The organism is Desulfobotulus sapovorans DSM 2055 (assembly GCF_059569355.1).
Genome location: NZ_JCANVJ010000028.1, coordinates 1 through 47,007 on the forward strand (window position 1 = coordinate 1; position 47,007 = coordinate 47,007).

A 47,007-nucleotide genomic window follows, 5' to 3' on the forward strand; every position below is an offset into this window, starting at 1 on the left:
CTTAGCCACAATATTGGTGATCTTTTCTGCAGGAGAATGCGTAAAAAAGCTTCGTACCAAGGAATAAAAGAACTCGACGCGTGGAGCAAAAAGGTGTAGAAGCCTTTAGTTCTTTAGAAAAATATAACATCGAAATACAATTTTCGGTGGCGATAGCGTCAAGGTCACACCCGTTCCCATCCCGAACACGGAAGTTAAGCTTGACTGCGCCGATGGTACTGCATGGGCAACTGTGTGGGAGAGTAGGACGCCGCCGGATTCTTTTAACGCCCCGTCTTCAAGGTGAAATTACCTCGAAGACGGGGCGTTTTTTTGTTGCTGCCGAAAAAAGGGGTCAGACCCTTTTGATTCAGCCATGCAATCGCAGATTTTGTCCATGCAGCATTGAACCCATCGTTCCCACGGTGGAGCATGGGAACGATGGCTGAAGCAAGATGGTAATCAGACTGTTTTTTCCCGATCTGTTTTTTATACGGAAAACTTGTTTCTTGTGGCCTCTATGGTTTATGGTGGGAGCATCTTTTTTTGAGGTTTTTTGGGAATTTTTACGGATTTCAGAGCGTGGAGGAAGCATGGTGCTGCGGCAAATTTTTATGGGGCTGGTGGTCTTTTCATTTCTGATCCTGCCAGTTTTTGGGTGGGTGGATGAGGCTTTTATTCCCGTGTGGGAAAAGGATTACCGGACAAAGGGGGCCTCTTCCGGCGGGACAGTTTCCGGAGATAAAGTCACCAATTCTCTGGGGATGACCTTTGTGAAGATTCCTGCCGGGGAGTTCTGGATGGGGTCTCCTGAAAATGAGCCTCAAAGGGATGATGATGAAAAACGCCATCGGGTCAGGATTTCCAAAGATTTTTACATGATGACCACGGAAGTGACGCAAGCGCAGTGGGAAAGGGTGATGGGAAAGAACCCTTCTGACTATAAAAACTGCGGCAAAGACTGCCCGGTGGAGAATGTTTCCTGGAATGAGGTTCAGGAATTTATAAAAAAACTGAATGCTATGGATAAAACCCTAACGGTACGCCTGCCCACGGAAGCGGAATGGGAGTATGCGGCCCGTGCGGGAACGGAAACGCCCTTTGCCTTTGGACGCTGCCTTTCCACAGATGATGCCAATTATCACGGGAACTATCCCTTATCCGGATGCTCCAGCGGTAGTTATCGAGGAACCCCCGTCAAGGTGGCTTCCTTTAAACCCAACGCCTGGGGGCTGTATGATATGCATGGCAATGTGTATGAGTGGGTTCAGGATGTGTACAAAAGTTATTATGAGACCTTGCCTGGAACGGATCCCATATATGCGGCAGGCAGCGGCCGCCGCGTCTATCGGGGCGGCGGCTGGAGCAGCTACGCCGGGAGCTGCCGTTCGGCCAATCGCAGGCGCGAGGCGGATAGTCGCAGCAACGACCTGGGGGTTCGCCTTGCAGGATTCTAACCTTTTGTCCTTTTAACTTTTTTACCTTTTGTGGCGCTTTTTTCCTTTTTCTTTTTGCGGCCGAAGGCCGCCCCAAGCGGCTCGTGTTTGGGACGTGGCCGGGTGTATGGCCATACGTCCCAAACACGAGCCGCCGGACGAAGCCTTCCCTACCCCTCAGGAGGATTCATGTTCAGAATTCTGACCTTTCCCTTTCATCCGGAAAAAGGCGGGTTTGATGACAGCCTTCTGGATCGTTTTCTCCTGAACAAACAGCTTGTCTCCTGGAAGGCGGAGTTTTTTCAGGAGGGGGGCAGAAGTTACTGGACGGTTCTTCTCTTCTGCGACCCTTTGGCTGGAGGAGAAAGCCCGCCGCCGGAACTCGACCTGCAGCTTTCCGCCCCAACCGGAGACGCATGTTAAAAGGTTTGAAAGAAAGGGAAAAAGCCTGTAAGACAGGAAACATCACAGAAACGCAGTACGAGGACGGTCTTCGTTCTGTTTTTGCCCATATGGCCTTTGCGGATACCTTTATGCTGCGAAGCCGTGGGCTTCTGGGGGAGAAGGCGCACTGAAGAGCGCCGCGTCAATCGGGGCGGCGGCTGGAACAACAACGCCAGGAATTGCCGTTCGGCCAATCGCAACAACAGCCTGGGGTTTCGCCTTGCAGTACGCGGGAAGGCGGGGGGGGCCGTTCACGGACAGAATGCGTGTGCGTCCCGTGTCCCGTCTTCTCTCTCGCTCCGGCCTGCCGGACGAAGAACGTGCAGGAAAGCACGGCCTCTTTGAGGTGGTATTTTCTTTAAAGCCAGTACGAAAAAGAAAATGGGGGATCCGATGGGTCTGGTTCAGTCCTTGAAAGCCATGAGCGTTGAAGAGAAAATTTTTGCCATGGAGCTGCTGTGGGATGAACTCTGCCGGGAAGGAGGTACGCTGCTGCCATCCCCAGAATGGCACAAAAGCGTCCTTGAAGAAAGGGAGGCCCTCCTTGAAAGGGGAGAAGAGGTGTACATGGATTGGGAAGAGGCAAAAGAAAATATACACAATACCGTTTCAATATAATCAAGGAGGCAACCATGAACCCCGTAAAACCCCTTGCAGGCCTTGCCCTTTTTTTGCTTCTTGCCGCTCCGGCCCTTGCCAACACCTGCCCTGTGGCCTCGGACATTGCGGCGAAGGCGTCCAAAGAGTTCAGTAAGGATCGCACCAAGGGCCTTCAGCTTTTCATCAAGGCCGAATCCCTTTGCCCTGAGCCGGAATATGCCGCCAACCTTGCCATGGCCTACTGGCGTTTTGGTGCTCCGGACAAAGCCATTGAAGCCATGGAAAAGGCGGTAAAGGCCAAGGGAGAAGCCCAGTGGCAGGCCAACCTTGCATCCATGTATGTGGAGACCGGGAAAAACCCTGCACGGGCCTTAAGCCTTGCGGAAGCGGCGGTGAAAAGCGATGCCAGCAGCCCCAGATATGTCCACATCCATACGGAAGCCCTTCTCCTTTCGGGCCAGGATCAGAAGGCTATGGACAGCATCCGGGCCGCCAAAAGCAAATGGTCTTCTGAAAAACGCATTGCCGCCCTTTACGATAAGGTGCTGGATATCCGCATGAGCGAAGGCTTGCGGGCCATTCAGGAGGGAAAGGCGGATGCGGGCATTGCGGTTCTTTCCGGTCTCACCTTTGATCCCAAGGGGGCCCGCAGCCATGCCTTAAGCCTTGCGGCCCTGGGCCGTATGGATGCGGCCCTTTCCGCCGCCACGTCTGCGGAAAAAAGCTTTTCCGGCAACGGTGCTGTTCAGGGCCTTCGGGATGAAATTCTTTCCGAAGAGGTGGCTTCCCTGTATGCCGCATACGGCAGGGGAGAAAAGCCCCAGTCCCTTGGCCGTGCCAAAGCCATCCATGAAAAATATCCCGATGCGGCCATGGCCAGGGAGGCCTACGACAAGCTTTTTGCCGCTTTTATTGGTGATGTTGCCAGCATTGATGTGCCTGAGGCGGTTGCGAGAAACCGGAGAACCGAAGGGAGCGGCGGTCAGGCCGAGGCCCTGCTGGCGGGTATCCGCAAGCCCGTAGCTGCGGTTTCAGCGCCTGTGGCCCTGGAGGAGAGTGAGCTTCTGAAAAACATTCCCAAGACAACGAGACCCAATCCCCATGCCGTGGCGGTGATCATCGGCAACCAGCGCTATGCGGCCCAGGGCAAGGGGGTGGTGGACGTGGCCTATGCGGAGCGGGATGCGGCCATCATGAAGAAATATCTCATCTCCACCCTGGGCTATGACGAGAAGAACATTCTTTTCTATCCCAATGCCACGGGGGCGGATCTGCGGGAGGTTTTCGGAACACGGGAGGACAGGAAGGGCAAGCTGCGGAATTTTATCCGGGATGGGGAGTCTGATGTGTTCATCTACTACTCCGGGCACGGCGCTCCGGGGCCGGATGGCAAGGCCGCCTACCTTGTTCCCGTGAATGTCAGTCCGGATTATATCGCAGCCAACGGCTATTCTCTGGAACTTCTCTACGGGAACCTCGACGAGCTGCCTGCGAAATCCATTACCGTGGCCCTGGATGCCTGCTTTTCCGGAGAATCCGGGGGCGGTGCCCTGTTCAAAAACATCAGTTCCATGGTACGGAACGTGCCGTCCAACCGCATGGTCAACAATGCGGTGGTTTTTACCAGCACGGATAAGGGGCAGGTGGCCACCTGGTACGGGGAAAAGGGGCACAGCCTTTTTACGTATTTTTTCCTGAAGGGGCTTTCCGGTGATGCGGATAAAAACCGCGATGGCCGTATCACGGCAGAGGAGATGCAGGGCTATCTGAAAAAGGAAGTACCCTACCAGGCCCGCCGGGAATCCGGCAGGGAGCAGAACCCGCTGATGACAGGAGATCCTGGGCGGGTGCTGGCAACTCTGAAATAAGGTGCAAAGGCAAGGATTTGTCTTATTCCTGCCATGGCTTAGCCATGCCGCATCAGGTCTGTCTTTGCCTCCATGCCCTTTCTCTCAGAGGTAAGAACAGGCGCAGGAGCGCCCGGCAGTGCGTTCCCACGCTGGAGCATGGGAACGATCGCTGAAGTAAGGTGGTAATCAGACTGGTTTTTCAGGGGCAGGGTCTTTCTGAAGGACTTTAGAGGACAGGCCCCGTTTCTGTTCTGAGCCTGTCCACAGGAGGCATTTTGATGGCGGTTTTTTCCCTAAGGCGAGCAGGCGTGCTTTTTTGTATGCTGATCTTTCCCCTCTTGTTGTTGAGTCTTGCCGCCTGCGGCAGCAAATCTGTTTCCGGGCCTGTTCCGGATCTGCATCCGGACTGGTACGTTTCTTTGCGTTCCGAAAAAAACATCCTGCGCGGGGTGGGGGAGGGCGAAAGCCTTGCTGAGGCCGATGCCATGGCCCTGGCGGACATCTCCCGGCAGATGCAGGTGCATGTGAAGTCCCGTATCGAAAGCAGGACGGAAGATACCGACGGCAGTGTGCACCGCAGGGTGGCCCAGGAGGTGGCCCTTGAGACCAGCCGACAGATTCATCGCGCCGACCGCACTTACCACGCACCGAGAAGCGGGGTGCATTATGTGGCTTTGGAAGTGGATCTCCGGCCCGATGCGGACATCCTTGCGGAACGTATCCGCAGGCGCTGGGGAGGAGAAGGGCTTTCCCTTCCTGAAACCCTGAATCTGGAAGGCCCCAAAGCCCTGACTCAAGGGGAGATGGCCCGTCGTCTGCGTCAGCTTCTCACCTCCCCTGAGGGAAGCGGTACGCGCTCTCTGCCCCTTTCCCTTTCCCGCAGGGACGGCGGCTGGGTGCTGGGGCTTTGCAGCGAATCCCTTCCCATTGCGGAAGTGAAGGGACTTTTTGATTTTTCCGTGCACACTTCCGGGGATATGGAGCTTTTCATGGAAAATCCTTCGGGAAAACGGTATCCGAACCGTCTGCACCACGGAGATGAGGTGGTGTTCCGCATGGAAGGGCCTTTTGCCTCCGGCTACCTGTCCCTTTTCAATGTCTACCCCGATGGCCGGGTGAGCCTCATGGAAGACAATCTTGGCGTGAAAGGGGGAGGGGCACGTATTCCTGAGCCGTCCGGGGAGTATTTTACCAACGCCATTCTGGAGCCGGGGGTGGCCCAGCTTGATACCTATGTTGCCGTGTTGACCCAAAGGCCCGGCTCCCTTGTGCGTTTTCGCCATCTGAGCGATGTGGAGGGGCTGATGGAAGGGGAAGGCAGTTACGGGGCCGAGGTGCTGGCGGATTTTCTGGACAGACTGCCCGAGGACAGTGCCGTTTCCGTTCTGGTGGTGGAAACCCGGCCATGAGACCAGAACGGGAGGTTTCCCTGAATGGCGGGGGAGAGGAATCCCGCATTTTTCTTGCCGCAACTCCGGAAGTGGCGGGTCAGGAGGTTCCCCTTGCGGAGACGGCCTCTCAGGCCCTGGCCGCATGGGAGGCCAGGGCTGGGGAGGTTCTGACGGTCACGGCTCCGGATGGACGCCTGTTCCGGGCACGGATGCTGGGAGAAAAGGGCCGGATTGCTGCGGCCCTCTGTTTTGAGGATCTGGGCATCCCCCCTACCGAGCCTTTTGTGCATCTCTGTCAGGCCTTTCCTGAAAAGGAGCGTTTTGAACTGGTGCTGGAAAAGGCCACGGAGCTGGGGGTGGATGCGCTGCATCCCTTTGTTTCCCAGCGCTCTTCCAGCCTTGAAACGCGGGATGCGGGCCAGAAAAAATCCCACCGCTGGCCCCATCTTCTGCGCAGGGCATCCCGACAGTGCCGCAGGCCGGATCTGCCGCTTCTCTTTCCTGCCAGGGATTTTGAGGGCCTTTTGGAACTTGCGCTTTCTGCGGGTCTGTGTCTGGTGCTGGATGAGCGGGAACGGGAGCTTCATTTTTCAGAAGCCCTGTCCCGCTATGCGGGGGGAAGCCTTGTGCTGGTGGTCGGCCCGGAAGGGGGGCTGACCCGGGAGGAAGTGACCGCCCTGCGCCGGGCAGGTGCGCATCCCGTTACCCTTGGACGACGGATTCTGAGAACGGAAACTGCTGCCATCATGGCTGTGGGCCTTGCCCGGTACCACAGCGCTTTTCCCATGGTCTGAGGTCTCTGTTGCAGGGTCGGGGTCAGCGCAGCAGACGGATGTCCTGAATGGCGCCTTCCGGGCTGATCCGGAAGCGCAGATAGCCGCTTTTTCCAAAGGCGGCCACGCCATTGGCGTAAAAGATGGTGTTCTCTTCCGAGGGATTCCGGATGGTCACGCCGAAAAGCTCTGCAATGGAAAGCCCCAGGGTGTAGTGGGGAATCACCTTCTGCGAGCGGATTGTGTCCACGAAACGGGGATCGGCTCCAATGCCGTAGTACATGAGGGGAACCTTGAAGTTTTCCATGTCCATATGGTTATGCCCCCACAGTCCGTTTTCACCGAACATCTCCCCATGATCCGATGTGATGAAAATATGGGTGGAGCCGTCTGCTGCGGCAATTTTTCTGAAATACGCGATGATTTCCGCGTACAGCCAGTCGCTGTAGCGTATGGAATTGTCAAAGGTATTGATGTGCTGTTCTTCCCGTGTGGCGTTTTCTGAACTGAAGACGTCAAATTCCGGCCTGTGGCTGTAATTGCCGGCATAGGGGCTGTGGGAATTTCTCTGGTGGAGGACAATGAAATTTCTGTCGGAAAGGTTCAGATTTTTCAGAAGTTCCAGGATGGCGTCGTCTTTTTTCGTCTGGAAGAGCTTCTGATGGTGGTCAAAGGCGGCGATGAAATCAATGTAAGAGGTGTTCACGCCATTGAGGCAGTTGATGTTCTGGGCGGAGATGTAAAAGGTGCTGAAACCCTGGGCCTTGGCCAGTTTGAACAGGTTGCTGGTCTGGCTCTGTATGGGAAGGGTATCCAGGGGGTGATACTGCACGGTATAGAAGGCGGGAAGGCTGGAGCGTGTGGCGTTGGCACTGGCAATCCCCAGACGTGCAATGAAGGCATCGTTTTCTTTGGCTAAGGCCTCCAGCCGGGGGGTGGTGGTTCTTGGATATCCATAGAGGGACATGTGGTTGGGAGTGGCACTTTCGCCCATGACCAGCACCACAGTCCTTTTTTGTTCCGGAAGGTCATGATGTTCCAGTTCGTAGGCGGGAAAGACCTGACGGGCTTCGCTGCTGCCTGTGGGCAGCAGGATAAAGTTCAGCCAGGCATAGTAGCTTTGCAGGCTGTTCACAAGGGATGGGTCGGATATGATGGGAAAAAAGCTGAAAATATCATCGGAGTCACTGTGTACCTTCATCCGGACACCCGGGAAAATCAGGATAAGGGTAACCAGCAGGGGCATATAGGGGAGTTTCCATCGGAATTTTTTTGTGGCATAAAGAAGAAGTCCGGAACAGGTATAGGGGATTATTACGGAAACGGGGACAAAATAGAGACGGAAGGTACTGCTTATCGCTTCTTGTCCCACATCTTTTGCCTCAATGAACATCTGCTGTATCCAGAAGGGATTGATGAAGTCTCCGAAATAGGCCAGGGAGGCAAACTGGGTGATTTCGAGAAGGCCCAGTATGCCCAGTACCAGAGCAATGAAGAGAAACCTGCCGCATCCGGTCAGCAGCAGGGCGAAACCGCAAAAAATCCAGAAGTATTTTTCATTGAACCAGAGCATGTTGGCCGGATGAAACCAGGTGAAGAGCAACCCCGGAAGCATGAGACAGAGGGCAATGGCAAAACTCAGCAGTCCATGGACACAGAGTCGGGTAAAAATTTTGAGGTACGGGATTTTCATGGTGTGACCCTGTTTTTGTATGGTTGTGCCCTGAGGGCACCTCTAGACGCCCGGTAAAAATCAAGCCTGCATTCTTTACCGTCGTTTTCCCCCTTTCTCAAGACTTAAGTCATGAAGGATATCGCGATGAAGGAACAGCGCAGATGGCCCCGTGTTTATTTTTCAGCCAAGGATGTTGTGGAAGGTGAGGTCTGGATCAAGGAAGGACAGCTTATTCCTGTCCGGGTGTTGAATATCAGTGAAGGCGGTCTGGCTTTGAGCCTTGTTTCCCGGTCTGGCCTTCAGTGGCAGAAGGGAGACCGTTTTCGTCTCATGGCCGTAAAGGGCAAGACCATGAGCCTTTTAACAGCCCCTGCTGTGGTGGAGGTCATGTGGGTCACCCAGTCCGAAGGCTTTGAGCAGGTTGGGATTGGCTGTTCTTTTCTGTATCTGGTTCCTCCGGATCGGCATCGTATTCTGCGTTTCATGGAAATGATCTGATCCGCATCGGGTCTGTCCGGGATGGATTCCAGATGCGGATTCTTGCGGCCTCGGCTGAAGACGGTTTCTATATCCAGCCCATGAGGCGTTGAAACCATCTGGGATAAGGCGGGTAACGCAGGGGAAGATCCCTCCTTGTGCTGGTTTCCACAAGACTTTTGTAATGGGAGAATGTCCGGAACCCCGCCTTTCCGTGATAAGATCCCATGCCACTCGGCCCCACCCCTCCCAAAGGACAGGAGGTGGGAAGACAGATGCACCAGGGTATCGTTGATGCAGGCCCCGCCGGAAGAAGTTCCCCGCAGCACCTTCTCACACAGATTTTTGTCTTCACTGAAAACATCGAGGGCCAGAGGTTTGGGCCGTTTTCGTACAAAGCCGATGGCACTTTCCATATCCAGTTTCCAGAGAAGGGATTCCCGAGGATACTGGCTCTGGGCGCAGGAGCGCCCGGCAGGGCCTTTCCATGCTGGAGCATGGGAACGATAGCTGAAGCAAGATCGTAGTCAGAAAGATCTTTTTAAAAAAGGCTGGATTTCCAGACATTTTTAACGCATGGTGGGCATCCGTTGTAACGTGGCGGGGGGGGGCCGCCTTGACCTTGTAGAGCCTGTTTTGAGAGGGAAAAATGAAAAACTTTTTTGATTTTGACACAGTGGCCCAGGCCTTTCCCCTTTCAGGGAAGCTTGAGGATCTGACGGCTTACCTCACGGATTCCCTGCAACGTCAGATTCTGTTCTGGGATATTTTACGTAAAAGGGGCAACATCTATCTGGAGCATCTGGAGAAGGGTCAGCCTCCTGTACTGGTTTTTGACTATGAAGAAATCCTGGATGCCCGCACCTTTGAGCGACCCGTGAATTTTTCTCTGGTGCGTATCCTTGAAAGCCGCAGGACTCCCGAGCCTGACCGGCCGCAAGGAATGGAGCGCAGGGAGGAGGCTTCAGCACCGGATGTCCAGAAGCGATCCCTTCCCAAAAGACCCATTCTGGTCATTGATCCCCGTGCAGGGCACGGGCCGGGTATCGGTGGCTCCAAGCAGGATTCTGAAATCGGTATGGCCCTCAGGAACGGGCATCCCGTGTATTTCATGCTGTTTTACACCCAGCCCTGCAAGGGGCAGACCCTTGCGGATGTGCAGGCAGCCCAGGTGCGTTTTCTGGAAGAGGTGCATCACAGGCATCCCGATGCGGAAAAACCCGCCATCATTGGCAACTGTCAGGCGGGATGGGCTGCGGCCCTGGTAGCGGCGGATCGCCCGGATATTGCAGGTCCCCTGGTTTTAAACGGATCGCCGCTTTCCTACTGGTCCGGTGTGGATGGGGCCAATCCCATGCGGTACAAGGGAGGACTGCTTGGCGGTATCTGGATGAATTCCCTGCTCAGTGATCTTGGAAATGGTTTTTTTGACGGGGCAAACCTGGTGGCCAATTTTGAAAACCTGAATCCTGCCAACACCTACTGGACCAAGCTGTACAGTGTCTATGACAAGGTGGATACGGAGGAGGAACGTTTTCTGGATTTTGAGAAATGGTGGGGCGGTTTCTTCATGATGACCCGTGACGAGATCCATTTCATCGTGGAGAATCTTTTTGTGGGCAACCGTCTGGAACGGGGCAAGCTCTGGCTTCAGGAGGGGCAGGTTCTGGATCTGAAGAAGCTTGAGGATCCCATTGTGATCTTTGCCTCCAGCGGCGATAATATCACACCTCCCCAGCAGGCCCTGAACTGGATTCCCAAGGTATATGAAACCACGGAAGATCTGAAACGGCACAAACAGGTCATTATTTATATCGTGCACAAGGACATCGGGCATCTGGGGATCTTTGTTTCCGCCAAAGTGGCCCAGAAAGAGCATAACCAGATCATCGGTTCCGTGGAAATGATTCCTTATCTGGCTCCTGGGCTTTATGAAATGGTCATTGAGGATGAGCCCTCAAAACCCTGGATGAATGATTACAAGGTACGCTTTGAGGAACGGACAGTGGAGCATATTCTGAGCTATGATGACGGTGTGGCCGATGAGGAGGCCTTTGTCCCCGTATCCACCCTTTCCCAGGGCAACGATTATTTCTATAAGCTTTTTTTCAGCCCCGTGGTGCAGAAAATGTCAAACCGCTACACGGCAGAAGCGCTGAAGCAGCTTCATCCTCTGCGTGTGCAGCGGTATTTGTTTTCGGATCTCAATCCCTTCATGCTGCCCTTTAAAACCCTGGCACCCCAGGTGAAGAAACACCGCAGGAGCGTAGACAGAAAGAACAATGCCTTTGCACGTATGGAGGGTACCTTCTCGGTTCTCATGGAGGAAAGTCTCAACCTCTATCGGGATGTGCGGGATAAGCGGGACGAGTTTCTGTTCAAGTCCATCTATGACAATCCCGCCATGAAATTCTTTTTTGCCCCGGCCATTGAGGGGCTGATCCATGGTAAAAAGCCGGAAGAGGAAATGCAGGCAAAGGAAATGCAGCGGCAGTCGGATCGGGAATACTGGCTTTCCAGAATGGAGGACGGTGGTTTTGCCGAAGGGCTTGTACGTATCATGGTTGCGATTCTGAATGCGGATGGGGTTTTTGACCAGAGCGAGCTGCTTGTGGCCCAGAAAGTGATTCTGGAACATGCCAAACTGAGGCGGATGAAGCCGGAAACCTTCAAGAAGATGGTGGTGGAACAGTCCCGCATGTTGCAGGTGGACAGGGAGGCTGCACTGGCAGCCCTGCCCGGACTGATCCGTTTGAAAAAAGATCGGGAAGAGGCCTGTCATATTGCAGAGCGTCTTGCCCATGCGGATGCGGATCTGGCGGAGACGGAGCGTCTTCTGCTGGATCGCCTGCGTATAGTCTTGGAGCTTGCCTGATAGCTGGGAGGGGTATCGGTCGTGTTTCTTGTGGGGATTCAGGAAGAACAGGGACGGGGACTCTGGGTGAGTATCGTCCTTATGGACAGGATGCAGGTGGTTAAAAAGTACAGGGTGGAGAGGCATTTTTTCCAGCCCTGTACAGGACTTTCCGACCTGGAGGCTTTTCTGGCAGGCCTGCACAGGGATGGTGGACTTGTTGTCCGGAAAAAGCAGTTCAGTCAGTTGGGAAGACCCCCCAAATATGTACAGGCCGGTCCACGGGTTCTGCTGCGTCCTGAAGGGGGGAGGGAAGGGGAAGGTCTGGTGGCCATGCTCCAGGCCCTGTCTTTTCCCGCCCCTTTTTTATGCCTGAATGAAAAAAGAGCCTTTGCCAGACTGTCCTGTGAAGGGGTTGCGGAAGAGGCATTGGTTCAGCTGGTTCACGGGCTTTGTGAGGAAAAGAGGCTGGATCTTGCCGGTACATCCCCAGAAGTGGCCAGTCCTGCATTCTTGAGTACAGGACTGGCCCTCTGGGGCGGTGAAAAAATCTGGCGTATGGTGCGTTATGGCGGGTGATGATCTGGAAAATCTTCTCTATGGATTGTAGGTACTCCGTTTCCGGATAATTTTATGGTCTCCTTTTTCAAGTCGGACGGTGGCGTCGTCTTCCCGTCTGAAGCCAGCATTTTCGCTTGTGATGCGAAGGGTATATTCCCCTGGGGGAAGGGTAAGCCGTTTTAAACGGATGGTATGGGGCAGGGTGAGCCAGGAGCGGGTATCTGCCATGCAGGTGGATGCTGCCATCAGGGAACATCCGTAGGGAGGCATACCTGTCAGGACACAGGTGGAAAGCCGTAAGGCTTCCACGGCCATGGCCTCGGTCAGTACGCTTTGTGCCTGCACCAGCGTATTGGCCATGTGCAGGCTTGCGATATTGTCCGCATCCAGAAGGACTCCTCTGGCCTTGCCGTTGACCGCCAGATGGCTTTTGAAAGGGGCGTCATCATAGTAGAAGAGGGGAACGGCAAGGCGGACTCCCAGTTCCAGAGCCTGAAACAACCCTGGAATCTGATTGATAACGGGAAGCAGAGGGCCGATTCCTACGGTTTTGGGACGGATTTCATTGGGATTGTAGCGACCTTCCTGGTGGATACGCTGGACAGCATCGAGAATCCCTTTGGGGGCGTAGAGGTAGTAGAACCAGGAAAGCTGGTAGGCTTTTTCCTCCGGTGTGCCTATGAGAATAGGGCTGATGTTCAGTTCATTGGTATTTTTATTTAGACGCATAAGGAGGTTCAACTCTCCCTTGGGAGAACTCATATCGACTTCCTGAAGGACAAGAAGTTCGGCATTTTGTCCAGGGAGGTACTGCTGGATACGGTTTTTTATTTCCGTATCGGAAAGACTCTCCATAACACGCTGCCAGCGGGAGTCTCTCTGGGTTTTCAGGATGCGGGCAGTATCAAATTTTGCCTGATCTATCATCTGCGGACTCAGTCCGTACTGCTTGACATACCCCTTCTCATAAACATTGGCGCTTCGCTCATAGCTGATACGCGCGTTGTCCAGCTCTCCATAGATTTCATACATGACACCAATCATGTAATGAAGAAAGGCGTTGTCCCGGAAAGTCAGTTCTCTGGGATTGAACACTTCTCCGTTCAGTTTGGCAAACAAATCCAGCAACTGGTTCAGCAGTTTGGCCTTGTCTTCTTCCGCCTCTTCATAGGATCCTGCTGCGATAAGATGGGAATCCAGCAGGGTCTGAGCCCGTCTGCCTTCAATGCGAACCCCGTCAAGCAGCCGATCTCTTTCCTGTCGGCTGATATCCTCTTCGGCCAGATAAATATAGTTCAGCATTTTATAATAATGGATGTAGATCCGTTCAAAGATTTCACTTTTATAGGGAATCATGGTGGCGTTGCTGGCAGAGCGGGTGAGCAGATCCGTGATGCTGGTGCCATAGAGGTTTTCGGAAATTTCATAGGCTTCTTCCAGCAGGCGGTTACTTTCCCTGTAATTCCCCTCTTCGTGCCGGATCAAACCCAGCTCCATAGCTTTGAGGAGGGCATCCCTGTCTGCTGTCAGAATTTCCTGAAGTTTGGTACCGGCTTCAGTGTAATTGGCCTGTCGAAAAGCAACACTGACGGCATCTGTTTTTTTTGCGTATGAGGCGCATCCGCTCAGAATAAAGAGCAGCAGAAAAAGCACAGGAAGCATAAGGCGCTGTGCGGTATGCTGTTTTGGGATGGACATATGGGGTGACTCCCGTGTGGGGTTGCGAGAAAGATTCAGAAAAAAGGTACCGCAGGTCGGATCAGAGGTGCTGGAAAAGTCCCCGTGCCAGGGCATCCGCCAGTTTTTGGGCCATTTCCTCTGCGGCTTTGCTGCGGGCGACACCTGCGTCACTGGAGGAGGATCTGCCCGATTCATTCAGGGAGTACAGAATACGGCCTTCAGGGGTTTTCACCTGGCCCTGGGCCTGGGTCACCATATGGAAAAGGTTCCCCCTTTTGACGGGATTCATGGAAAGATTCAGGCTGAGGATAAGGTCGGGATTCTGGCTGTGCAGCGCAAATCCCATACTGTTTAAGGTCTGGCCGATGATGTTCTGCATTTTTACGGCTTCATCATTTTCCGCATCCATGCGTATGGTCAGGCTGGAAAGAATGCGACGTATCTCCGTTTGCAGGGCATCGGTTTCACTGCCCTTTTCCCTGTCCGGAATCTGACTTCCCGCAGCAAGAAAAGCGATCTGTTCCAGAATCTTACGGCGTTCTTCGAGATCCTTGAGGCTGGGCAGAATATGGCGAACCCGCTCAAGGGTACTGCCGCTTCCTGTTCCCCTTTTCAGCAGTCTGTCCTCAATATCATCCAGCTGGAACAGAAGATCACTTTCCGTCTGGGCACGGTTGAGCCTGGCAAGAACCCATACTTCCGTTTCAGGCGGGTTCACCCAGGTTTCCAGGATTTCAATACCGCTCATTTCAATCTCATGCACCCGGCTGCTGACCTGCTGTTCCACAACTTTCTGGATGCTGACAAACTGGGGGTCACTGCCCTCAACCCGTGTGCTGCTCTGGGTGACACCGCTGACCGTCACCCGGAGCTGGGAGAGCAGATCCACCCGGGCAGCTTCCTGGGCACGCTGGATGCCTGTGCGGGTTTCACCGTAGGTGGCGGCACTGCCGACACCAAAAACGTAGCCCGCTTTGCGGGGAGGAGCCGTTGTCCATGCGGGTCGGGCTGCGGGGTCTTTCGCCAAAGTCTGGGGTTCCATACCTTTTCCCATGCAGGCGCTGAGGATGAAAAGGCAGAGGAGCAACGTACTGAAGAGAGGTCTCGACATGGGATGTCTCCTTTTTGCATAAGAGAAGGGATTTCAGGATCCATCCCCACCATGAGGACGATGAGAATAGGGCGTTCTGAAAATCCCTTCTGTAAGATGCGTTCTGTTTTTTTGTTAGAAGCGGAATTTGCTGCGTTCCTGGAATTTCTGGATACGCTTCTGATCTGTCCAGACTTCCTTGTTGGTGGTCATATCAATGAGGCGAAGGTCAATCTGATAGCTGGTTGCCCGACGTCCATCCACCTGATCCACAAAGGAATCAATGGATCCGGAAAGGGCGAAGTTGGCTCCCGTTTCCTGGGCAATGGCTGCTGCGGTTTCTGCTGTCGCCTGAAATTCCTGATCCATCCTTTCTTCACGGATGGCTGAGCGAACCTCGCCTCCGGCCACAAAGTCCACCTTGCCGGAACGGATCAGTGCTCTGCGGATATCATTCACAAAGGTGTCTACCGCAATGTGTTCATGGGAACGGTTGCGAATGCCCAGTACGATGACCGTGGGCTGGGGGTTTTTCGGATTGCTTTTCTGCCATTGGGAGACCCAGGGAAAGGACAGCATGTCGGTGATCATCTGCTCGGAGACCTGCCGGGAGTCTGTGGCATTCCACTTGTCCGTGAGGGCGATTTCTTCATTGGGATCCACACGTTTGACCGTTGTGCCCCCGCAGCCTGCCAGGCTGACGAAAAGGGCAAGGAGTGCAAGAATGGACAGAAATCTGAATTGGGGCATGGCATCCTCCTTGAAATGTGGCATGTGTTTTCATGAAAAGAACTGTGACGGTCAGAATCCGGTAAATCCGGATACCTTGGTGAAAAAGTAAGAATAGCAATTTTCTAAAGTACCGGGAACGGAAAGTCAATTGGGAAGCGTACAGGAGAGCGGATTTGGATCCGGACAGTGCGGTTTCTGGCCTTCCGGTTTCCTGGCGGATGCCAGAGAACCTTTTTCCTCTTGAATCTTGACCGGTGCTGAAAAATACCGTAGAAACTGCTGCAAGGCCGAAGTGGTGGAATTGGCAGACACGCCAGACTTAGGATCTGGTGTCTTTGACGTGGGAGTTCGAGTCTCCCCTTCGGTACCACAGAACAGAAGAGGAAGACCGGGGGTACCGGACTTCCTTTTTTTGTTTCTTTGTGTTGAGTGCAGGGAATGTGCCGGACAGGGACAGGGAAAGGGATAAGGATGCGATTTTTAATGCTGGAGCCTTACTATGGGGGATCCCACAAAGCCTTTCTCGACGGTCTTGTTTCTCTGCTGCCCCATGAGCTTGACGTACGCACTCTGCCTCCCCGGAACTGGAAATGGCGGATGCGTTCCGCTGCCCTGGATTTTCTCAAAGAGCTGCCGGATCTTTCCCTTTATGAGGGTATTTTCACCACCAATATGATGGCCCTTGCCGAATTCAAGGGGCTGGCGGGGGAGGCCTGCCCCCCTGTTTTTCTTTATTTTCATGAAAATCAGTTCGACTATCCGCCATCACCTCTGAGTACGCCGGATCTGAATCCCGCCATGACGGATCTGACCTCAGCCCTTGCCGCAGATGGTCTTGCCTTTAATTCCCGTTCCCACAGAAACCGTTTTCTGGAAACGGCCGCAGCCGTTCTTCGCCGTTTTCCAAAACCCCGGATCGATTGGACACTGGATCTTATTGAAAAAAAGAGTCAGGTACTCTATCCGGGATGTGACCTTGGAGGTTTTGGGCAGGGGAACAAGGATTTTTCCCATAAGCCGCGCTGCATCGTCTGGAACCACAGATGGGAGCATGATAAAAATCCTGGGGAATTTTTTGAGGCCCTTTTTCTTCTCAAAAAACGGAGGGTGCCTTTTCGTCTCCTGCTTCTTGGAGCCAGGGGAGTACGGGTTCCGGATAGTTTTCTGAAGGGAATGGCTGCGCTGGAAGCGCATCTTGTGTCAAAGGACTATCCTGAGAGCCGTGAAGCGTATGCCCGCTGTCTGTCTTCGGCCCACATCGCCGTGAGTACGGCGATTCAGGAGAACTTTGGCATGGCGGTGGTGGAGTCCATGGCCGCAGGCTGTGTGCCCCTTTTACCGTCAAGGCTTTCCTATCCGGAGATTTTACCGCCTGTGTTTCATAAGGATCTGCTGTATACCCACACAGCTGATCTTGCGGCGCGTCTGGAGAGTCTTCTTACGCTTTCCTCCCAGGAGATGCAGGGATTCTCTTCCCTGGTGTCCTGGGCGGCGGGGTTTGACTGGCAATACCGGGTTCATGCTTTTGACGCGGCCTTGAAGGATATGGTTCTGGCCGCAAACCATATGAAAAAGAGGAGGATTCCATGACTGACACCGTTACCGTTCATGCCAGAATTTCGCTGAGCGCTGAAACCCTGGCTGCTGTTGTGAAGCATTCCAAACGATGCGCCAGGGAGCAGGGCGGAAAGCCTGATCCTGCGGAAACCCTGAACCAGATGTTAACCCGGTTTCTGTCGGAAAAGGATTTTGAGTCCTATGTGGAAGATCCGGAAAATTACGGACAGGCGTAAAGGCAGGGACGGATGGGGAGTGCAGGGACAGATTTTAAATCTGCCCCTGCGAGGGGATGATCAGAGCCCTTTTTCTTTCCGGTTTCTCTGCCGTTCCTGGGGGTTCAGCCAGGTTTTGCGGAGGCGGATGCTCAAAGGCGTTACTTCCACCAGCTCATCTTCTGCGATGAATTGCAGGGCGGATTCCAGGCTCATGGGTTTGACGGGGCGCAGGGTAACGTTGTCGTCCTTGCCCGAAGCCCGCATATTGGTCAGCTTTTTTTCCTTGCAGGGATTCACGTCCAGGTCATTGGCCTTGGCATGGGCACCGACGATCATGCCTGTGTAGACAGGAGATCCCGGTGTCACGAAAAGTTCGCCCCTGGGTTCCAGATGGAAGAGGGCGTAGGCCACGGCCTGTCCCGGACGATCCGATACCAGGGAGCCGGAGAAACGGCTGGGAAAATCTCCCCGGTAGGGTTCATAGCCCGCAAAAAGGGCGTTGAGGATGCCCGTCCCCCGGGTGTCTGTGAGAAACTCATCCCTGTAGCCGATCAGGGCACGGGAGGGGGCGATGAAATGCATGCGCACCCGGCCTGAGCCATTGTTGATCAAGGATTCCATGCGGCCTTTGCGGATGGACATTTTTTCCGTCACAATGCCCATGAAGGCTTCGTCACAGTCAATGAAGACCTCTTCCATGGGTTCGGTTTTGATCCCGTTTTCCTCCTTGAAAATGACCTCCGGCCTGCCCACGCACAGCTCAAAACCTTCCCTGCGCATGGTTTCAATGAGGATGGCCATCTGGAACTCTCCGCGACCCTTGACCAGAAAGGTTTCCTTGTCTTCCGTGTCTTCGATCTGGATGGCCACATTCCGTAACGTTTCCTTTTCCAGCCGGTCGCGGATTTTGCGGGACTGTACAAGGTTCCCCTCCCTGCCGGACAGGGGGGAGTTGTTGGTGGTGAAACGCATGGACACGGTGGGGGCATCCACGCGGATACGGGGCTGAACCAGGGGATTGTCCAGGATGGTGAGTGTATCCCCGATTTCCACATCGCCATTGCCGGAGAGCACCACAATTTCTCCTGCCAGGGCATTTTCCGTACGGACGAGCTGTGTGCCTTCATAGGTCTGGATGGTGGAGAGGCGGAAGGGAACAAGGGTTTCTTCGGCGCTGGCCCGCACAATGGCCATCCGGCTTTTCAGAGTGCCGCTGCGGATCATGCCAATGGCAAGGCGACCGAGGTAATCCGAATAGCCGATATCCGAGACCAGCATGGAAAAGGGGCCGTCTGGATTGACCTTGGGAGGAGGAATATGGGCCAGGATGGTATTGAAAAGGGGGGTCAGGTCTGCTTCAAGACCTTCCGGCGACAGACCGGCACGGCCATCCCGGCCGATGGTGTAAAGGCAGGGGAAGTCGATCTGGGTTTCCGTGGCATCAAGGTCAATGAAAAGGTCGTAGATTTCATTGAGCACTTCCTGAATACGGGCATCGTGACGGTCTACCTTGTTGATGGCCACAATCACCGGAAGGTTGGCTTCAAAGGTTTTTTTCAGGACAAAACGTGTCTGGGGAAGGGGGCCTTCAGCGGCATCCACGAGAAGGATGGCACCGTCCACCATGGAAAGTGCCCGCTCCACCTCTGCACCGAAATCCGCATGCCCCGGAGTGTCCAGAATGTTGATTTTGGTATCCTGATAGCGGACAGAACAGTTTTTGGCAGCAATGGTAATGCCCCTTTCCCGTTCGATGTCCATGTTGTCCATGATACGGTCGGCAAATTCCTGATCGGGTCGGAAAACCCCGCTCTGGCGGAACATGCTGTCCACCAGGGTTGTTTTTCCGTGGTCAACATGGGCGATGATGGCAATATTTCGCAGGTGCAGATTTTCAGATGACATGGGATTCCTGAGCGCCTTCCCGCAAGAGGCGGGATGTAAAATGTGAAAAGCAGGCTTGCAGCCCCTGGATGGAAGCAGGCAAAAAACCGCTTTTTATACATGAAAAAATATACAATTGACAATTCCTATTTCAATCCTGTATGTTTTTTCATCCTTACAACGTTTTTGACGATAGCACAAAGACTGGCCGGAAAGTATTGCTTTTTTATTCATGCAGGCAGCAAGGCCTGAAGTTTGTCCTTTCCATCCATCCAGGGTGTCCCGGGGCCAGATCCCCTTTGCCCTGAGGGAAACGGCCCTTCGGTCAGATCTTCAGCAAGGAGAACAGGGATGAATGAATTTTTAAAAAACCTCCGCTCTGCCCAGAAAGATCGTGCACAGGGAAGCAGCAGAAGCCACAGTACCCCCTATCCCCACCCGGATCGCCGGGCAGGTGCGGATCGGCGCGATGCACCACCGCGAAGAAGTCCGTATCAGGCCACGGAAACGATATTGCAGGGAATCGGGGAGGCCCTGAATGGTATCCATGGGCTTCTTCAGGCCGTCGGCACCTCTGTGCAGCAGATTGCGGATGCCTGTGACCGGCGTGCGGATATCGAGGAACGCAGGCTGGAGATGCTGGAAAAACTCCTGCCCCTTGCAGGAGAGGTGCTGGCCAGGCTGCCCCAGACCGGAGACGGGGGGGAAGAACGGGAAGCTTCTTCTTCTGAGGATGCCGGGGAAATGCCCGTAAGAAGGGTTTCCCGCGAGGAGCGTAAGATGCTTGTCCAGCGCATACGAAGCATGCGTGAGGACGGTGCCACCTACGATCAGATCGCGGAATATCTTGAGAAAAACCAGATTCCCACCTTTTCCAGCAAGGGGAAATGGCATGCCCAGACCATACATCGTCTCTGCCGTATGTCGGGAGAGTAAGGGGAAGTCCCGTATTGGGCACATTGTTTTTACTGATTTCCATCCTGCTTCAGCTATCGTTCCCACGCTGGAGCGTGGGAAGGATGGGTTCATGCTGCATGGGCAAAGTCTGCGACTGCATGGCTGAGTCAGAGTGGTAATCAGATTGTTTTTTCTGATGCGTGTTCTGCCTCAGTCCCTGAAGGGACGCCGGTTCCATTTTGTTTTTCAGGTGATGAGAATCTGAAATGGGGGGAGGGTTTTTACCCTCCCCCGTTTCATGCAGGATGGAGGGAATCTGTTTCAGGGGGAAGAAAGGATCCGTCCGCATAAATCAGGATGCGTTCTCCGGAGTGGAGAAGGGCCTCCACCCTTTTGGGCTGGGTGTTCACGAGATCCCAGTGCAGGGCCGAGTCATTGAAGCCCAGGGCGTCTTTGTCCGATGGGCTGAAATTGCGGAGATCGCCCGTGAAGCTGTCCGCATAGGCGGAGCCGATGGCAATGTGGCAGTTGCCCCATTCCCCGCCGTAGTTTTCGTCAAAAAGGGTATTGGCCATAAAACGGTTGATACGCGAGAAGGTTTTGTCCGTCAGGGAAAACTCCCCCACACGCCGGGCACCGGCATCGGTTTCAAGCTGGCGGTGCAGAAAGGCTTCCCCTTCCTCAGCCCTTGCCCGGATCACCTCCCCCTTTGAGAAGTCCAGCCGTACGCCGGAAATTCTGTGTCCATTGCGAAAAGAAATCTGGTCGGCATAGAAGCTGCCCTCCGTTCCCCGCCAGTCCGGTGAGATGAAAAGCTCAAAACTCGGAATGTTGTGTCCCGACAGCCCCAGCCAGCGCCTCTGTTCTCCGGGGGTGATTTTCAGGTCACAGTCCCCGGACTGGATGTGGAAGTGCGCCACCTTCAGGCTGCTCAGCCAGGTTTTCAGTTTCTGCGCCCTCTCAAGAATCTCCCGCCATCTGGCCACGGGGTTGTCCATATCGAGAAAGCAGGCATTGAAAACCTGTTCCGTGTACGCCTCAAACGGAAGCCCCGCATGTCGGGCCAGCTCTTCGGTGGGATAGATACAGAGTGTCCAGCCAAAATCTCCCCTGGCATCCCGTTCATCGAGAATATCCTTGAAGATCTTGCGGCTGCGTGCAAAACAGGCAATACGTCCGGGGTCGGTGCGGGCAAGGTGGGTCAGGGATTCCGGTGCATGCAGGGTGATGCTGCCGTTGAGGCGGGAAAAAAGTTCTTTTTCTCCCGGAGCATGGAAGGCGATCTGGGCGTCGGATCCTTTCCCGTAAAAGGCTTCCTCCATGGCAGGAGAGAGGGTGATGCGGGGGATGGGATGCACTCCCTTTTCCAGCAGTTTTTCAAAGAGGATTTCTGCCAGGGGAAGGGCCGGGGCATGGTAGCGCAGCAGCACCACGTCCTCTGCTGAAAGGGGGCTTTTCCGGGCCGTATCCAGAGCCCAGAGGAGGACATCGGCGTAGCGCTTCAGAAAGGGTGAGGTCATGAAACCCTCCTTGCTTCAGTGGTGGTGGTTGTCTTTGAGGAAGAGGGCATGGTACTCATCCTCGGAAAAATGCCGTTTCAGACAGGTATAGATGAGGTCGTGGAGGGCTTCCATGTCTTCTGCGCTGAGCCTGGGCATAAGGGCTTCCAGACAGGTGTCATCGGAAAATTTCTGGAGCAGGAAGGCAAGGGTCTCTTCATCGGATTTGCGGTCAAGACCGAAGGCACCGATGCCTTCGTAACGTTCTACAAAAAGATGGGAATGGCGATTTGCTGTCATGGGAGTCCTTATCGGGCTGGAGGCTTTGGGAGAGGCTTCCGCTGCTTGTACCAGAAGGAAAAAGCACTGGGAAGGGTTTCCTGCTTTGCGGGGAGGCCACATACTTGTAAGGGAGGAAGCGGATTTACCAGGCCCGGACAAGATACTGAAGGCCACCCCTGTTTGAGTATGGGGTGTAGCACAGTCTTTTCAAAAGACAAAATGATTCCCATCCGTCTTCAGCTGGCGTTCCCATGCTCCAGCATGGAAACGCTGGATTCAAAGCTGTAATGGTAAATCTTGCGTCTTGATCTTACTTCTCAGGGAAAGGCAACACCTGAGACGGGATGGCGGAGTCAGGGGAGTCATCAGAAAAGGGGAGGGGGGATGGGAGGAAAGCCCATTGTATGGATTCGGGAGGCGTCTTTTCTGAAGGGAAAAGACGGGCTTGCACTGCGGTATCACCTTGATTTTCCAGAGGACTGGCACAAGGGAAAGGCACTGGTGCTGGTACTGACGGGCCGGGCCGAGTGCCTTGATAAATATGATCGTGTCACGTCCCGGCTTCTGGAGAGAAGCGTGGCTGTGCTGCGTATGGACTGGCGGGGCCAGGGAGGCTCGGGGCGTATGCTGGCCGATCCCCACAAAGGACATGTCGGGGATTTTGATCTTTACCTTGAGGATCTGTGCAGGATACTGGAAAAGGTGGTCAGGCCCCTGAATCCGGGCAGGGTACTTTTCATGGGGCATTCCATGGGCTCCCATCTTGCCCTGCGCCATCTGCTTTCCGGTGCAGGAGATGTCCAGGGCGCCATACTGGAGTCCCCCATGTTTTCCATTGATACCCGTCCCCTTCCCTATGCGCTGGTAAAGGCCATCTGCCGGGTGGCTTCAACTCTGGGACTGGGGGAGAGTTATGTTCCGGCGGGCAGGGCTTTCCGGCCGGATAAGGCCTTTCGGGGGAATGCCCTGACCGGAGATCCGGAGCATTTTTTCCGTTTTCAGGATTTTCTGATACGCCATCCGGCTTTACAGATGGGCGACCCTACTCTGGGGTGGCTGCATGCGGCCTCCCTTTCCATGGATCAGCTCTGGCGGGATCTCTCATCCCGTAAACTGTCCGTTCCCATATTGCTTCTTTCCGGTCAGGCAGATCGGGTAGTGCATCCCATCTGGCATGAGAGGGCTCTTTTTTTTCTTGAAAGGGGGCATTACTGTTCCATACCCGATGCCCGGCATGAGATCTATATGGAAAGGGAGGGCATTCAGCGGGTACTCTGGGCCGCCATTGATCAGTTTCTTGCCCAAGAAGGGGTGCTGGCGGATTTGTGAGTACGGTTTCCTGAATGTATTCCGGAAATTACTGCATGCGTACAAGGCGAAATCCGATATAGCTTCGCCGGACATCGGGGTGGTAGGCACTGCGATTGGCATTGCGGCTGTGCTCCGGACTCTGGAAAAAGGCTCCGCCCCGGACAACCCTGCGACTGCCATAACGGGACAGAGGATCCCGGATCCCTTCTTGATAGGTATTGGTAAAAACACCGGTTTTTCGTGTGAAGCTGGATCGGGTGGTGCAGGCATCCAGGCACCATTCCATGACATTGCCGTGGGTGTCGTGGAGCCCAAAGGCGTTGGAGTTTTTTCGAGCCACAGGCTGTGCTTTGAAGCCGTAGGCAGGACTCTGGTATCCCGTGTTGCCGCAGTACCAGCCCGCTGCATCCATGGCCGGATCCAGGGGATGGCAGGTGGTTTCCCGTACGGGGCCTGTAAACAGGGCTGTTCGGGTACCGGCACGGCTGGCATACTCCCATTCTGCTTCCGTGGGAAGCCTGTAGTTCCGGGTCTGTTCCATGGCATTGAGGCGATGGACAAATTCCTGGACATCGTTCCAGGACACATTTTCCACAGGGCAGTCCCCCCCGCAGTCCTGAGAAGCGGAGGGTGTGGTACCCATGACATCAAACCACTGGATCTGGGTCACCTCTGTAATGGAGATATAAAACCCCCGGGTAAGGGTTACCGTATGCAGGGTTTCGTCCCAGTTTCTGTTTTTTTCCGAAGGGGGGCTTCCCATCTGAAAGGTTCCGGCCGGGATAAGGGTGAAGGTCATGCCGATGCTGTTGGTGAAGGTACCGGAAGACCATGCGGGACTGTACAGAATTCCTGTAAAAAATGTGAGGATCAGAATGCGGAAGGGGGAAGGCATCATGGTGTTTCTCCTGAGCTTGATTTTCATTGCATCCGGTGGCATGGTTACATGCTGTGAAGAAACGGTCAATGTCAGGTTGGCAAGGTCAGGCCGCAAGGTGTCGGGTTTGCTGAAAAGAGCCGCAGGTCATGGGAAACCAGGCTGTGGCTTCAAACGTTTTTTTGTCTCATGGAGAGGCATGGGGAGGTTTCATGGATCCAAGGATTCGTTCAGATGTTGATCCTGAGTCAGCTTTTGCGCCTTCTGTCAGAAAAAAGGCCTGGTATCGCAGTGTGGAGATGCCCTTTGTCTGGATCGGGGGCTGCCTTGTGATGATACTGGCGCTTTTTTTTCTGTTGTTCCCATGGAAAAACGGGATACCTGAGGTGGAAGAAAAGGGCACCCAGGCGGCTGTGGATCTGACGGAAATTTCCGGACGTCTGGACAGGCTGGCAGCCAGTGTGGAAGCGTTGCGCATGCAGCGTCTTCTCACGGGTTCCGAAGATGGCGGGCAGGCAGAGCTTCTGGAAACCCTGCGCAGGATGAATGCGGATCTTTCTCAGCAGATTGCCGTATTGTCGAAAAAGGTGGAGGGCCTTCAGGCAGCCGCGCCGGTACCTGCACTGCGTCAGGCCAAGGAAACGGCTTCTGTTGCTCCAGCTCCTGTGACATCCGTTGCCGTGAAGGCGCATTCCGGAACGCCTCCGGAGGTGAAGACCCGCAGAACAGCCGTGCCTGCACGGGAAGGGGCAGGGGGATCGCCCTCTGAATACCGGGTGCAGAAGGGGGATACCCTTTTCAGCATTGCCCGTAAAAACAGGATTTCGCTTCAGGTGCTGCTGGATGCCAATAAAATGCGCCAGAGTGATCCCATTCATCCCGGACAGCGTCTTGTGATTCCCCGTTAGAGTTCCGGGCCGGAAACGCTTGGATATTCTTTGGGAGGCCGTCGGGTGTGCTGGCTGCGGAATCCGGATTTACAGCATGCAGGTTTGTTTCAGATTCCCGTTTTCTTCTGGCAACGTACCTGAAAATTTTTCTGAACTATGGGCAAAAGGACGTCTTGACCGATAGCTGCAAGGATTTTCAGGAGTTCAGGATGCAGTCCCTTGAACGCCCGGTTATGTCTTTTTTTCCAGGGAACCCTTCATCTGCATTTTTTTTGTTCTCAAAAAAGACGTTGTGCATAGATTTCGGGGAGTCCCTTTTCCACAATGGCAGATGCGGTTTTGGTAATGTCATAGGAAACTCTGCGCAGGCTGATGCTGTGGGTTTTGGAGTCATAGACGATGTATTTTGCACGGTTGTCTCCATCCCTTGGCTGGCCGACGCTGCCACAGTTGATGATGACCCGCGTGTTGTTTTTCAGGACAAAAGGGGTTGATGATGGAGTTTTGTAACTGATTTTGTTGCTATTCCAGATAATTCCGCCAATTTCATGGGTATGCCCCACAAAACAGAGTGTTTCTGGAAAGCTGTCAAATAAACGGAGCAGCTCCTGGGGACTTTTTTGAAAAAGATAGGTTTTGATGTCCGCAGGGGGGCAGCCATGCACAAAACGGAGGTTTCCCATGGAAAGGCTTTGGGGATATTCCTCTATGCTGCGCAGGGTTCTTTCATGGAGAAGGCTGCGGGTTTTGATGAGGGCTTTGCGGGCATTGGGGTTGAATCCTTTCTGTTCTGATTTTTTCAGTACCGCAGACTCATGATTTCCCATGACAGAAGGGATTTGTCTTGCAAGCAGCATGGCCACGACTTCGTTGGGCCAGGGGCCGTATCCGATATTATCCCCAAGGCTGACGGCATGAAGGATACCCAGGGCATCCATATCGGCGAAAACCTGGGAAAGGGCCTCGGCATTGCCGTGGATGTCAGAAAGGATGGCCAGGGATGTGTGCATGTGGATTCCTGTCAATGTACCGTGTCTCGATCTGGCAGAGTCCGCTGTTTTCTCGTCCTGCTCTACATGGGGAGGATGGGGATTGTCAAGATTCTGACCCTGTTGGATGGGAAAAGGGGCAGGGTGTTCATCGGACATTCGAAATCTGTTTATTCCCCTGCCCCTGCCTTACCGTGCCAGGGCCTGTCTTGATCCCAAGTCATTCTCCCGAGAGCGGAGAACAGCCGTACTCATGCTTCCTTGCAGTAGTGGCCCCGCCGTTTCCGCGCTTCAGCGTGGGAACGGCAGCTGAAACAACATGGGAATCCGTTCAGAAAATATCAATGGACTGTTTGGAGGGGATTAGGGGAAAATCCCGTATTTTTTGTGATATTTTCCTATGGACATCTCTGGAATTTAGGGTATTATTATTTCGTTTTTTGAGCATTTCCATGACCTCCCTTACGGAAGTTGCCCCAGAGGCAACCCATTTCTTCATACAGTACACACACATCGCACTGATAAATGCCAGGAATCTTACCCAGCCCGGAGAGGGGCAAGGGTTTTAACCTTTAGAAATACATCACCGTATTTTAGGGATTAAAATCAATGCCCATGTTGGCATGGTGGGCTTCATACAGGGCATTCTGCTTGACTGAGGCTTGATTCACGGGCTGACACATCATTCTTGGTTTTATTTCAGACTCCATACGAAAACAGATAAAAAAATCTTGACGCCACTCAAAACCATCCCAATTTTAAAAAACTGAAAGTATTCGGGATGTGGCGTGTAAAGCATATTGAAGGTGTGGTTGAAGTTGGCGAAACGGGACGTTTTTTATTCTGTCCTGGATCCAGGATCAGGGATCTGTTTTCGTCCAACAACAGATAACGTTGAGGAGGTTGAATGGCACAAAATCAGGATGCATCCATGTTTTCCGATGCAGTACAGGACTGGACAAAGGCGGCCGGAGAATTCTGGCAATCTTATACGGATTCCTGGAAGGGCTTTCCCGGTACCCAGAGTCCTTTGCCACAGAACATGATGCAGGCAATGACCAGCAATTGGGATACCTTTCGGAAAACCATGGAAAACTGGGGTGATGCGATGCAGAAAAATGGCGAAAAGGGATTTGATCCTGCGGATTTTTCTTCCCAGATGGAAGCTGTGAGCCGTTTTGTCCAGGTCTTTCAGAAGCAGACAGAGTTTATTCAGACACGTTTTATGGAAAATGCGGAAAAACTGGGTGAAGTATTCGAGACCATGGAGTCGGCAGGATCGGGAAGTGATCTTCTTCATGCATGGCAGGAGATTTATGAAAAGGAAATCCGCAAAGTTTTCCATATCCCCCAGGTGGGACTGGGCCGGGAATATCAGGAAAGAATGATGACGGCCCTGGATCGTTTCAGTCTTTTCCATGGTAATGCCATTGAGCTGCTTCATTTTTTGTATATTCCCATGGAGCAGAGTTTTTTGCAGATGCAGAAGGATCTGGAGCATATGGTTGCCGAAGGTCGCCTGCCCGAAGATCAGGAAGAATATTACAAAATGTGGCTGCAGAAACTGGAAGCCCATTATATGGAACTGTTCCGGTCTCCGGAATATACCTCTGCCCTGGGCAAAACCCTGGGAGCCATGGGAGAATTCAAATCTGCCCGGGATGCCATGATTGAGGATTCCCTGCAGAACATTCCCGTACCCACACGGTCGGAAATGGATGAGCTGTACAAGGAACTCTATGCCTTGAAGCGACGGATTCGGGATCTGGAAAAAAGGGAAAACTGTCAGGCCTGAAACAGGGCATGATATGTGGCACCTTGACGTCTTTTTCTGGCAGGCATTGATTCTTTCAGGAATAGGCAGCACCAAAGTAACGGGGGATGATGATGATGGATATTGCTAAACTGGCGGATAAATTTCTTACGGATCTTGAAAACAATACGGAAAAAAACCAGGCATACATGAAGGACGCCGTAGATGTCCTGCTCAGTTCCCTGGACGACAAGATCGCAAGAACACCCTATGAGGTGGTCTGGCAGGAGGACAGGGTAAGTTTGAAATTTTACCGTTCAACGGTAAAGGACAAGACTTCCAGAAAAACCCCCCTCCTTGTGGTCTATGCCCTTATTAACCGGGAAACCATGCTGGACTTGCAGCCTGGCCGCAGCGTGGTGGAAAGGTTTCTTGCCGATGGCATGGATGTCTATATGCTGGACTGGGGATATCCCACTCAGAAGGATAAGTTTCTCAGCATTGATGACCATGTGAACATCTATATGGATGATGCCGTGGACTTTATCCGCAAAAGGGAGAAGGTTGCATCCGTCAATCTCATGGGCATCTGTATGGGAGGAACCTTCTGCACCATTTATTCCGCCATCCATCCGGAAAAGGTGAAAAACCTTGTTCTGACCGTTACCCCAACGAGTTTTGACCATGATAAAGGGCTGTTGCATCTCTGGATGCGGGATCTGGATGCGGATGCCATTTTGAAAAATTACGGCAATATGCCGGGTGATTTGATGAATTTTGGTTTTCTGCTCCTGAATCCGGCCCGTCTCATGATTGATAAATATAAATCTTTCTTGCAGAATCTTGGGGATAAGACCTTTGTTGAAAATTTTGTGCGCATGGAACGCTGGATTTATGACAGCCCCGATGTGCCGGGTGAAACCTTTCGCCAGTTCATAGAAGATCTTTATAAGAAGAATCTGCTGATTCAGAACAAGATGCAGGTAGGTTCCCACCGTGTGGATCTTTCCAGGGTGACCATGCCTGTACTGAATATTTATGCAAAGTTTGACCATCTCGTTCCTCCTGCGGCAAGCGAGGAGATTACGCGCAAGATCGGCAGCAAGGACACAAAGGATCTGTGTCTGGAGACAGGGCATATCGGTATTTATGTGAGTTCCAAGTACCAGAATGAGTTTGTGCCCACCATTTCAAACTGGCTTCTTGAACGGGATCTTCCCATAGAACGCCCTGTTCTTGCGGAGGCTCTGGAACAGTCCCGGCCGGATGAGGTGGTAAAGGAGAAAGAACCGAAAAAAAGCGGGACTTCCGGTACGGGTGCCAGCCGAAGCAGCAGTTCCGGTAAAAAAGACTATGCGGCCAAGGGGAGCCGTAAGCCTTCCGTACGGTAGCTCTCCATGGTATCCGGATTGATCTGTCCTTCCGCTGAAGGGCGGAGGGAGCAGGTGTAAAAATGTTTCTATTCCTGAGGAGAAGATATGAAGGGACTTACCATTGATCAGATGTCCATAGGCGACAGTGCCACATTCACCAAAACCATTTCCGAGAGTGACGTCTATCAGTTTGCGGGGGTTACGGGAGACCTGAATCCTGCCCATATCAATGAAGAATATGCAAAGGGAACCGTATTCAAAACCCGCATTGCCCATGGCATGTTGAGTGCCGGTTTCATTTCTGCGGTTTTGGGGACACGTCTTCCCGGGCCGGGTACCATTTATCTGCGCCAGGAACTGAAGTTTCTTGCTCCGGTACGTATCGGCGATACCATCACCGCCAAGGTGGAGATTACAGGTCTTCTTTTGGAGAAAAACCGTGTAACCCTGAGAACAACCTGTACCAATCAGGATGGGGTGCTGGTGGTGGATGGAGAAGCCCTGATGAGTCCTCCCAAGGCTTCCTGATCGTTTTCAGAATGCCTTAAAACATGAAAAAGCGTTTTGTACCGAAATCTGACAAGTGGCAGAAGTACAGCGCGTGATGTGTTCGAGCATAAGAGCCGGTTGATCAAGAAAACTCCGACGGATTTTTTGTGTCATCCGCCAGAATTTATAAGAAGACCAGCCCCGGAAAGGGACTGGTCTTTTGTCTGTTTTAGAAGCGGATCAGTTTTTTTCCGCCTTCAGTGCCGCATGGGCTGCGGAAAGGCGGGCAATGGGGATGCGGAAGGGGGAGCAGCTCACATAGGTGAGGTTGTTCGCATAGCAGAAAGCTACCGATGCCGGATCACCACCCTGTTCACCGCAGATGCCGATTTTGAGATCGGGTCTGGTTGTTCTGCCCCGTTCCACGGAATACTGGATGAGCTGGCCCACGCCGTCCTGGTCAATGGTCTGGAAGGGATCGGCCTCCAGAATCCCCGTGTCCAGGTATTCGGACATGAATCCTCCCGTATCATCCCGGCTGAAGCCAAAGGTCATCTGGGTGAGGTCGTTGGTTCCGAAGGAGAAGAACTCGGAAACTTCCGCCATCTTGTGGGCAAGGAGGGCGGCCCTGGGGATTTCGATCATGGTGCCGAACTTGTAGTCAATGGCGGGAAGACCAAAGGCTTTCAGAACTGCGGCATAGACCTTGTCTGTGATGGCTTTGGCGAAGACCAGTTCTTTCACGTCACAGGTCACGGGCACCATGATTTCCGCCATGGGATTTTTGCCCTGTTTGAGCAGTTCTGCGGCAGCTTCAAGAATGGCCCGAACCTGCATCTCCGTGATTTCCGGATAGGTAACCCCAAGGCGTACGCCCCTGTGGCCCATCATGGGGTTGCTTTCCTGAAGCTCATTTCCACGCCGGATCACATCATTGACATCAATGTCCAGAGCCTTGGCCAGTTCTTCCTGATGCGCCTGTCCATGGGGAACGAATTCATGCAGGGGAGGATCCAGAAGACGGATGGTGACGGGTTTGCCGTCCATGGTTTCCAGGGTGGCCTGAATATCCCGTTTCATGAAGGGAAACAGTTCTTCCAGAGCCTGGCGTCTTTCGTCCTCGGTATCGCTGACAATCATTTTGCGCAGCAGGAAGAGGGGTCTTTCGGAATCCTGCCCATAGAACATATGCTCCGTACGGAACAGCCCGATACCTTCGGCACCGTAATCCAGGGCAATCCGGGTATCCTGGGCGCTGTCCGCATTGGTGCGAACTCCCATGGTGCGGTATTTATCCACAATGGACATGAAGGCTTTGAAGCGGGGGTTTTCCGTGGCATCTATCATTTTCAGGGAGCCTTCGTAGACAAGACCCCTGGAACCGTTCAGGGTGACCACATCCCCCTCTTTGAAAACCCGTCCGGCAATGCGCATTTCTTTGGCCCGGGTATCCAGCTTGATCATGGCTGCACCCACGATGCAGCATTTTCCCCAGCCCCTGGCCACAAGGGCCGCATGGCTGGTCATGCCACCACGGGCTGTAAGAATACCTTCGGCAGCCCGCATGCCTTCCACATCTTCGGGGTTGGTTTCCTCACGGACGAGGATGACCTGTTTGCCCTTTTTCTGCCATTCCACGGCATCCTGAGCTGTGAAGACGATTTGTCCGAAAGCACCACCAGGCCCGGCGGGCAGTCCCTTGGCGATGAGGGTGGCGGTTTTTTCATTGGCCGGATCCACGATGGGATGCAGGAGTTCATCGAGCTGGGTGGGCTTAACCCGCATGACGCAGGTTTTTTCATCAATAAGCCCTTCTTCCAGCATATCCATGGCCATGTTCAGGGCTGCGGGGCCGGTTCTTTTACCAACCCGGCACTGAAGCATGTACAGACGCTCCTCCTGAATTGTGAACTCAATGTCCAGCATGTCATGGTAATGCTTTTCGAGTTTTTCCCGGATGGCGTACAATTCTTTGTATACAGCGGGCATTTCTTCTTCAAGGGAAGGCAGATGGGCATTCTGATCGTTTTTTGTATCCATGTTGAGGGGATTGGGGGTACGGATCCCGGCAACAACGTCTTCTCCCTGGGCATTGGGAAGCCATTCCCCATAAAAACGGTTTTCCCCGTTGGCAGGGTTACGGGTAAAGGCAACACCTGTGGCAGATGTGGAGCCCATGTTTCCGAAAACCATGCTCTGTACGGTACAGGCTGTCCCCCATTTGTCAGGGATGCCTTCAATGCGACGGTAGGCGATGGCGCGGCGGCCATTCCAGCTTTTGAATACGGCACCGATGGCACCCCAGAGCTGTTTTTCGGGTTCATCGGGGAAATCGGTGCCCAGCACTTCCCGTATTTTTTTCTTGAAGGCATCACAGAGCATTTTCAGGTCTTCGGCGGGAATATCCGTATCACTGCTGTAGCCTTTTTTTTCTTTGAGGTCTTCCATGATATGGTCAAGCCGGGTACGGATTCCCATTCCGTCGATGGGTTCAATACCTTCGGCCTTTTCCATGACCACGTCGGAATACATCATGATCAGGCGGCGGTAGGCATCGAAGGCAAAACGCTCATTTCCGGTTTTCTGGATCAGTCCGGGAAGGGTTGCGGGACAGAGTCCTACGTTCAGTACGGTTTCCATCATTCCGGGCATGGACTGGCGGGCACCTGAGCGACAGGATATCAGCAGGGGATTTTCAGGATCTCCAAAACGCATACCCATGCTGTTTTCCACATGTTTCAGGGCCGCTTGAACCTGTTCCTGCAATTTTTGGGGGTAGGTACCACCGGAAGACAGGAAATCATTGCAACAGGCTGTACTCAGGGTGAAACCTGCGGGAACGGGAAGGCCCATCTGGGCCATTTCGGCAAGATTGGCACCTTTTCCGCCCAGGAGATCGGCCTGGGTCGCATCGCCATCTGCCGTTCCATTGCCGAAACCATAAACATAGGTTGTCATGCTTTTTTCCTTCCTTTCCAAAATACGGCGAGCTTGATAAAAAAAGTATTATGAATTTATGGGCATGGAGTCCGCTTTTTAAGGTCCACGGCCAGGATGGCGATGGCGCAGACAATGGGAAAAACGGCTTTTCGGATGGGGTAGCATCATGCCTGGACTGGATGCGTGGCCCCTGGAGGGCAAAAAATATTTTTTTGCCCTTGCCGACATTTCCTCCGTAGAACTTCATGTGCATCTTTTTGATATTATAGCGTTTTAATGTTTTGTGGGAATACCCGGTGCCGTAACCCGAAATCCACAAAGGCTTAAAAAACTTCTAAAGATTGGGAAAAGACCTGAAAAGGGTCTGAAATCAGGGTCTCTCTAAGGATTTTTGGGAATGAAGTCAAGGAAAAACAAGGTTTTTCCTCAGCCTGTGACCCGTTCTGACCAGGAAGGGATTCCCGTTTTTATACGTCTTTTCCCTTGTTTCAAGGCATGCTATGGTCAGTTCCGGATTTTCCCGGTTCCTGTCGGGGTCAGGGGAAATCTGCAGGTGGCGACCCTTGGCATTCAGAAACCAATCCCATGGACGGGTATGTATGATACAGATTGATCATCTCAGTAAAAGCTATGGAAATCAGGATCTTTTTGATGATGTGAGTTTTAAGGTCAACAGTCGGGAACGTATTGGTCTTGTGGGCCGCAATGGACATGGAAAAACAACACTGCTGCGTATCCTTTCCGGAGAAACCCTGCCCGATGGGGGCACCATCCTCATTCCTAAAAATTATCGCATCGGTTATGTCAGCCAGCACCTTGTTTTTTCCGCTCCCACGATTCTGGAGGAAGTGGCTTCCGGCCTGCCCGAAGGGGAAGAGGAGGCCTTGTGGAAGGTGGAAAAAATTCTGGCAGGTCTGGGCTTTTCCGAAAAGGATATGGCTTCTGCGCCATCGGTTTTTTCCGGGGGATTTCAGATTCGGGTGCACCTTGCCAAGGTGATTGTTTCTGAACCCGATCTTCTGCTTCTGGATGAACCGACCAACTATCTGGATATCACTTCCATTCGCTGGATGGAGCGTTTCCTTGCCGGGTGGCCGAGGGAGCTGGTACTGATTACCCATGACAGAAGCTTCATGGATCGTGTGGTGACCCATGTGGTGGGGATTCACAGAAAGCGTATCCGGAAAGTGGCGGGAGATACGGAAAAATACTATGCTCAGATGGCTCAGGAAGAAGAAATCTATGAAAAAACCCGGATCAACGATGAGAAAAAGCGAAAGGAAATGGAGCTTTTCATCACAAGATTCCGGGCCAAGGCCAGACTGGCGGGGATGGTGCAGTCCCGCATCAAGGCCCTCAACAAGATGGAAAAACGGGACAGGCTTGAGGATATCCGGGATCTGGAGTTCAGTTTCCGTTATCTGCCCTACAGAGGAAAATACATGCTTCAGGCCAGGGATCTTTCCTTTGCCTATGGAGGTCAGAAGCCTCTGATACACAATTTTTCCCTGACCCTTACGGCCGGGGAGCGCGTCTGTATTGTGGGAAAGAACGGCAGAGGAAAAACGACCCTTTTGCAGCTTCTTGCCGGGATAACAGCACCGGATCAGGGGGCTGTGGTTCTGAATCCGGGGATTGAGGCGGGGATCTATGAACAGACCCACATCAGCCATCTGCATCCGGAACGGACTGTGGAGGAGGAAATCCAGGCCGCCCATGGGGACTGTGAACGTCAGACGGCACGCAATGTCTGCGGTGCCATGATGTTTGAAGGCGATCAGGCCTTAAAACCCATCCGTGTGCTTTCCGGTGGTGAAAAAAGCCGGGTCATGCTGGGCCGTCTTCTGGTCAAGCCCCATAATCTCCTGTTCCTGGATGAGCCGACCAACCACCTGGATATGAACAGCTGCGATGCCCTTCTGGAAGCCATTGATGCCTTTGAGGGAACCCTGGTCATGGTCACCCACAACGAGATGTTTCTCCATGCTCTGGCGGATCGTCTGGTGGTTTTTGGCGAAAAAGGGCCAGAACTATTTGACGGGGGCTACCAGTCTTTCCTTGAAAAGGTGGGCTGGGAGGAGGAGCGTGAAGGGCAGGAGGGGGGGAGCATGACCTCCACTCTGGCAGTTGCTCCAAAGGGGGGGACGGAAAAAACCGGTGCAAGCAAAAAGGATCTCAGGAGGATGCGTTCTGAAGTGGTGCAGCGCAAATCCATTGCCCTGAAGCCCCTGGAAAAAAAGATGGCGGTCATGGAAGGGGATATCGAGGGGGCGGAAGCGCAGTTGCAGAACCTGACCCTGGAAATGCAGACCTGTGCCCAGAATGGGAATGGCCTGAAGGTGGCTGAGGTCTCCAAATCCATTGCAGGAATGCAGGCCAGGATTGATACCTTCTATGAGTCCCTTGAAGCGCTGACCCTGGAACATGAACGTTTGAAAGCCCTTTTTGACGAAGAAATGCAGGCCCTGGGAGAAGGAGAGTGCTGATTTTGTAGAAAAGGACAGGCTCCTGGCTGTGCAGAACGGGCTGGGGCAGAGGGGCTCAGGCTTTTTTTGAACCGCGCACATTTTTTGAAAAACAAATCTTGTAAGGATACCCTTTTACGTGAAGGTGAGACTGATGGAAAAAGACAATAAGAATCCCCTGGATCTGATCTGGGCTTTGGCACTGATCGGTGCCGGAATTGGTGTGATTTTCAGGATTCCCCAGGTGCTGCCGACCATACTGGAGATGGATACCTTTTCAGGATCCGCTTTTTTTATCCGGCTGTGCTTTTATCTGATGGCCATTCTTCTGATAGGCGGGGGGATCCGTAAGCTGTGGTACCGTTTTTTCAAGGCCTAGCTCTGGGGACATCTGTCCTTCTGGAGGGTGCCCGATGTGTGCTGTTCAACGCCGATAAAAATACTGCCTACAGGAGCGGATTATGGAACCGGTGGAAAAGAATCAGGATGTGCAAACCCTGAAATCAGAGGTGGAGTACCGCACACGTTTGCAGGAAATCACCAATAAAATTTATTCTGCCGCCCGCCTGGATGAGATTTTTATTGACCTGAAGGATGAAATCACCTCCCTTTTCACCTGTGAGCGCCTCACCATCTATTATGTGGACGGGATTAAAAGGGAGCTGGTTTCCCGTTTTAAGAGCGGAGAGGATATCGGAGAGATCCGTGTGCCCATATCCGCAAACAGCATTTCCGGGTATTCGGTTTTCAATCAGAAGCTGGTGAATGTAACCAATGTGTATGACGATGGGGAGCTGAAGCGTATTGATCCTGTGCTTTCCTTTGACAAAAGCTGGGATCAGCGTTCGGGCTTTGTTACCCGCCAGGTATTGGTGGTGCCCATTATTTATAAAAGTTTTTTATTGGGTGCCCTGCAGCTGATTAACCGGAAAAACGGCGTTGCCTTTGATAACCGGGATGAGATCTACGTGTCGGAGCTGGCCCAGGTTCTGGGGATTGCCCTGCACAACCAGAAACGTCTGGCCAGCAGCCGCAGGGTTACCAAGTTTGATCATCTCCTTGAAAATCATATTCTTACCCAGAAGGAACTCAACGATGCCGTAGCCCTTGCGCGGAACAGAAAAATAAGTGTGGAGACCATCCTGCTCCATGACCTGAAGCTCAGCAAAAAGGATGTGGGGGAATCCCTGGCAAGGTTCTACAAAGTCCCCTATCAGCATTACAGCGATCTTATTCCCATTCCCGGAGAGCTGCTGGAGGGGCAGAAGACCAACTATATGCGGGCCAATTTCTGGGTTCCCGTGGGCTTCGGGGAAGGTCAGCCCATGATTGCCATTGACAATCCCCATGATTTGCAGCGCCTTTCAGAGATCCGAGCCCTTTTTCCAAAGTATGATCCTGTTTTTTCTTTTTGTTTTCAAGATGATATCATTCGATTCATTGATCGTTTCACCCAGCATGCCGACGGGGATGCTTCCATTGATGATCTTCTTTCCCAGCTGAAGGATGAGGTTCAGGAAGAGGAAGAGGCCGAGGCCGGGGTTTCTGAGGAAAGCAGTGCTGTGGTGCAGCTGGTGAACAAGATCATTCTGGATGCCCACAGCAAGGGGGCCTCGGACATCCATATCGAGCCTTACCTTGGAAAACAGAATACCCAGGTGCGGGTGCGTGTGGATGGGGCCTGCACCGTATATCAGACCATTCCCTACAATTACCGGAACGCCATTGTATCCAGAATCAAGATCATGGCGGATCTCGATATTGCAGAGCGCAGAAAGCCTCAGGACGGCAAGATCAAGTTCAAGAAATTCGGAGGACGGGATATCGAGCTGCGCGTGGCCACCGTTCCCACCCAGGGCGGGGTGGAGGATGTGGTCATGCGTGTCCTTGCCGCAGGTGAACCTATCCCCCTGAACAAGATGGGGTTTTCCGATCGCAACTACAGCAATTTCATCAAGCTCATCGAGCAGCCCTATGGCATTATTTTTGTCTGCGGGCCTACGGGTTCGGGTAAAACCACCACCCTGCATTCCGCCCTGGGCTATATCAACAAGCCCGAGCGCAAAATCTGGACAGCGGAAGATCCCGTGGAAATCACCCAGAAGGGCCTGCGTCAGGTGCAGGTTCAGTCCAAAATCGGTTTTACCTTTGCCGCAGCCATGCGTGCCTTTCTCCGTGCCGACCCGGATGTGATCATGGTGGGGGAGATGCGGGACAAGGAAACCACCCAGATTGGCATTGAGGCTTCCCTTACCGGTCATCTCGTCTTTTCCACTCTGCATACCAACAGTGCTCCGGAGAGTGTGACCCGTCTTCTGGACATGGGCATGGATCCCTTCAACTTTGCCGACGCCGTTCTCTGCATTCTCGCCCAGCGTCTCGTGCGAACCCTGTGCAAGAACTGCAAGGAGGAATACCATCCCTCACGGGAAGAGTTTGATGAAATGGTAAGGGAATACGGGGATGAGAAGTTTGAGGAGAAAACGGGCATCCTGTATACCGAGGAGCTGAAACTGCGAAGGCCCAAGGGCTGTGAACGCTGCAATCAGACGGGCTATGCCGGTCGTATGGGGCTTCATGAGCTGCTTGTGGGTACGGATACGGTCAAGCGCCTCATTCAGCGCAAGGCTCCCATGGAGGAAATCCGGGATCTGGCCATTGAGGAAGGCATGACCACCCTGAAGCAGGATGGTATCATCAAGGTGTTTGCGGGCCATACGGATCTTTTGCAGGTACGGAAGGTCTGTATCAAATAGCCGGTTTTTTCTTTTCTGCGGCCTGCATGAATTTTTTCACCTGATCCGCATAATAGCCGGTATCCCTTCCTTCCTCCTGTTGCAGAAGGAGGGCTTTTTTTCCCGTTCGGAGGGCATCTTCCATGCGGTCTGTGCGGTAGTAGCCTTCTGCCAGGGTGTCCAGAACATGGGGTTTATCCGGGGTTTTCATCACGGCCTTTTCGGCAAGATACACCCCGAGCGCGGGGTCGGCTGTGGCGGGATCGTCTGCGGTGATGCACAGCCAGGCCAGGTTGTTGAGGAGCTCCCCATCCTCGGGTGCCAGCAGGAGGGCCTTCTGGTACACCGATCTGGCCTCTTTCCATCGTCTTTTTTCCTGATAGAGATCCCCCAGATAGCGCAGTAAGAGGGGATTGTCCCCGTCCTTTTCCGCCTCCATCTCAAGACTGGTCATGAAGAGGGCGGACTGTACACCGTCCATGCCGCCTCCTGCATGGAGGTAGCCTCCTGCCACAGCCATGAGGACAAGCGCTCCGAGGTAGAGGAGAAGCATGCGCCTTACCCTCTGGTCGTGCTGTTCTGCGATCCGGGGGGTGTTTTCACAACGGATGAGGAAGCGGATGCGTTCCCCGATGCTGAAGTGGTGCCAGTTGGGTTTTTCCGGATGCTGCCCTGTCATATGGGCAAGGAGATGAAAGGTTTCGATGAGATGGCGGGCACTTCCCTGCATACGAAAGGCGAAGGCATCCGCCTGCCGTTCAAAATTGCGCATGAAGAAACCGAAAACGAAGCGGAAATAGAAAAGAAAAAACATGAGGGAGAGGGAAATGGCAATGCCGGTGGCAAGGCTTGCCGGAGAAATCAGGGCTGTGTGGGGCAGGACGAAGCGCATGGCTCCCAGAAGAAGGGCCTGGTAGAAAAAATCCATAAAAGCCCAGGATGCCAGCATGAAGCCCGCGAGGATCAGTACATGGAGCAGAAGGTGATGGCGCTGGACATGACCCGCCTCATGGGCGATGACGGCTTCCAGGGCTTCGGGATAGAGACTGCGCAGGAGGGCGGGGGTGACCAGGATATAACGGAAGCGTGCCCAGGGGCCCATGACCCCTGCGGTGAGCATGCGGCCTCCGAAGAGGGGCCAGACGAGAATATCCCGGAAGGCGGTTCCCGTATGATGCAGTACCCCCTCAATGCGCTGGCGTAAGGCCCCCTGGGGCAGGGGTCGGCATTTCCAGAAACGCTGTATGCCCACAGGGGCAAAGAGAAATATTGCCGTAAAAAGGGCGATGAGGTAGAGGTTCTGGCCCATGGGGCTTCGGAAAATTTCCTGAAATCCGGGAGAGGGAAGCAGAAGAAGAAGGTCATGGAATCCGGAAAAGAGCAGCCAGGGCAGGAGGGCGGGGAGGCTGAGTCCCATCTGCTCCCGGATGAAGTCCTTTTTTTCCCGGGGATTCCGGATACCCATGGCCGCTGCCCCGAGAAACCACAGCCCTCCCTGAAGCAGGAAATAGACCAGAACAGATCCCAGATCCCGGATAAAGGGAAGGTGGGCGGCCAGAACTTCCGGACAGACGAGAAGGGGCAGGTGCAGCCCGTGAATGAGAAAGGCAAAGAAAAGGAGCAGGGAGAGGGTCTGCATCTGCATTCTTTTCTGGGTGCTGTCCGATGGGAAGGATTCCGCTTCTTCCCGAACCCCGGCCATGGTGCGGCGATTCCATAGGGCTATGAAAAGAAAAAAAAGAAAGATGGAAAAAAGAATGTCGGAAAAGAGCTGGTTTGGCCTGAGAGGCTCCTGGGGCGGGGTGTGGGCGGTGATGAGGATCAGGGCCGCAATGGTGGAGAAAAGGTGATGAAACATGGCTTGTATCCTCTGCCCCATGGCGTGTTGGCGGTTTTAGGGCTGTGTCGGGTCGGGATTTTCTGGCCGTTCGGTTCCTGACCGCTCAGATTTCTCTGTCAGCCCTTTTACGGGGATGTTTTTTTCAGGGCTGGGGCCTTGTTCGCCTTGTAGTAGCGATCCTTCTCGCTGTAGATGCAGCCACAGTAGGACTGACGGTACATCTTCCTTTCCTTCGATTCTTCAATCCCTTCCTGCCAGCCTTCCCTGAAATCCCGGTATAAAAAGGGAACGCCCGCTTGTTTTCCCACAGCTTCTCCCAATTCCCGGATAAGGCTGTGGTTCTGGAAACGGCTGTAAAGCAGGGTGGAGGAAAAGGCTTCAAATTTTCCCCGTTTGGCGAGAAGGGCCGTGGCGGTGAGCCGTTTGTGGTAGCAGATCCGGCAGCGTTCCTTTTCACGGAACACCATATCCTGAAGAAATTCCTCCAGAGCATAATCCTCCTGAAAGATGACCTTCATGTCCACTTCCAGGGCATATTTTTTTAAGGTGTCTTCCCGTGCCAGGCATTCGGTGAAGGGGTGGATGTTGTGGCGGTAGAAAAAGCCCATCACCGAATGGCCTTCCTGCCTGAGAATGCGCAGAGGATAGAGGGTGCAGGGCCCGCAGCAGGTATGCAGCAGTATTTTCATGGGAAGATCAGCTCCTTTTTCCGAAAATGGCTGTGCCGATGCGGATCAGGGTAGCCCCTTCCTCAATGGCCACCTGAAAGTCATCGCTCATTCCCATGGAGAGGGTGGTCATGGGAGAGAGAAGGAGATTCAGACCATTGCCCTTTTCCATGAGTTCCCTCAGGGTACGGAAATGGACGCGGTTGTCTTCCGCCTCCCCTGCGGGAGGGGGGATGGTCATGAGGCCTTCCACCCTGATGCCTTTAAGATTTTGAAGGGCTTGCAGCACAGCGGGCAGTTCTTCGGGCAGAAGCCCGGATTTGCTTTCTTCACCACCCAGATGAATCTGGAGCAGAATGCTCTGGATTTTTCCGGTCTTTTCCGCCTGCCGGTTGATTTCTTCAGCAAGGCGCAGGGAATCCACGGAATGGATGAGGGCGCAGTGCTGTACCACGGAACGGGCCTTGTTGCGTTGCAGATGGCCGATGAAGTGCCAGTGGAGATCCAGATCCTTCAGGTTTTCCGCTTTGGCTGCGAGTTCCTGCACGTAGTTTTCGCCAAAAAGGCGCTGGCCTGTTCCATGGGCTTCCCGGATCAGGGCTTCACCCTTGGTTTTGCTCACGGCTACCAGGTGAACGCTTTCCGGGTTTCTCCCGCAGGCAAGGCAGGCCTTTTCCATGCTTTCCCTCAGCGCTTCCAGTTTATGGGCTATCATGGGGTATCCGATCTTTGGGTAGGGGATGTCCTTGGGGTCTCACAGCCGGTCTCTTCGGAGCAGACGGGCAGGACGCCGACGGCGGCAAGGCTTTCCATGACTTCACAGATGGGAAGCCCCATTACATTGGTGTAGGAGCCGCAGATCGTTCGGATGAAGTGGGCGGCAAGGCCCTGGATGGCATAGCCTCCGGCCTTGTCATAGGGTTCATCCGTATCTGCATACCATGCCATTTCAGCCTCCGAAAGGGTCTTGAAACGCACATCCGTGGAAACGGCATAGGCCTTGCGGGTCTGGGCCGCCCGGTTGAGGAGGGCCACTCCGGTGATGACCTGATGGGTGATGCCACTCAGCATGGCCAGCATGGCCCGGGATTCTTCAGGATTTTTGGGTTTTCCCAGCACATGATGGCCCACCACCACCAGGGTGTCTGCGGCCAGCACCCAGTCTTCGGGATATTCGAGGCTGACAATTTCAGCCTTGGCCAGGGCCAGGATCTCGGCCAGGGCTCCGGGCGTATCCGCCGTTACACTGTCCTCATCCATATCGCTGTGAACCACGCGGAAAAAAAGGCCCGCCTGCTCCAGAAGTTCTTTGCGTCTCGGGGACTGGGAGGCGAGAATCAGCTGGGGTTTCATGGCCTCTCCTTGTCCTGCCGGAGCATTTTGGCCTCAATGCGGGCGATGTCTTCGGGAAGATCCACCTCCGGAGAATCGTGGGCCGTCATCACCACGCGGAGGGTATAGCCATGTTCCAGAACGCGGAGCTGTTCCAGTTTTTCCAGTTCTTCCAGCGTGCCTGAGGGCAGATTTCTGAAAATCTCCAGAAAACGGCGGGTATAGGCATAAACGCCAAGATGTTTGATAAAGACAGAAGACGCTCCCCCATCCCGAACATGGGGAATGGTGGCCCGTGAAAAGTAAAGGGCATTGCCCCTTGTGTCGAGAACCACCTTGACATCCTTGGGATCTGTGATTTCCCGTGGATCCTGGATGACAAAGCCCAAGGTGCTCATGGCCAGATCCGGTTCCAGGGCAAAGGGGGCCAGCACCTCGTCAATGCAGTCCGGATGGATGAGGGGCTGATCTCCCTGAACATTCACAAGAAGGTCTTCTTCGGAAAGCCCCAGAATCCGGGCGGCATCGGCAACCCGGTCGGTTCCGGAGCGGTTTTCCGGAGCCGTGAGCAGGGCCCTGCCCCCAAAGGCTGTCACCGCATCGAGAATCCGGCTGTCATCCGTGGCCACCACAACCTCATCTACACGGGCGGCTTTGCAGCGCTCATAAACGTGCTGGATCATCGGTTTGCCCGCAAGGGGACGCAGGGGCTTGCCCTCCAACCGGCTGGAACCCCAGCGGGCCGGAATGACGACGATTTTTTTCATGATATCTCCTCAGGGGGTATGGGTATCAAGCCATTTCCGGAGTGCGGGCATACATTTGCGGTTTGCCGCAGGAAAGGCCAGTTCTTCCATTTCTTCAAGGGAAAGCCAGCGGTACTCTCCGGGAAGGGTCAGATGCTTTTTTCCGTCACGGATGGAAGCGGTAAAGAGGGTCAGGGAAATCCGGAAATGGGTATAGGCATGGCGGATGGTGCAGAGTCTTTCCGGGTTTTCGATGGTGAGCCCCGTTTCTTCCCGTACCTCCCGGATGCAGGCCCTTTCTTCTGTTTCGCCTTCCTCGCACTTTCCTCCCGGAAATTCCCAGAATCCGGGCAGCATTCCCGTTTCCGGTCTTTTGCTGACCAGCACCCGGAAATTTTCATCCAGAATGGCGGCACAGGCAATGGAAAAAAAGGGAAGGGGCTTTTTTTTCTCACGCTGGGGATACAGCCGGGTTTCTTTTCTGATCCGGGCTTCGCAGAGGAAGGCTACCGGACAGGCTCCGCAGTCCGGGTTTCCTGGAGAGCAGAGGGTGGCCCCCAGCTCCATCAGGGCCTGATTGGCATCTCCGGGATATTCCCGGCAGAGGAGGCTGTCCGCATAGGGCTGGTAGTGGCTGTGGGCCTTGCTGTGGTTGACGGGAAAGGGATCGCAGAAAAGCCTTGCCAGCACCCGCTTGACATTGCCATCCACCACGGCGGCGGGCCTGCCGAAGGCAATGGAGGCCAGGGCGGCTGCGATATAGTCGCCAATGCCCGGAAGCTGGCGCAGGGCGGAAAACTCTTCGGGAAGTCCTGTCTCTCCCTTTGCCACAAGGAGACGGGCACATTTCTGGAGATTCTGAAGCCTTTTGTAATAGCCAAGGCCTTCCCAGCTTTTTAAAAGGGCCTCCGGTTCCGCATCGGCAAGGCTTTTGATGTCCGGATAGCGTTCCATGAATGAAAGATAATAGGGGATCACCGTGTCCACGCGGGTCTGCTGGAGCATCACCTCAGAAATCCAGATGGCATAGGGATCGTTGCTGGAGCGCCAGGGCAGATTCCGCCTGTGGAGCCTGTACCAGTCAAGGAGGGCTTTCCGGAAACTCTGGATATCGTTCTCTGCTGCTGGAAAATACATGGTATCCCTTTTCGATTTTTCTGGATTTTTTCCCTGTTTTTCTTATCCTGTCTTTTTTTAATTCGGTAAAAAAATGAGGGATGTTTGTGGATACCCAGTTTTTGGAGGTTTAAAGATGGAAATGCGTGTTGTGCTGCACATGGATGATCCTGAAGAAAAACGTCTGGCCATTGGCCTGACCAACCTTGAAAACCTGGTACGCGCCGCTGGAGGCCCTGCCCATGTGAATGCCCACTTTGTGGTGAACGGTCCAGGGGTACTGCTTTTTCGGGATCTGGACAAGTCCCTTTCGGAAAGACTGCTGGCCCTGACCGAAGCCGGTGTCCATTTTGTTGCCTGTCAGAATGCCCTGAGGGGAAACGGTGTGGAGGTTTCGGAGCTTCCCGAAGGCATGAAAACCGTAGCTGCGGGTATCCTGGAGCTGGTACGCCTGCAACAGGAAGAGGGCTGTGCCTATGTCAAACCCTGAACAGGGAGAATCTGCGGAAATCCATTATTATCGCCACCATGCCGATGTTTTCATACGCAAGGCCCTGGGAGCGGATCCCGCAGAGTTTCTTCTTCCCTTTGTTGAAAGCCTGAGGCCGGGTGGGGCTGTGCTGGATGTGGGCTGTGGTTCGGGCCGGGATCTGCTCTGGCTGCGGGAGCGGGGACTTTGCGCAGAAGGCCTGGAGCGTTCTCCGGAGCTTGCCTCTTTTGCGGAAAGCTATTCGGGATGCAGGGTACACCGCGGGGATTTCAGATTTTGGAATCTGGAAGATGTCCGGGTGGATGGCCTTCTTTTTTCAGGATCCCTGGTGCATCTGCCTCCTCAGGAGGTGGCGGACATCATGTTGCGTTTTTTGCCCTGCCTGCTGCAAGGAGGCCGTATTTATATCTCGCTTAAGGAGGGCAGGGGAATGGAACAGGATGGTTATGGCCGGTGTTTCCATCTGTGGGAGGAGGCTGCGGGGCTGTCTTTGTGGAAAGAGCTCGGACTTGCGGTCTGTCATTTTTCGAGACAGAGTTCCGCAGCCGGAACCTCCTGGCTGGGCTGGGTTCTGAGGGCTGTGGCCGGGTATGAAATAAAAAAAGGATCGTCATCAGGACGATCCTTACAATAAACCATTTTGGTGGAGCTGAGGGGGATCGAACCCCTGACCTCATGGCTGCCAGCCATGCGCTCTCCCAGCTGAGCTACAACCCCACATGCAAACAACGAGGCACCATTTATCAGGACGTCCCATGGGTGTCAATAAAAAAATAGGATGGAAACGAGATTTTATGATCTGCCCTGAAAAAAACACAGGGTATTGGAAAAAGACAGGGGGAGGGCTGGTTTTTTTCGTCTTTCACCGTTAAAATATGCGGCCTATGAAAGTAATATCCGTCTAACTTTTTGAAAAGAAAAGGATTCTTCTATGCTGGCAGGGATACGGGAGAGGGCATCTTCCTGGATGGTCAAGTTTATCCTGGGGATTATTGTCATTGTGTTTGTTTTCCTGGGGATTCAAAGTTACAAGACCGGAAAAATAAACAGGGTTGCCGTTGTCAATGGAACGAACATCGGTGTGGACGCCTATCGCTCCGAGTACCAGTCCATGGTGGATCAGATCCGTCGTCAGTTCGGTGGGACGGTCTCTCCTGAAATTCTGGAACTTTTTCAGGTTCAGGAGCAGGCACTCCAGCGGCTCATTGATCGTCAGCTTCTGATGGATGAGGCGGAAAGTCAGAAACTACAGGTAACGGATGCGGAAGTGAGTGCTGCCATTGCGGCCATTCCCGTTTTTCAGACCGAAGGAAATTTTGATGCTGCGCTTTATAACCGTCTGCTTCAGGCCAATGGTATGAGCGCTGTGTATTTTGAAGAGCGGCAGCGGGAAGATCTGCTGCTGGGAAAATTGCAGGATCTGGTTTTCGGAGGGGTACAGGTTTCCAGGATGGAAGCCTTGGAGTATTTTAATGAGAAGAACCGGAAAATCGCCATGGAGGCCGTTTTGTTCCGGCCTTCGGATTTTACGCCGGAGCCTGTTGCGGAAGAGGCCTTGCAGGCCTACTACATCAGCCATCAGGAAACTTACAGAACAGAGCCCAGGATCAAGACCCGGTATCTGCGTTTTGACCATGGGGAACTGAAGGATCAGATTCAGGTGTCGGAAACAGAACTGCGCCATGCCTATGAAATGCGGCTGGACAGTTTCCGTGAGCCGGAGCGTGTGGCAGCCCGTCATATTCTGCTTCAGGTCGATGAGAATGCGCCTGCGGATCTTGTGGCGGCCTCGGAAAAGGAGATTCTCGCTCTGAGGGAGAAGATTCTCGCAGGTGCAGATTTTTCTGAAATGGCTCGTCAGCATTCCCAGTGTCCCAGTGCTGCCGATGGAGGCAATCTTGGGGTCTTTCCCCGGGAGGCCATGGTGGCCCCTTTTTCCCAGGCGGCCTTTGCCCTGAAGGAGGGGGAGCTCAGTCTTCCGGTGAGAACCCGTTTTGGCTGGCACCTGATCCGTGTGGATCAGCGTCTTCCCGAAGGTGTGAAGCCCTTTGAATCCGTGGCCGCGGAGCTTGGGGATCTTTTGCGGGAGGAAAAAGCGAAAAGCCAGGCCTTTGATATGGCCGATGCCGCCTATGATGCGGTGCTTGCGGGAGCCGACCTTAACGAAGTGGCTCTGACCTCCAAGCTGACCCTGCATGAGACCGGTTTTTTTGGGAAGGGAGGCCCGGTTTCCGATATGGCGGATGGGAAGGGATTTGCCGATGCTGCCTTTTCCCTTGTGGAGGATGAGGTCAGTGAACTCCTTGAGATCGGGGATGCCCTTTACCTGATCTCCGTTGTGGCACGGGAAGCTTCCCGTATTCCTCCCATGGAAGATGTGCGGGAACGCATCCTGGCGGATATCCGGAAAGAAACTGCGGATCAGATGGCCAGATCCAGGGCGGATGCCGTTCTGGCGGCTCTGAAGGAAGGCCGGGAGACGGATGCGGTTCTGGTGCAGACCGGCCTTTTTGGCAAGGAGGAGAGTATTCCCAAGATGGGAGCCCATCCCCTGCTCAGCCGCGCAGTCTTTGCCCTTGGGAAGGACAGGGGGCTTCCCGATGAACCTGTTATCCTGAATGAAGGCTATGCGGTCTTTCGCATCACGGAACGCAGCCTTCCCGATGAAAAGAATTTTGAGGCGGATCGGGAAAAAATTGAAGGTGAGCTGAAAAAACGCAAGCAGAACCGTATGTATGGTCAGTGGATGGCTTCTTTGCGGGAAAAAGCAGCAATAGAGGTGGAACCCGCCTTTCAGCAGAAGGGCTGATGGTCTTCCTTAGGTTTTTTGATTATCATCCTGACCCAGTCATGCTGTCGCAGATTTTGCCCGTGTAGCTTTGGATCCATCGTTCCCACGCTGGAGCATGGGAACGATAGCTGAAGCAAGATGGTAAATCAGTAAAAGTAAAGGGCTAAAAATATACCGGAAGGGGGGGCTCCCCTTCCGGTAAGAATTTCATCATTCAGCTTTTTCTTTTTAACCCAACTTTGTCATTTTTTTTGAAAAACACCCGCCTGGCAAGGGTTTAGCACAAATCATGGTCACTACTTATTTTATATGAGTGATTTTTC

At 53.5% G+C, this 47,007-nt stretch carries 40 protein-coding genes, 2 tRNA genes and 1 rRNA gene; 26 read left to right on the forward strand and 17 right to left on the reverse strand.

Going from position 1 to position 47,007, the window contains the following annotated elements; all coding sequences use genetic code 11:
- The first annotated feature begins 142 nt into the window (after nucleotides 1-142).
- The 8 genes from rrf to BR04_RS14760 all read left to right on the forward strand — a co-directional run bounded on the left by rrf (nucleotide 143) and on the right by BR04_RS14760 (nucleotide 6,494).
- Nucleotides 143-259: ribosomal RNA gene (gene rrf / locus BR04_RS14725) — 5S ribosomal RNA — on the forward strand.
- A gap of 313 nt (nucleotides 260-572) precedes the next feature.
- The gene (locus BR04_RS14730) at nucleotides 573-1,436 is read left to right on the forward strand and encodes a formylglycine-generating enzyme family protein (protein WP_496356786.1); all 864 of its coding nucleotides are present in this window, start codon (nucleotides 573-575) and stop codon (nucleotides 1,434-1,436) included.
- A gap of 168 nt (nucleotides 1,437-1,604) precedes the next feature.
- On the forward strand, nucleotides 1,605-1,838 hold the full coding sequence (locus tag BR04_RS14735; RefSeq protein ID WP_496356787.1) for a hypothetical protein: 234 nt from the start codon (nucleotides 1,605-1,607) through the stop codon (nucleotides 1,836-1,838).
- On the forward strand, nucleotides 1,832-1,990 hold the full coding sequence (locus BR04_RS14740; RefSeq protein ID WP_496356788.1) for a hypothetical protein: 159 nt from the start codon (nucleotides 1,832-1,834) through the stop codon (nucleotides 1,988-1,990). Before BR04_RS14735 ends, BR04_RS14740 begins: the two co-directional genes overlap by 7 nt.
- A 250-nt stretch (nucleotides 1,991-2,240) precedes the next feature.
- Complete coding sequence (locus tag BR04_RS14745; protein WP_496356789.1) at nucleotides 2,241-2,477, forward strand: addiction module protein; 237 nt, start codon at nucleotides 2,241-2,243, stop codon at nucleotides 2,475-2,477.
- A 14-nt stretch (nucleotides 2,478-2,491) separates the two neighbouring features.
- Nucleotides 2,492-4,327, forward strand: coding sequence for a caspase family protein (locus BR04_RS14750; protein WP_496356790.1), 1,836 nt, complete (start codon nucleotides 2,492-2,494; stop codon nucleotides 4,325-4,327).
- A gap of 302 nt (nucleotides 4,328-4,629) precedes the next feature.
- A complete protein-coding gene (locus BR04_RS14755) occupies nucleotides 4,630-5,718 on the forward strand; it encodes a hypothetical protein (protein WP_496356791.1) in 1,089 nt (362 codons plus the stop codon).
- Complete coding sequence (locus BR04_RS14760) at nucleotides 5,715-6,494, forward strand: RsmE family RNA methyltransferase (protein WP_496356792.1); 780 nt, start codon at nucleotides 5,715-5,717, stop codon at nucleotides 6,492-6,494. The genes BR04_RS14755 and BR04_RS14760 overlap by 4 nt, the downstream gene beginning before the upstream one ends.
- A 22-nt stretch (nucleotides 6,495-6,516) precedes the next feature.
- On the opposite strand, the gene BR04_RS14765 is transcribed toward BR04_RS14760, so the two are convergent.
- Nucleotides 6,517-8,166, reverse strand: a complete 1,650-nt coding sequence (locus BR04_RS14765; RefSeq protein WP_496356793.1) for a phosphoethanolamine transferase — start codon at nucleotides 8,164-8,166, stop codon at nucleotides 6,517-6,519.
- Between the two features lie 111 nt (nucleotides 8,167-8,277).
- On the opposite strand from BR04_RS14765, the gene BR04_RS14770 reads away from it, so the two are divergent.
- The 3 genes from BR04_RS14770 (at nucleotide 8,278) to BR04_RS14780 (ending at nucleotide 12,058) form a co-directional block, all read left to right on the forward strand.
- Nucleotides 8,278-8,646, forward strand: coding sequence for a PilZ domain-containing protein (locus BR04_RS14770; protein ID WP_496356794.1), 369 nt, complete (start codon nucleotides 8,278-8,280; stop codon nucleotides 8,644-8,646).
- A 628-nt stretch (nucleotides 8,647-9,274) separates the two neighbouring features.
- Complete coding sequence (locus BR04_RS14775) at nucleotides 9,275-11,500, forward strand: DUF3141 domain-containing protein (RefSeq protein ID WP_496356795.1); 2,226 nt, start codon at nucleotides 9,275-9,277, stop codon at nucleotides 11,498-11,500.
- A gap of 21 nt (nucleotides 11,501-11,521) precedes the next feature.
- Nucleotides 11,522-12,058 (forward strand): hypothetical protein, encoded by a 537-nt coding sequence (locus tag BR04_RS14780; protein WP_496356796.1) that lies wholly within the window; start codon nucleotides 11,522-11,524, stop codon nucleotides 12,056-12,058.
- A gap of 18 nt (nucleotides 12,059-12,076) precedes the next feature.
- Here the strand turns inward: BR04_RS14780 and BR04_RS14785 are convergent, their stop codons facing one another.
- The 3 genes from BR04_RS14785 to BR04_RS14795 form a co-directional block, all read right to left on the reverse strand.
- Nucleotides 12,077-13,738, reverse strand: coding sequence for a COG3014 family protein (locus tag BR04_RS14785; protein ID WP_496356797.1), 1,662 nt, complete (start codon nucleotides 13,736-13,738; stop codon nucleotides 12,077-12,079).
- Between the two features lie 61 nt (nucleotides 13,739-13,799).
- On the reverse strand, nucleotides 13,800-14,831 hold the full coding sequence (locus tag BR04_RS14790) for an LPP20 family lipoprotein (protein WP_496356798.1): 1,032 nt from the start codon (nucleotides 14,829-14,831) through the stop codon (nucleotides 13,800-13,802).
- Between the two features lie 114 nt (nucleotides 14,832-14,945).
- The gene (locus BR04_RS14795; RefSeq protein WP_496356799.1) at nucleotides 14,946-15,560 is read right to left on the reverse strand and encodes a penicillin-binding protein activator LpoB; all 615 of its coding nucleotides are present in this window, start codon (nucleotides 15,558-15,560) and stop codon (nucleotides 14,946-14,948) included.
- A gap of 268 nt (nucleotides 15,561-15,828) precedes the next feature.
- On the opposite strand from BR04_RS14795, the gene BR04_RS14800 reads away from it, so the two are divergent.
- The 3 genes from BR04_RS14800 to BR04_RS14810 all read left to right on the forward strand — a co-directional run bounded on the left by BR04_RS14800 (nucleotide 15,829) and on the right by BR04_RS14810 (nucleotide 17,335).
- A tRNA-Leu gene (locus tag BR04_RS14800) sits at nucleotides 15,829-15,912 on the forward strand.
- Nucleotides 15,913-16,013: 101 nt separating this feature from the next.
- Entirely contained in the window at nucleotides 16,014-17,132 is a 1,119-nt protein-coding gene (locus tag BR04_RS14805; protein WP_496356800.1) for a tRNA-queuosine alpha-mannosyltransferase domain-containing protein, read from the forward strand.
- Complete coding sequence (locus BR04_RS14810; RefSeq protein WP_496356801.1) at nucleotides 17,129-17,335, forward strand: hypothetical protein; 207 nt, start codon at nucleotides 17,129-17,131, stop codon at nucleotides 17,333-17,335. Before BR04_RS14805 ends, BR04_RS14810 begins: the two co-directional genes overlap by 4 nt.
- Nucleotides 17,336-17,395: 60 nt before the next feature.
- On the opposite strand, the gene typA is transcribed toward BR04_RS14810, so the two are convergent.
- Entirely contained in the window at nucleotides 17,396-19,222 is a 1,827-nt protein-coding gene (typA, locus tag BR04_RS14815; protein WP_496356802.1) for a translational GTPase TypA, read from the reverse strand.
- Between the two features lie 330 nt (nucleotides 19,223-19,552).
- On the opposite strand from typA, the gene BR04_RS14820 reads away from it, so the two are divergent.
- Entirely contained in the window at nucleotides 19,553-20,137 is a 585-nt protein-coding gene (locus BR04_RS14820) for a recombinase family protein (protein ID WP_496356803.1), read from the forward strand.
- A gap of 257 nt (nucleotides 20,138-20,394) precedes the next feature.
- Here BR04_RS14820 and BR04_RS14825 read toward each other — a convergent pair whose 3' ends face one another.
- Nucleotides 20,395-21,618: an aminopeptidase gene (locus tag BR04_RS14825; RefSeq protein WP_496356804.1), complete on the reverse strand. Its 1,224-nt coding sequence runs from the start codon at nucleotides 21,616-21,618 to the stop codon at nucleotides 20,395-20,397.
- 15 nt (nucleotides 21,619-21,633) lie between these two features.
- The gene (locus BR04_RS14830) at nucleotides 21,634-21,897 is read right to left on the reverse strand and encodes a cytoplasmic protein (protein WP_496356805.1); all 264 of its coding nucleotides are present in this window, start codon (nucleotides 21,895-21,897) and stop codon (nucleotides 21,634-21,636) included.
- A gap of 366 nt (nucleotides 21,898-22,263) precedes the next feature.
- On the opposite strand from BR04_RS14830, the gene BR04_RS14835 reads away from it, so the two are divergent.
- Nucleotides 22,264-23,208, forward strand: coding sequence for an alpha/beta fold hydrolase (locus tag BR04_RS14835; RefSeq protein ID WP_496356806.1), 945 nt, complete (start codon nucleotides 22,264-22,266; stop codon nucleotides 23,206-23,208).
- Between the two features lie 28 nt (nucleotides 23,209-23,236).
- On the opposite strand, the gene BR04_RS14840 is transcribed toward BR04_RS14835, so the two are convergent.
- Nucleotides 23,237-24,088, reverse strand: a complete 852-nt coding sequence (locus BR04_RS14840; protein ID WP_496356807.1) for a formylglycine-generating enzyme family protein — start codon at nucleotides 24,086-24,088, stop codon at nucleotides 23,237-23,239.
- A gap of 191 nt (nucleotides 24,089-24,279) precedes the next feature.
- Between BR04_RS14840 and BR04_RS14845 the strand changes: the two genes are divergently transcribed.
- Nucleotides 24,280-24,975: a LysM peptidoglycan-binding domain-containing protein gene (locus tag BR04_RS14845; RefSeq protein WP_496356808.1), complete on the forward strand. Its 696-nt coding sequence runs from the start codon at nucleotides 24,280-24,282 to the stop codon at nucleotides 24,973-24,975.
- Between the two features lie 260 nt (nucleotides 24,976-25,235).
- On the opposite strand, the gene BR04_RS14850 is transcribed toward BR04_RS14845, so the two are convergent.
- Nucleotides 25,236-25,967, reverse strand: coding sequence for a metallophosphoesterase family protein (locus BR04_RS14850; protein ID WP_496356809.1), 732 nt, complete (start codon nucleotides 25,965-25,967; stop codon nucleotides 25,236-25,238).
- 886 nt (nucleotides 25,968-26,853) lie between these two features.
- Here BR04_RS14850 and BR04_RS14855 point away from each other — a divergent pair.
- The 3 genes from BR04_RS14855 (at nucleotide 26,854) to BR04_RS14865 (ending at nucleotide 29,600) form a co-directional block, all read left to right on the forward strand.
- Nucleotides 26,854-27,741, forward strand: coding sequence for a poly(R)-hydroxyalkanoic acid synthase subunit PhaE (locus BR04_RS14855; RefSeq protein WP_496356810.1), 888 nt, complete (start codon nucleotides 26,854-26,856; stop codon nucleotides 27,739-27,741).
- A gap of 92 nt (nucleotides 27,742-27,833) precedes the next feature.
- Nucleotides 27,834-29,090, forward strand: a complete 1,257-nt coding sequence (gene phaC / locus BR04_RS14860; protein WP_496356811.1) for a class III poly(R)-hydroxyalkanoic acid synthase subunit PhaC — start codon at nucleotides 27,834-27,836, stop codon at nucleotides 29,088-29,090.
- An 87-nt stretch (nucleotides 29,091-29,177) separates the two neighbouring features.
- Nucleotides 29,178-29,600 (forward strand): MaoC family dehydratase, encoded by a 423-nt coding sequence (locus BR04_RS14865; protein ID WP_496356812.1) that lies wholly within the window; start codon nucleotides 29,178-29,180, stop codon nucleotides 29,598-29,600.
- Nucleotides 29,601-29,801: 201 nt separating this feature from the next.
- On the opposite strand, the gene ppdK is transcribed toward BR04_RS14865, so the two are convergent.
- A complete protein-coding gene (ppdK, locus tag BR04_RS14870; protein WP_496356813.1) occupies nucleotides 29,802-32,519 on the reverse strand; it encodes a pyruvate, phosphate dikinase in 2,718 nt (905 codons plus the stop codon).
- Between the two features lie 581 nt (nucleotides 32,520-33,100).
- Here ppdK and BR04_RS14875 point away from each other — a divergent pair.
- From BR04_RS14875 to BR04_RS14885, 3 genes are all read left to right on the forward strand, one after another.
- A complete protein-coding gene (locus BR04_RS14875; RefSeq protein WP_496356814.1) occupies nucleotides 33,101-34,987 on the forward strand; it encodes an ABC-F family ATP-binding cassette domain-containing protein in 1,887 nt (628 codons plus the stop codon).
- A gap of 133 nt (nucleotides 34,988-35,120) precedes the next feature.
- Nucleotides 35,121-35,345, forward strand: a complete 225-nt coding sequence (locus BR04_RS14880) for a hypothetical protein (protein WP_496356815.1) — start codon at nucleotides 35,121-35,123, stop codon at nucleotides 35,343-35,345.
- Between the two features lie 82 nt (nucleotides 35,346-35,427).
- The gene (locus BR04_RS14885) at nucleotides 35,428-37,722 is read left to right on the forward strand and encodes an ATPase, T2SS/T4P/T4SS family (RefSeq protein ID WP_496356816.1); all 2,295 of its coding nucleotides are present in this window, start codon (nucleotides 35,428-35,430) and stop codon (nucleotides 37,720-37,722) included.
- On the opposite strand, the gene BR04_RS14890 is transcribed toward BR04_RS14885, so the two are convergent.
- The 6 genes from BR04_RS14890 to BR04_RS14915 all read right to left on the reverse strand — a co-directional run bounded on the left by BR04_RS14890 (nucleotide 37,715) and on the right by BR04_RS14915 (nucleotide 43,424).
- Nucleotides 37,715-39,559 carry a M48 family metalloprotease gene (locus BR04_RS14890; RefSeq protein ID WP_496356817.1) on the reverse strand — a complete coding sequence of 615 codons (1,845 nt, stop codon included), beginning with the start codon at nucleotides 39,557-39,559 and terminating at the stop codon, nucleotides 37,715-37,717. The genes BR04_RS14885 and BR04_RS14890 overlap by 8 nt on opposite strands.
- A 107-nt stretch (nucleotides 39,560-39,666) precedes the next feature.
- Entirely contained in the window at nucleotides 39,667-40,230 is a 564-nt protein-coding gene (locus tag BR04_RS14895) for an epoxyqueuosine reductase QueH (RefSeq protein WP_496356818.1), read from the reverse strand.
- Nucleotides 40,231-40,237: 7 nt separating this feature from the next.
- Nucleotides 40,238-40,924, reverse strand: coding sequence for a YggS family pyridoxal phosphate-dependent enzyme (locus tag BR04_RS14900; RefSeq protein ID WP_496356819.1), 687 nt, complete (start codon nucleotides 40,922-40,924; stop codon nucleotides 40,238-40,240).
- Entirely contained in the window at nucleotides 40,921-41,562 is a 642-nt protein-coding gene (locus BR04_RS14905; protein ID WP_496356820.1) for a Maf family protein, read from the reverse strand. The genes BR04_RS14900 and BR04_RS14905 overlap by 4 nt, the downstream gene beginning before the upstream one ends.
- Nucleotides 41,559-42,308 (reverse strand): 3-deoxy-manno-octulosonate cytidylyltransferase, encoded by a 750-nt coding sequence (kdsB, locus tag BR04_RS14910; RefSeq protein ID WP_496356821.1) that lies wholly within the window; start codon nucleotides 42,306-42,308, stop codon nucleotides 41,559-41,561. The genes BR04_RS14905 and kdsB overlap by 4 nt, the downstream gene beginning before the upstream one ends.
- A 9-nt stretch (nucleotides 42,309-42,317) precedes the next feature.
- The gene (locus BR04_RS14915; RefSeq protein WP_496356822.1) at nucleotides 42,318-43,424 is read right to left on the reverse strand and encodes an A/G-specific adenine glycosylase; all 1,107 of its coding nucleotides are present in this window, start codon (nucleotides 43,422-43,424) and stop codon (nucleotides 42,318-42,320) included.
- A 115-nt stretch (nucleotides 43,425-43,539) separates the two neighbouring features.
- Between BR04_RS14915 and BR04_RS14920 the strand changes: the two genes are divergently transcribed.
- Both BR04_RS14920 and BR04_RS14925 read left to right on the forward strand, forming a co-directional pair.
- Nucleotides 43,540-43,893: a DsrE family protein gene (locus BR04_RS14920; RefSeq protein WP_496356823.1), complete on the forward strand. Its 354-nt coding sequence runs from the start codon at nucleotides 43,540-43,542 to the stop codon at nucleotides 43,891-43,893.
- Nucleotides 43,880-44,527, forward strand: coding sequence for a class I SAM-dependent methyltransferase (locus tag BR04_RS14925; protein WP_496356824.1), 648 nt, complete (start codon nucleotides 43,880-43,882; stop codon nucleotides 44,525-44,527). The genes BR04_RS14920 and BR04_RS14925 overlap by 14 nt, the downstream gene beginning before the upstream one ends.
- Before the next feature lie 7 nt (nucleotides 44,528-44,534).
- Here BR04_RS14925 and BR04_RS14930 read toward each other — a convergent pair.
- Nucleotides 44,535-44,610, reverse strand: a tRNA-Ala gene (locus tag BR04_RS14930).
- A 214-nt stretch (nucleotides 44,611-44,824) separates the two neighbouring features.
- Here BR04_RS14930 and BR04_RS14935 point away from each other — a divergent pair.
- A complete protein-coding gene (locus BR04_RS14935) occupies nucleotides 44,825-46,702 on the forward strand; it encodes a SurA N-terminal domain-containing protein (protein ID WP_496356825.1) in 1,878 nt (625 codons plus the stop codon).
- Nucleotides 46,703-47,007 lie beyond the last annotated feature (305 nt).

What these genes read in the sequence shown, in the direction of transcription:
- BR04_RS14915 (WP_496356822.1), bottom strand. Translation starts at nt 43,424, where the DNA reads ATGTATTTTCCAGCAGCAGAGAACGATATCCAGAGTTTCCGGAAAGCC.
- BR04_RS14790 (WP_496356798.1), bottom strand. Translation starts at nt 14,831, where the DNA reads ATGTCGAGACCTCTCTTCAGTACGTTGCTCCTCTGCCTTTTCATCCTC.
- BR04_RS14805 (WP_496356800.1), top strand. Translation starts at nt 16,014, where the DNA reads ATGCGATTTTTAATGCTGGAGCCTTACTATGGGGGATCCCACAAAGCC.
- BR04_RS14760 (WP_496356792.1), top strand. Translation starts at nt 5,715, where the DNA reads ATGAGACCAGAACGGGAGGTTTCCCTGAATGGCGGGGGAGAGGAATCC.
- BR04_RS14830 (WP_496356805.1), bottom strand. Translation starts at nt 21,897, where the DNA reads ATGACAGCAAATCGCCATTCCCATCTTTTTGTAGAACGTTACGAAGGC.
- BR04_RS14775 (WP_496356795.1), top strand. Translation starts at nt 9,275, where the DNA reads ATGAAAAACTTTTTTGATTTTGACACAGTGGCCCAGGCCTTTCCCCTT.
- kdsB (WP_496356821.1), bottom strand. Translation starts at nt 42,308, where the DNA reads ATGAAAAAAATCGTCGTCATTCCGGCCCGCTGGGGTTCCAGCCGGTTG.
- ppdK (WP_496356813.1), bottom strand. Translation starts at nt 32,519, where the DNA reads ATGACAACCTATGTTTATGGTTTCGGCAATGGAACGGCAGATGGCGAT.
- BR04_RS14845 (WP_496356808.1), top strand. Translation starts at nt 24,280, where the DNA reads ATGGATCCAAGGATTCGTTCAGATGTTGATCCTGAGTCAGCTTTTGCG.
- BR04_RS14770 (WP_496356794.1), top strand. Translation starts at nt 8,278, where the DNA reads ATGAAGGATATCGCGATGAAGGAACAGCGCAGATGGCCCCGTGTTTAT.
- BR04_RS14875 (WP_496356814.1), top strand. Translation starts at nt 33,101, where the DNA reads ATGATACAGATTGATCATCTCAGTAAAAGCTATGGAAATCAGGATCTT.
- BR04_RS14890 (WP_496356817.1), bottom strand. Translation starts at nt 39,559, where the DNA reads ATGTTTCATCACCTTTTCTCCACCATTGCGGCCCTGATCCTCATCACC.
- BR04_RS14885 (WP_496356816.1), top strand. Translation starts at nt 35,428, where the DNA reads ATGGAACCGGTGGAAAAGAATCAGGATGTGCAAACCCTGAAATCAGAG.
- BR04_RS14840 (WP_496356807.1), bottom strand. Translation starts at nt 24,088, where the DNA reads ATGATGCCTTCCCCCTTCCGCATTCTGATCCTCACATTTTTTACAGGA.
- BR04_RS14880 (WP_496356815.1), top strand. Translation starts at nt 35,121, where the DNA reads ATGGAAAAAGACAATAAGAATCCCCTGGATCTGATCTGGGCTTTGGCA.
- BR04_RS14745 (WP_496356789.1), top strand. Translation starts at nt 2,241, where the DNA reads ATGGGGGATCCGATGGGTCTGGTTCAGTCCTTGAAAGCCATGAGCGTT.
- phaC (WP_496356811.1), top strand. Translation starts at nt 27,834, where the DNA reads ATGATGGATATTGCTAAACTGGCGGATAAATTTCTTACGGATCTTGAA.
- BR04_RS14895 (WP_496356818.1), bottom strand. Translation starts at nt 40,230, where the DNA reads ATGAAAATACTGCTGCATACCTGCTGCGGGCCCTGCACCCTCTATCCT.
- BR04_RS14735 (WP_496356787.1), top strand. Translation starts at nt 1,605, where the DNA reads ATGTTCAGAATTCTGACCTTTCCCTTTCATCCGGAAAAAGGCGGGTTT.
- BR04_RS14905 (WP_496356820.1), bottom strand. Translation starts at nt 41,562, where the DNA reads ATGAAACCCCAGCTGATTCTCGCCTCCCAGTCCCCGAGACGCAAAGAA.
- BR04_RS14765 (WP_496356793.1), bottom strand. Translation starts at nt 8,166, where the DNA reads ATGAAAATCCCGTACCTCAAAATTTTTACCCGACTCTGTGTCCATGGA.
- BR04_RS14730 (WP_496356786.1), top strand. Translation starts at nt 573, where the DNA reads ATGGTGCTGCGGCAAATTTTTATGGGGCTGGTGGTCTTTTCATTTCTG.
- BR04_RS14935 (WP_496356825.1), top strand. Translation starts at nt 44,825, where the DNA reads ATGCTGGCAGGGATACGGGAGAGGGCATCTTCCTGGATGGTCAAGTTT.
- BR04_RS14900 (WP_496356819.1), bottom strand. Translation starts at nt 40,924, where the DNA reads ATGATAGCCCATAAACTGGAAGCGCTGAGGGAAAGCATGGAAAAGGCC.
- typA (WP_496356802.1), bottom strand. Translation starts at nt 19,222, where the DNA reads ATGTCATCTGAAAATCTGCACCTGCGAAATATTGCCATCATCGCCCAT.
- BR04_RS14750 (WP_496356790.1), top strand. Translation starts at nt 2,492, where the DNA reads ATGAACCCCGTAAAACCCCTTGCAGGCCTTGCCCTTTTTTTGCTTCTT.
- BR04_RS14825 (WP_496356804.1), bottom strand. Translation starts at nt 21,618, where the DNA reads ATGACCTCACCCTTTCTGAAGCGCTACGCCGATGTCCTCCTCTGGGCT.
- BR04_RS14785 (WP_496356797.1), bottom strand. Translation starts at nt 13,738, where the DNA reads ATGTCCATCCCAAAACAGCATACCGCACAGCGCCTTATGCTTCCTGTG.
- BR04_RS14740 (WP_496356788.1), top strand. Translation starts at nt 1,832, where the DNA reads ATGTTAAAAGGTTTGAAAGAAAGGGAAAAAGCCTGTAAGACAGGAAAC.
- BR04_RS14755 (WP_496356791.1), top strand. Translation starts at nt 4,630, where the DNA reads ATGCTGATCTTTCCCCTCTTGTTGTTGAGTCTTGCCGCCTGCGGCAGC.
- BR04_RS14835 (WP_496356806.1), top strand. Translation starts at nt 22,264, where the DNA reads ATGGGAGGAAAGCCCATTGTATGGATTCGGGAGGCGTCTTTTCTGAAG.
- BR04_RS14865 (WP_496356812.1), top strand. Translation starts at nt 29,178, where the DNA reads ATGAAGGGACTTACCATTGATCAGATGTCCATAGGCGACAGTGCCACA.
- BR04_RS14925 (WP_496356824.1), top strand. Translation starts at nt 43,880, where the DNA reads ATGTCAAACCCTGAACAGGGAGAATCTGCGGAAATCCATTATTATCGC.
- BR04_RS14795 (WP_496356799.1), bottom strand. Translation starts at nt 15,560, where the DNA reads ATGCCCCAATTCAGATTTCTGTCCATTCTTGCACTCCTTGCCCTTTTC.
- BR04_RS14820 (WP_496356803.1), top strand. Translation starts at nt 19,553, where the DNA reads ATGAATGAATTTTTAAAAAACCTCCGCTCTGCCCAGAAAGATCGTGCA.
- BR04_RS14920 (WP_496356823.1), top strand. Translation starts at nt 43,540, where the DNA reads ATGGAAATGCGTGTTGTGCTGCACATGGATGATCCTGAAGAAAAACGT.
- BR04_RS14855 (WP_496356810.1), top strand. Translation starts at nt 26,854, where the DNA reads ATGGCACAAAATCAGGATGCATCCATGTTTTCCGATGCAGTACAGGAC.
- BR04_RS14850 (WP_496356809.1), bottom strand. Translation starts at nt 25,967, where the DNA reads ATGCACACATCCCTGGCCATCCTTTCTGACATCCACGGCAATGCCGAG.
- BR04_RS14810 (WP_496356801.1), top strand. Translation starts at nt 17,129, where the DNA reads ATGACTGACACCGTTACCGTTCATGCCAGAATTTCGCTGAGCGCTGAA.